At 45.5% G+C, this 46,757-nt stretch carries 36 protein-coding genes; 22 read left to right on the forward strand and 14 right to left on the reverse strand.

The genetic code is table 11. From position 1 onward, the window contains the following. A partial coding sequence (locus NDI34_RS18340; protein WP_348233409.1) for a hypothetical protein occupies positions 1-248 on the forward strand: 248 nt, incomplete at its 5' end. Positions 249-839: 591 nt separating this feature from the next. Here NDI34_RS18340 and NDI34_RS18345 read toward each other — a convergent pair. Then, positions 840-2,180, reverse strand: a complete 1,341-nt coding sequence (locus NDI34_RS18345) for an AAA-like domain-containing protein (protein WP_348233410.1) — start codon at positions 2,178-2,180, stop codon at positions 840-842. A 292-nt stretch (positions 2,181-2,472) separates the two neighbouring features. Here NDI34_RS18345 and NDI34_RS18350 point away from each other — a divergent pair, with 292 nt between their 5' ends. Then, complete coding sequence (locus tag NDI34_RS18350) at positions 2,473-5,160, forward strand: CHASE2 domain-containing protein (protein WP_348233411.1); 2,688 nt, start codon at positions 2,473-2,475, stop codon at positions 5,158-5,160. Here the strand turns inward: NDI34_RS18350 and NDI34_RS18355 are convergent. Further along, the gene (locus tag NDI34_RS18355) at positions 5,152-8,121 is read right to left on the reverse strand and encodes a filamentous hemagglutinin N-terminal domain-containing protein (protein WP_348233412.1); all 2,970 of its coding nucleotides are present in this window, start codon (positions 8,119-8,121) and stop codon (positions 5,152-5,154) included. The two genes, NDI34_RS18350 and NDI34_RS18355, sit on opposite strands and share 9 nt — an antisense overlap. A 274-nt stretch (positions 8,122-8,395) precedes the next feature. On the opposite strand from NDI34_RS18355, the gene NDI34_RS18360 reads away from it, so the two are divergent. The 8 genes from NDI34_RS18360 to NDI34_RS18395 all read left to right on the forward strand — a co-directional run bounded on the left by NDI34_RS18360 (position 8,396) and on the right by NDI34_RS18395 (position 18,669). After that, positions 8,396-8,779, forward strand: a complete 384-nt coding sequence (locus NDI34_RS18360) for a hypothetical protein (RefSeq protein ID WP_348233413.1) — start codon at positions 8,396-8,398, stop codon at positions 8,777-8,779. A gap of 666 nt (positions 8,780-9,445) precedes the next feature. After that, entirely contained in the window at positions 9,446-10,426 is a 981-nt protein-coding gene (locus tag NDI34_RS18365) for a peptidoglycan-binding protein (protein ID WP_348233414.1), read from the forward strand. Between the two features lie 92 nt (positions 10,427-10,518). Next, positions 10,519-10,728 (forward strand): hypothetical protein, encoded by a 210-nt coding sequence (locus NDI34_RS18370; RefSeq protein WP_348233415.1) that lies wholly within the window; start codon positions 10,519-10,521, stop codon positions 10,726-10,728. Between the two features lie 75 nt (positions 10,729-10,803). Next, a complete protein-coding gene (locus NDI34_RS18375; RefSeq protein WP_348233440.1) occupies positions 10,804-11,172 on the forward strand; it encodes a lysozyme in 369 nt (122 codons plus the stop codon). A gap of 34 nt (positions 11,173-11,206) precedes the next feature. Next, complete coding sequence (locus NDI34_RS18380) at positions 11,207-13,306, forward strand: caspase family protein (RefSeq protein WP_348233416.1); 2,100 nt, start codon at positions 11,207-11,209, stop codon at positions 13,304-13,306. Between the two features lie 69 nt (positions 13,307-13,375). Beyond that, entirely contained in the window at positions 13,376-16,240 is a 2,865-nt protein-coding gene (locus NDI34_RS18385) for an NACHT domain-containing protein (protein ID WP_348233417.1), read from the forward strand. Between the two features lie 89 nt (positions 16,241-16,329). Next, on the forward strand, positions 16,330-17,766 hold the full coding sequence (locus tag NDI34_RS18390) for a lecithin--cholesterol acyltransferase (RefSeq protein ID WP_348233418.1): 1,437 nt from the start codon (positions 16,330-16,332) through the stop codon (positions 17,764-17,766). 117 nt (positions 17,767-17,883) lie between these two features. Further along, on the forward strand, positions 17,884-18,669 hold the full coding sequence (locus NDI34_RS18395) for a DUF928 domain-containing protein (RefSeq protein ID WP_348233419.1): 786 nt from the start codon (positions 17,884-17,886) through the stop codon (positions 18,667-18,669). A gap of 4 nt (positions 18,670-18,673) precedes the next feature. Here the strand turns inward: NDI34_RS18395 and NDI34_RS18400 are convergent, their stop codons facing one another. From NDI34_RS18400 to NDI34_RS18410, 3 genes are all read right to left on the reverse strand, one after another. After that, a complete protein-coding gene (locus NDI34_RS18400) occupies positions 18,674-21,046 on the reverse strand; it encodes a CHAT domain-containing protein (protein WP_348233420.1) in 2,373 nt (790 codons plus the stop codon). A 209-nt stretch (positions 21,047-21,255) separates the two neighbouring features. Further along, positions 21,256-21,705: a hypothetical protein gene (locus NDI34_RS18405; protein WP_190671987.1), complete on the reverse strand. Its 450-nt coding sequence runs from the start codon at positions 21,703-21,705 to the stop codon at positions 21,256-21,258. Further along, entirely contained in the window at positions 21,692-22,414 is a 723-nt protein-coding gene (locus NDI34_RS18410) for a ParA family protein (RefSeq protein WP_348233421.1), read from the reverse strand. Before NDI34_RS18410 ends, NDI34_RS18405 begins: the two co-directional genes overlap by 14 nt. Positions 22,415-22,728: 314 nt before the next feature. On the opposite strand from NDI34_RS18410, the gene NDI34_RS18415 reads away from it, so the two are divergent. Beyond that, positions 22,729-23,148 carry a XisH family protein gene (locus NDI34_RS18415; protein WP_348233422.1) on the forward strand — a complete coding sequence of 140 codons (420 nt, stop codon included), beginning with the start codon at positions 22,729-22,731 and terminating at the stop codon, positions 23,146-23,148. Then, positions 23,133-23,468, forward strand: a complete 336-nt coding sequence (locus NDI34_RS18420; RefSeq protein ID WP_190671996.1) for an element excision factor XisI family protein — start codon at positions 23,133-23,135, stop codon at positions 23,466-23,468. Before NDI34_RS18415 ends, NDI34_RS18420 begins: the two co-directional genes overlap by 16 nt. A 63-nt stretch (positions 23,469-23,531) precedes the next feature. On the opposite strand, the gene NDI34_RS18425 is transcribed toward NDI34_RS18420, so the two are convergent. Then, a complete protein-coding gene (locus tag NDI34_RS18425) occupies positions 23,532-24,506 on the reverse strand; it encodes a tyrosine-type recombinase/integrase (protein WP_348233423.1) in 975 nt (324 codons plus the stop codon). A 50-nt stretch (positions 24,507-24,556) separates the two neighbouring features. Between NDI34_RS18425 and NDI34_RS18430 the strand changes: the two genes are divergently transcribed. After that, positions 24,557-24,679: a hypothetical protein gene (locus tag NDI34_RS18430; RefSeq protein ID WP_277878742.1), complete on the forward strand. Its 123-nt coding sequence runs from the start codon at positions 24,557-24,559 to the stop codon at positions 24,677-24,679. A gap of 137 nt (positions 24,680-24,816) precedes the next feature. On the opposite strand, the gene NDI34_RS18435 is transcribed toward NDI34_RS18430, so the two are convergent. After that, entirely contained in the window at positions 24,817-25,056 is a 240-nt protein-coding gene (locus tag NDI34_RS18435) for a recombinase family protein (RefSeq protein WP_348233424.1), read from the reverse strand. A gap of 334 nt (positions 25,057-25,390) precedes the next feature. Continuing rightward, positions 25,391-27,832, reverse strand: a complete 2,442-nt coding sequence (locus NDI34_RS18440) for an NACHT domain-containing NTPase (protein ID WP_348233425.1) — start codon at positions 27,830-27,832, stop codon at positions 25,391-25,393. Between the two features lie 210 nt (positions 27,833-28,042). On the opposite strand from NDI34_RS18440, the gene NDI34_RS18445 reads away from it, so the two are divergent. The 3 genes from NDI34_RS18445 (at position 28,043) to NDI34_RS18455 (ending at position 30,245) form a co-directional block, all read left to right on the forward strand. Further along, positions 28,043-28,294 (forward strand): hypothetical protein, encoded by a 252-nt coding sequence (locus tag NDI34_RS18445; RefSeq protein WP_348233426.1) that lies wholly within the window; start codon positions 28,043-28,045, stop codon positions 28,292-28,294. 349 nt (positions 28,295-28,643) lie between these two features. After that, the gene (locus NDI34_RS18450; protein ID WP_348233441.1) at positions 28,644-28,925 is read left to right on the forward strand and encodes a tyrosine-type recombinase/integrase; all 282 of its coding nucleotides are present in this window, start codon (positions 28,644-28,646) and stop codon (positions 28,923-28,925) included. An 852-nt stretch (positions 28,926-29,777) separates the two neighbouring features. Continuing rightward, entirely contained in the window at positions 29,778-30,245 is a 468-nt protein-coding gene (locus NDI34_RS18455; RefSeq protein ID WP_348233427.1) for a hypothetical protein, read from the forward strand. Positions 30,246-30,366: 121 nt separating this feature from the next. Here NDI34_RS18455 and NDI34_RS18460 read toward each other — a convergent pair whose 3' ends face one another. Further along, on the reverse strand, positions 30,367-30,627 hold the full coding sequence (locus tag NDI34_RS18460; RefSeq protein WP_348233428.1) for a hypothetical protein: 261 nt from the start codon (positions 30,625-30,627) through the stop codon (positions 30,367-30,369). A gap of 398 nt (positions 30,628-31,025) precedes the next feature. Between NDI34_RS18460 and NDI34_RS18465 the strand changes: the two genes are divergently transcribed. The 4 genes from NDI34_RS18465 to NDI34_RS18480 all read left to right on the forward strand — a co-directional run bounded on the left by NDI34_RS18465 (position 31,026) and on the right by NDI34_RS18480 (position 37,892). Continuing rightward, complete coding sequence (locus NDI34_RS18465; protein ID WP_348233429.1) at positions 31,026-33,410, forward strand: ATP-binding protein; 2,385 nt, start codon at positions 31,026-31,028, stop codon at positions 33,408-33,410. A gap of 2 nt (positions 33,411-33,412) precedes the next feature. Continuing rightward, the gene (locus tag NDI34_RS18470) at positions 33,413-36,202 is read left to right on the forward strand and encodes a hypothetical protein (protein WP_348233430.1); all 2,790 of its coding nucleotides are present in this window, start codon (positions 33,413-33,415) and stop codon (positions 36,200-36,202) included. Between the two features lie 61 nt (positions 36,203-36,263). Further along, complete coding sequence (locus NDI34_RS18475; protein WP_348233431.1) at positions 36,264-36,542, forward strand: helix-turn-helix domain-containing protein; 279 nt, start codon at positions 36,264-36,266, stop codon at positions 36,540-36,542. A gap of 252 nt (positions 36,543-36,794) precedes the next feature. Continuing rightward, on the forward strand, positions 36,795-37,892 hold the full coding sequence (locus NDI34_RS18480; RefSeq protein WP_348233432.1) for a hypothetical protein: 1,098 nt from the start codon (positions 36,795-36,797) through the stop codon (positions 37,890-37,892). A gap of 247 nt (positions 37,893-38,139) precedes the next feature. Here NDI34_RS18480 and NDI34_RS18485 read toward each other — a convergent pair whose 3' ends face one another. Beyond that, positions 38,140-38,463, reverse strand: coding sequence for a hypothetical protein (locus NDI34_RS18485; protein WP_348233433.1), 324 nt, complete (start codon positions 38,461-38,463; stop codon positions 38,140-38,142). A 199-nt stretch (positions 38,464-38,662) separates the two neighbouring features. Here NDI34_RS18485 and NDI34_RS18490 point away from each other — a divergent pair, with 199 nt between their 5' ends. Beyond that, positions 38,663-39,133, forward strand: coding sequence for a nucleoside 2-deoxyribosyltransferase domain-containing protein (locus tag NDI34_RS18490; protein WP_348233434.1), 471 nt, complete (start codon positions 38,663-38,665; stop codon positions 39,131-39,133). Positions 39,134-40,131: 998 nt separating this feature from the next. Beyond that, entirely contained in the window at positions 40,132-41,841 is a 1,710-nt protein-coding gene (locus tag NDI34_RS18495) for a site-specific integrase (protein WP_348233435.1), read from the forward strand. A gap of 218 nt (positions 41,842-42,059) precedes the next feature. Here the strand turns inward: NDI34_RS18495 and NDI34_RS18500 are convergent, their stop codons facing one another. From NDI34_RS18500 to NDI34_RS18515, 4 genes are all read right to left on the reverse strand, one after another. Next, positions 42,060-45,128 (reverse strand): DUF5906 domain-containing protein, encoded by a 3,069-nt coding sequence (locus NDI34_RS18500; protein ID WP_348233436.1) that lies wholly within the window; start codon positions 45,126-45,128, stop codon positions 42,060-42,062. A 1,050-nt stretch (positions 45,129-46,178) separates the two neighbouring features. Next, the gene (locus NDI34_RS18505) at positions 46,179-46,400 is read right to left on the reverse strand and encodes a type I restriction enzyme endonuclease domain-containing protein (RefSeq protein WP_348233437.1); all 222 of its coding nucleotides are present in this window, start codon (positions 46,398-46,400) and stop codon (positions 46,179-46,181) included. Further along, positions 46,351-46,539: a hypothetical protein gene (locus NDI34_RS18510; protein ID WP_348233438.1), complete on the reverse strand. Its 189-nt coding sequence runs from the start codon at positions 46,537-46,539 to the stop codon at positions 46,351-46,353. The genes NDI34_RS18505 and NDI34_RS18510 overlap by 50 nt, the downstream gene beginning before the upstream one ends. A 29-nt stretch (positions 46,540-46,568) precedes the next feature. After that, positions 46,569-46,757: hypothetical protein (locus NDI34_RS18515; RefSeq protein WP_348233439.1), on the reverse strand; the 189-nt coding region annotated here is incomplete at its 5' end.

The raw sequence follows: 46,757 nt of genomic DNA on the forward strand, positions 1-46,757 counted from the left end.
AAACTGACATGAATATCCTGACCCAAACTTTTACAAATTACCTTGAACTTCAGCAGCCATCTCAAGCGAGATCGCATCCGCCAAGTGGTTCGACAACTCTTGGCTTCTCTAAGGAAGTAACCATCTTAGGAAATCTCAATCTGGAGCGCCAGATTGAGAAAGTATTGAGAACTTTAGATTCTCACAAAGCTGCTGACAGATGCCTTTTTCTGGCACTTTGGGAAAATTTGATGAATTTATTCGGTTAAAATCCACGAAAAATCAAGCTTTCACTCAACTTTGACACAAGAGGGTTAGACCGTCATCTGTAAGCGATCGCTATCCTAGCAGTCTGCCAGCGTATAGTTACCTGTGCCAATTAGTACAACTCAATCTTTCCCTTCAAGTTCTGCAAAAGCTCAGCAAGGCCTAATTCAACTGATACAACTTTCAAAAGAAGAGGAAAATAGCGAATAGGAATTGGCATAATTCTCTATTCCCAGTTTCCGATTCCCCACCCCTAAGGAATTTGGTGGAACCTTTAACTTTAAAACTATTTGAAGATTATTTACTGTACTCCATCCCCCACTCCTTACTTCCATCTGCTGTGCATTAAAAATGCATAACACTTATCCTAATTCTCGCAAGAAGCCTATTTTCCTATATTTTGTAATAATTGAAATATTTTCTGGCAATTTTTTGGCTATTTTATTAGGCTAAACCCCTAGCTAGCTGGATTTATTAGGTTTTTCAGGAATGACTAGCTATCACTCAGTTCTAAACTGAGCGGTATGATCGTTTTTGATAGGATTTGAAGTGAGAGAGGTTTAGTAAGCTTCAGTAGTAGTAAATGTTTTCCTTCAGAAATACTGGCGATATAGTTCGCAGCTTACAGTTACTTTGTTTCCAAAATGATTGATTAGTCCCATGCTGTTTAGTTGATGAGCAAGGCTTGATTCTAAATATATTAGTTCGCGAGTCCTCAGAAGAGCCTGCAATGCCTGGAGTAGATCCGGGTGTTGTTTAAGAATTGTCCAATGACGCTGTAAATGATGATGATAGATTCCTGTAGGAGTTGGAGCCGATGCTAGAAGTTGGCTAAGAGTGAGTTCTTCTCGGCTGAGATGATAGAGAGCCGTATGGATGAGAGCTGGATGTCCACCAACCATTGCCATCAGTTGTTTGGCTGATTCTCCATCGCTCCAGTTCAGACCGTAACACTGGGCGAGTTGTTGCACTTGAGCTAACGTGAATCCAACGAGTTGAGTTGCCAACCCCACATTAAAAGGAGACTGATTCAGTTGCAGGGGGACATACACTTCTGTGGAGTGAGCAATAATCAGCCGCAGATTTTGCCAAATCGGAATTCGTTTCGCCTCTTCATACCAGGAGCGTAACAGAGGTAGAACATCTTTGGCAACATGAGGATACTCAAAAATCTGGTTGAGTTCATCCAATGCAAGAACCAAAGGAGTCTTAATTTGCTCTAATAAATGCTGCCGAAAGTACAGGGTACAACTGACTTTGCTACCAATATCTTCATCCCAGTAATCATCTATTTTCGGTTCAAGTTGAAGTTGACGAGTGACGCTGGCACACAAACTGCGGAGAAATCGATTCAGGTTGGCACAAATGGCTCGATCCATTTGCTCTAAATTCAGGTAAACAGTACGATATCCCTGTTGTTGGGCACGATCCAACACGCGCAGAAGCAGCGAAGTTTTTCCCATTTCCCTGGGTGCTTTGACACGAACCAATGCGCCTGGGAGGCAGATTTCGTCACCTGCTTGTGATTCGATCGGCGGACGCGCAATATAAAACGGAGAGTTGCTCGCGATCGGTCCACTGGGAAATGCTGGAGTAAACGCCTGGTTCGGATTGGGGGTAAGGGACGAGATGAGCGGTTGTGGTTGTCCCTCTGGTTGGGAATGAGATTGGGATGTAGTATACGCTTCCAACAGAATGCGACAATTTTTCTTCGTCAGACGTTGCCCAATCAGATCTGAGAGTCGGTGCAAAAGTTCAGGTGCAACTACATTAGTCAAATAGCCAGGACTATACCCAACCTCTTCTGCAATTTGGCTGTAGGTTTGATATTGCCAGATTCCGCGTAACAATAATGTTTCTGCCGGATTGAGCGGACGGATCTGACTGGCAGTTAACTCGCGGTTGAGACTCTCAAAGAGGCTGTCAACATTCATGAGGATTAATCCCCAGACAGGAATATGCTGAAGGCATTCTAGAGCATAGTATGAAATTTTTTATGAGAAATCTTATGAGATTTAAGGATTGTCTAATGCAGAAACACAACCTATTCAATTAAGCAGTGATATTGTGTCAGTTTTGAAGGTGCTTCCTTACCAGCAATCATTCAAAATTAGATACGGTTTCGCAATTAAGCCTCTGTGGTGCAAACCCACGATCGCGTTTGGTAGGCAAGTTACTTCTGTCACACGCTCATCTAACCGCATTTAAGTGTTCCAAGTTCCCCGTATGAATCAGTACCAGGTTGGTGGCAGTCTGAGTCAAGACCATCCTTACTATGTGAGGCGGCAGGCAGATGTTGACCTTTATCAAGTTTTAAGTAGCGATCAATTTTGTTACGTATTTAATGCCCGCCAAATGGGGAAGTCTAGCTTGATGGTGCAGGTATTGCATCAGTTGCAACAGGACGGCGTTTGTTGTGGAGCGATCGATCTATCCCGCATTGGTAACGAAAACCTGACACCAGAGCAGTGGTACAAGGGATTTGTCGTTGAACTGTGGCAGGTATTTGACTTATTCCGCACTGTAAATCTGAAACGGTGGTGGGCTGAGCGGGATGGTCTATCTCCAGTGCAACGGTTAGGCCAGTTCATTGAAGAAATTTTGCTGGTAGAAGTTAAAAGTGAGGAACACCCGCGACCTAAGCTGGTACTGTTTCTAGATGAGGTGGATAGTATTCGAGGCTTGGATTTCTCGCTCAATGATTTTTTTGGACTGATTCGTGCCTGCTATAACCGTCGCAGTTTGAAGCCTGAGTACCGACGGCTGACGTTTGCGCTCTTGGGAGTTGCCACGCCATCCGATCTCATGAGCGATCATCAGAGAACTCCATTCAATATTGGTCGAGCAATCGACCTGTGTGGGTTGTATCGAGCGGATGTTCAACCGTTGGCGCAGGGTCTAGTTGGCTGTGTCCACGAGCCGTCACGTGCTCTGCAAGAAATCTTGATATGGACGGGTGGACAGCCCTTCTTGATCCAAAAGGTGTGCCAGTTACTGGTTGAGCATCCCATTCCGGCTCAATCTCAATCCATCACGGATCGAGAACACATCGAACAATTGATTCAAAAATTCATCATTCAAGCCTGGGAATTCCAGGATGAACCCGAACATTTGCGAACTATTCGCGATCGCCTGCTAAATGATTCCCACTTGACGGGGAGACTATTAGGCATCTATCAGCAGATCCTGAAGAATGAGGGAGTGGAGTTCGATGGGAGCCGCGAACAGATCGAACTGTTGCTCTCCGGACTAGCGATCAACCAGCAAGGGCAATTGGTAGTCAAGAATCCCATTTATCAAGCTGTATTTAACCTGAACTGGGTGCGTCACCATCTGGCGCAACTTCGTCCCTACGCCAAATCTCTCGATGCCTGGATCGCCTCTGGCAAAGGCGATGAATCCTATTTGTTGCGGGGGCAGACGTTACAGGATGTCTTGACGTGGGCATTAGGCAAGAGCTTGAATTATGAGGATTATCAATTTTTGGGGGCGAGTCAGGATCTGGCGAAACGGGAAGCGCAAACCGCCCTGGAAGCTGTGGAACAGGCAAGCCAGATGTTAGCGGTTGCCCGACAACGCGCCAGCCAAGAGGTTCAAAAACGCCGTATTGGTTGGCGTTGGATACCGGGCATAACGTTGAGTCTCGCTGTCCCCCTTTTGCTGCTCCGGGGTTTAGGACTGCTGCAAGAACTAGAATTGAGTCTGTTCGATCAGTTTGTGCGCTGGCGACCTTTAGAACCGATCGATCGCCGCATTGTGATGGTCGAGATCGACGAGCAAGACATTACCCAAGTCGGGCATCCGATGCCGGACAGAGTATTGGCACAGGCAATTCAAAACATTCAGACGCAAAAACCGCGAGTCATTGGGCTGGATATCTATCGGGATTTACCCGTCGAGCCAGGACACGCAGACTTAGTGCAGGTGTTTCAATCTACACCGAACCTAATCGGGATCGAGAAAGTGGTAGGAAACCGGGTTGCCCCACCCCCAATTTTGAATCAAAAACAACAAGTTGGATTTGCCGATCAGGTTGAAGATGCCGATGGTAAAGTGCGTCGGGCATTATTGTCTGTTAGGGCTGAAAATACATCACAGTATAGTTTGGCAGTACAACTAGCATTGCCGTACTTAGCAACTGAGGGTCTCGCTTTGAAGCAATTGGATGCAGCGGGGCGACGATTTGAGTTAGGGAAAGCCATTTTCGAGAAATTTGAACCGCATGATGGTGGCTATGTCAATGCCCAGGCGGGACAGAGCTACCAAATCCTGCTCAATTTTCGAGGAACTGAGGCAAATTTTCTGACTGTTCCATTGCGGCAAGTCCTGAACCGTCAGATTCCTGCCGAACTGTTCCGCGATCGCATTGTTCTGATTGGCTACACTGCCGAAAGCATCAAAGATCGCTTCCGGACTCCCTACAATGGCGGTTGGTTCAATCCGGCGCAACCAATCAACGGGGTGACACTCCACGCCAATATTGTCAGTCAAATCATCACTGCCGCTCTGGATGGACGACCGCTGATTCGCGTCTGGGCTGATTTGATCGAATGGCTCTGGGTACTGGTGTGGTCTGGGGTTGGTGCAGTAATGGGCTGGTCATTGCGATCGCCGTTGAAGCTGGCAATCGGTATTTTATTAGCAAGTGGTGGACTGATGGGCAGTGGTTATTTAGCCTTGTTGTCTGGCTGGTGGATACCTGTAGTGCCGACACTCCTAGGGCTGTGGGGAACTGCGATCGCCATCATCATTGTCACCGATAAACAACGCGATCGCCTCCAGTTTCAACGCACGCTCGCTTTGCTGTTAGACGCACGGCAAGACTATCCCACGGCTGGACGCATTGCGATCGAGTACTTAAAGCAATCGGAAACAAAAGAACATCAGGTCGCGATCGATCGACAACTAGGGTGAAATGTTGGGCAATGCACACGACGGATGCATCAACGCTCCTGATGGATGGGTTTGGGGTTGCTGCGCGACTAAAACAACCGTGCCAGTGCGATCGACGATCCAACCTTGCGCTTCAACGATCGGCACTCCCCGCCCTCTTTCTACCTCCCTGACTTCTCCATCTTCCCTCGCTCCTCGCTCATCCTGCCAAATCTCCTGTCCCATCAATGGCTGTCGGGGGTCTTCCGGTAAACCACCCCGCCCTGTAATGGCAAATGAACTCCCCTCATCCGCCAGACAGGTAGCAGCTATTAGTTGGCCGGGATCGGTGAAATCTATTGGTAATGCTGTTAGTCCCTGTGTCGGATCGAGAGCGGGAGTTTGAACAGTGACGGCTCCCGTGTCGATCGTAGGATTCGCCTGCGAGAAAGCAGTGAGATCATTGGTCGGCAGACGTTGTGGATCGAGTTCATCCGGATTGGTGGTATTGAGTAAGCGTTGCAAATCCTCACGAGTACGGACATCAAACCCAAAGATACGTTGGGTTGTCAGCGTAATTTTTCCACCCGATCCTGCAAAAGCATTGGCAATAATGTCGTTATTCTCATTCGGAGGTGAAACAATGAAATCAGCATCAACGTTAATGTTGCCACCTGTGGCAGTGCCTTCGGCAGTCGTGGTAATGCTGCTATTGCGACGTAATAGCAGGAGAGGCGATCGCAAATTAATGTTTCCCCCACCTCTAACCGTGTCAGCATTGATCTCCCCCTGATTGTCAAGCCGAATCACATCAGCTTCAACAGTTAATGAGCCTGCAAGCCCTGCGCCTTTACTACTAACGGTTAGTGCTGCACCATTGGTTAGCAGCAGCGCCCCAGTGGTAATGATGATACTGCCTCCGTCGCCAATTCCTGTCGATTCTACGTTGCTAAGCGCCTTACTCTTACCATCGAAGTTGATAGTATCACGGGCATTAATTATCACATTCCCAGCATTCCCCAATCCAACTGTATTAGCAGACAATCCTGCACCGTTAGTGACAGATACAGACCTTGCGGTAATGCGAACATCTCCGCCCTGTCCATTAGGTTTCCCTACTACGGTATCTACTACAGGTGATCTATTTCCCATTGAACTGAAGGCGGCAGTGGTATACATACCGTCGCTACCATCGAAGTTGACAGCATCACGGGCATTAATTATTACATTTCCAGCATCTCCTTCACCTTGTGAAAGAGCAGCCAATTGTGCAATATTTGTTACGGACACCGAGCCAGCTGAGATGCGGATGTCTCCTCCCTGCCCTTGTCCTGAGGGTACGACTGCACTGACGGCGAGGGAATAGTCGAAGCTAACAGCATCGCGGGTCACAATATTAATATTGCCTGCATCTCCGGTTCCGTAAGTCCTGGCATAGAGACCTGCACCATTAGTTGCGGAGAACGATCCTGCGGTCAGGTTGAGGCCGCCACTATCCCCGATTGCCCCGATCGCCACATCATTCGTGATACTGCTGGCATCCAAGTTAATTGCTCCCGCAGCATTGATTTCAATCCCTCCTGCTTGTGAGCCAACAGTTCCCGATTCTGGGGCAATTCCCGCCAGCAAGCTGCTAGCTGTCATATTCACATTCCTGCCATGAATGGCAATACTGCCCCCGCCCCCTGCACTAACATTCACTAGGGCATTTTCAGTGAAGGAAACGTCAGCCCTTGCCAGTCCATCAGGGATGCTCAATCGTAACCCCTGTCCCTGTTGTATTAATCCCACAAGGCCCGAACCTGTTACCCCAGCGAATTCTACTCGTCCACCAAGTGCTTGCACTGTCCCACCTTCAAGCCTCACATTACCGCCTATCAGCGCCAGCGTTCTACCAAGCTGAACTTGCAGTCCTTCGCTGCGAGAATTGAGCGTTATGTTGTAAGCCCCTGTGTTGGGGCGAATGGTTGGTCCAGGGATCTTATTCCAGCTATTGAGGGGTAATCCTGCACCAGGACCACTTGGATTCTCTACAGCGTTAAAAATGGAACCTTGCGAACTGCGGGGGCTGTTCGGGTAACTAGAGATACCCAGGTAATAGGTGCCGGAGAGAGCAGGGATAAAGGGTTGATACAACGGTACGGTGGATTGAAATCCCACACTGTCGTTGTTAGCGAATACGCCCAAGCCATTGCTATCGAACAAAAACAACTGGGTGTTGATATCGGTGCTACCCACTGTACTTGCTGTGAAAGGTTGTCCTTCGGTTAGAAAAAGTTGGTACAGATCCACATCGCTGTCACTGCTTAGATTACCAGAGATAGCATCAAACGCTGCTCCAGAATCCGTGCTGTTGACCGTTTGAGCAATCCCCGGAAGCTGTCCCGTATCGCCAACTTCAGTAAACGGGTTATCCGGGTGTGGAACCTGACCAGCTTGCACAACGATATCCCCTTCCCCACCGTTGAACTGGAGTCCGAGCGGCACACTAACAGTTAATAAGGGAGTAGCAGAAGGATTCACGGCACTAAACTCTGTGCCATCTGCAAAGCGAATGCTACTTGTTGTACTGGCTACGAACGAACCACCGATATCGAGAGTGGCATTAGGACCAAAAAGGATGCCGTTGGGATTGATCAAAAACAGATTGGCATTGCCTAGTACACCTAGAGTGCCCAAAATGTTCGAGGGACTTGTACCCGTTACCCTCGACAGAATATTCTCCACTCCCGCAGGATTGGCAAAGTAAGCCCGCTGTAAATTGCCGACATTAAATTCTTGAAAGCTGTGGAATAAATTGCCGCCGCGACGTGCGCCCCCTTCAATCAAATCGGCCGGTTGCCCTTGCAGATTGTCCTTTGGTGTGATGATTGAGCTTTCCGCACCTAGGCTATTATCTGGCAACAGCTGGGCAGCACTTGGCAATTCTGGAAAGAAACTTGCTCCTGCTAACGCTGCAATGGTTGCCAAATAGCGGATGCCTCGTCTCCATCGCTGAACCAAGCTGCACCTCCTGATGATATCCCGTAATAGTTCGGCGATCGCTACGTCAATGTGCAAAACCCTCTGACAGGAATGTCAATAACGAAAGGGTGTTGTAGCAATCCCTCTTAATGCAACCAGAAAATCCTTGGCTTTACAACCGGAGGTTCTAATATTACAAGCAACCCATTAAGAAGAAACTGCATTTCTTCAAATATTTCATCCTGCTCAACGAAGCAATCAACGCTATAAAGTATCCATAGTTACACGTTCCTCATCGCAAGCTTATGAGGTTTTGTATGAGGTTTTATATGAGTTTTATGGATTTGAAGAACTGAAACGATCTGACAAGATGAGAAGCATCAAAGCAACAGCCGTTTCGTGCAGAAACCGTAAAGGCTTTGACTCTATCCATCGTAAGGAATTTTCCACAATGTTGAATCGTATTGGTGCAGTTGCTGCTTCAGCGACTTTAATCACTGTTGGAACTCTTGCATTATCTGGTGCTGCTCTACTTCGCAGTGAGCCTAAGCTAGGTGCTAGCAAGGTTGATTATGGGCAAGAGCATTCATCTATGTCTTCTTCGAGCGATCGTTTCAGTTTTAGTCTACCCACGCTCGATAATTTGAGCAAACCGAACGCTTTTTTCTGCTCCTCCAACTGGCTAAGGTGTCATTAATAAAACTGAGTTAGAGAGTTGCTTAGCAGTTAGCGATCGCTGATCTTGTCACGCTCATCTTGAAGTCAGGGCAATTGCTGTAAAGACAGCGATCGCACTGCAACGAACAAGTTACATCAAAGCAACAACTGTTTTTCAACAGAAACAACGTAGTCTTTAAATCTATCCTTCATTGTGCAAATTAATTCGTTCAGATTACAGAATTTCGGCTACTTCAGTTCTCTATTCATTTTTGAAGTTTCATCATGCTGCAATCAGTTCTGTTCACTCCGTCTGCTCCTGCAAAAGGCAAGATTCTCCTGAGCTATCGCGGTGTCACTTACAAAGTTCCGAAGAATCGGACTCATCGTCTAGGTCACACTTCCAAAGAATTTACTGCGTTGATGGGGAAGGAATTGATGTATCGCGGTGTTCGATACAAACTGACCTCTCCTTTCACCAAGTCCTATGTAACAAAGGTTGAGAAACGGTTGAGATACCGTGGCGTGGCCTACACTGTCTCATGCTGACACGAAACTAATATAACTCAACCTATTTTTCAAAATTGCTCAGTTGATGCAGTTAAACACTGAAATTCAACAATCACTTCATTGAGCGTACTGTACCAGTGAAGTTGCAATTTCTGCACTTCAAAGTTGAAACGTAGTGAGAATCAGGAGAATTACAATGAACCTCAAAAGCTTTGCAGAGACAGATTATAAGTATGCGTTTGAGGCAATCGCCGAAGACCTCATGCTAACACTAGAACTTCAAGAAGCATTGGTTGCAATTGGTCTTTTAGAAGCTTCATTTGAAGAGTCTTGGGCAGACCGAGGATTTGATCAGGCAACGGCTACTGCATTACTGACTTTTCAAACGAATTTTCTACCCGATACGAGTCTGGAAAGACAATATGGCTACTTTGGTGCAGAAACGGCAAAAGCCCTGATCGAAGCACAACCTACTAGCAGAGGTACTGTCACGTTATCCAATTCTAAGAGTGATGGAAAATCCCAAGTGGGTGATATGGCAAGCCGTATCTACAATTACATGGTTAAGAAGGGCTACACAGTCTTTACTGAACGTAAGCAATACAACATTGTTTACATTGAAGGAATGAATCCCGACTTCACTCTAAACAATGATGCCCCAGATGAATTCAATGATTTGCGCTTGGTGCTGGAAGTTCAAGAAGGCAAGCCAGCAATTGTTGGTAAATGGGAAGGCACCACTGAACCAGGGAAAGTCTACACCATCGACAGACCACTAAATCGGAATGGGGCTGCCCGGATTGAGTTTAAACAGCACCGTTGTTGGCAGGTAGATATTCATAACAGAGGCAAAGTATCTGCTCATGAAGCACTTGTACAAACGGGCGGGAAAGTGACGGTACATCGCGATCGCAATAAAGATTTCATCCGCACCAATGACGACTTAGATAGAGGCTTTTTTGGCATCAATCAGCATTGGGGATTTGACTTCCCTAAAAATAACATTAAGACTGCTAGTGCAGGTTGTTTGGTGGGACGAACAACGGCAGGACATAAACAGTTTATGGAGTTTGTTAAACAAGACAACCGCTATGAATCAGACAGGAAATATGTATTTTACACCACAGTAATAGCTGGTGATGATTTGATGAAATCCGAGCATGATGTTGTTAGCTAAGCAGTGGATTAATCAAGGAATTACGGAGAACCTTTCATTCGTAATCCCTTGATGTAATTGCTGTTTATCATTATATAGAAATGGAATTTCATATGGAGATAACACTAGCAATTACAAATGATGGTCGCTTTTTTGAAATGGAGGGCGATCGCACGATTGAGGTAACAAACACAGCAAGTCAGATAGATCGACTAATCGAGGCACTTCAGTTTTCGCAGGCTGACATCTTTGTTGTCTTAACACCTGGTGAAGAACGGCCTGTTCCGAGAGGTTATCGCACCTCAACTCGCAATATTAACTAGACGGGAATCGAGCTGATTAAATCATTTGAAGGATTTGAACTAAAGGCTTATCAGTGTCCTGCGAGTAAGTGGACGATTGGTTATGGTCATACAGGTACTGTCAAGTCAGGGATGAAGATTACGGAAGCGCAGGCAGAACAACGGCTGAAGCGGGAGCTTAAGAAGTTTGAAATTGCTGTTGAGAACGCACTCAAGACATCCGTAAATGACAATCAATTTTCTGCTCTTGTGTCTTTCACGTTTAACCTGGGTTCTGATAATCTCAGGCGATCCACTTTGCTGCAACTGTTGAACAATGGAAAGACTCAGCAGGCAGCAGACGAATTTCTAAAGTGGAATAAAGCAGGAAGGCAGGTTTTAAAAGGATTGACTTTCAGACGGCAGGCAGAACGGGCTTTATTTTTGGGTGAAGATTGGCGACCTTTCCGCGACGACAACGGTTGAAAAAACTTTGGGTGCATCATAGAGGCTTAGTGATATGCCAAATCAAAATGATTCTGACTCCAACATTCATGCTTTGTTAATTGGGATTGACAATTATTCATCCACGTCGCTGTTTAAAAGTTTGGAGGGAGCAGTACGGGATATCAATTTGGTTGAAGCGTTTCTCAAAAATACCCTAAAACTCCCAACAGAACGCATTCGCAGGTTGATTGCGCCCAATCGAGAAGACACCGTATTGCTGGTAGCCCGATCTGCACACGAACCAGAGCCAACTTACGAAAACATTGTCAAAGCATTTACAGAACTGACTGAAGCAGCACAGCCAGGAGAACAGATTTACATTCACTACTCTGGTCATGGTGGGCGGGCAACCACGATCTACTCAGACCTCAAAGGTGAGGGGCAGAGTGATGAGGGCATCGTCCCGATGGATATTGGACAACCTGATGGTCGATACCTGCGGGATGTTGAGCTAGCGACCCTACTCAAGCGCATGACGGATAAAGGATTGGTAGTTACGGTGATCCTGGATAGCTGCCACTCTGGGGGAACGACTCGTGGGGATTATGCGATTCGCAGCTCCGGTGAGACAGATACAGCAATTCGTCCTCGTGAGAGTTTAGTCGGTTCTCGTGAAGAGTTGATCAACAATTGGCGATCGCTCACCGAGGGCATCCATCGCACCGCCTGGATTCCTGTATCAAGAGATTATGTGGTGCTGGCAGCCTGTCGCCCCACGGAGTCTGCCTACGAATATTCCGTGAATGGGAAAGAACGGCATGGTGCGCTGACTTACTGGATGCTGGACACCCTCAACACCCTGCCCGGAACTCTCACCTATAAAGCACTGCACGATCGCGTGGGTGCCAAAATTCAAAGCAAGTTTCCCAGCCAGTTACCGATGTTATTGGGAGAGGGCGATCGCGCCATCTTTGGCACCAATCGGATATCGACTCATTACACGGTGACGGTGCTTCAGGTCAATGCCAGTCAGCAGCGAGTAAAGCTGAATGCGGGGCTGGCAAATGGCTTGGACAGTGGAACTCGGTTTGCAATTTTCCCGTTCAATACGGCTGATTTTGCCAATAAACAAAAACAGGTGGCGATCGTTGAGGTGACAGACATTGAAGCTTCCAGCGCCACTGCACGGGTGTTAGCCGAAGTGGAGGGTGGCATTGGTGTTAAAGGGCAAATTGAGCCGGGTGCGCCTGCCCTCCTGCTGGCTGCACCTACGGATTTGGTGCGGCGAGTCCGCTTCCACGATCAAAAACAGTTAGGTGAGGCGGAAAATGAATTGCCCACTCAAGCGCTGGTTGACCAACAAAAAGAAGCGCTAGATGCGGTACGGCAAGCGTTGGCAGGCAATGGCTGGGTGATGGAAGTCCAACCTGGAGAAGAGGGACATTATCAAGTTGCGTTAGGTAAAAACGGTGAATACGAAATTTGTATTGGAATGCCTATCAAAAACTTGAATCCTCCCCTTATGTTTAGGGATGCCGCAGCACCTAGGGAAGTGGTTCAGCGATTGGTTCACTTGACAAAGTATCAATCCGTTCAAGAATTGGACAATCCTGCTTCCGAATTGATGGATGCTCTTGAATTTATCTTGTTAGATCAGAACAAACAGCCGTTCCCCAACCCCAGCAACATTACGCTAAAACATGGCACAAAAGCTTATCTTCGAGTCAAAAATACTGCTTCTCAAGCGCTGAATGTGGCAGTGCTGGATCTGGAACCCACTTGGCAAATCTCTCAAATTCCCCTCCGGGGCAACAATGCTGCTTTTTATGAACTGGCACCCCAGGAAACAGCAGACATTCCGTTACGTTTCACGGCACCGGAGGGCGCGGCATATCAGCAGGCGAAAGAAATGCTTAAACTCTTTGCGACTCGTGGTGCTGCCGACTTCCGCTGGCTTAGGCTGCCACCTCTAGATCACGTCATTGAAAAACAGCATGAAGCAACTCGTGGCATTCAAAGTGCTTTTGGCAAATTATTAGAGGCTGTAGGTACAGAGCCGAATGCAGCACCCGTCATGACTCGTGCTGCGGTGTATGAACCCGATCCGAATGCAGACTGGGTAACGAAGCAGATTCAAGTCACGATTGTACCTGAAAGCTTGTTACCAGATTGATCTCCTATTTGTTCATGTAGCTGATTGTTTGTTGAACAAGTAGAACGTTGAATTATAGGATGTGAAGCAATGCAAAAACTGCTTATTCTTTCCTCTAACCCAGACCGGGATCTTAATCTTAATCGAGAAGTTTCGGATTTGATCACCGCAATACAGCGGTTGGGAAACTTTGAAATAAGGTTTGGGTTAGAGGCTTGCTCTCACCAATTACCAGAACTACTTGCAGAGCATAGCCCCCAAGTGGTTCACTTTTGTGGACATGGGGCAGGAGAGAAAGGATTAGTTTTTCAGGATGAGGATGGGAGAAAACAGTTTGTCAGTACAGAGATACTGGCTCGTATATTTAAAACTTTTTCAACTGAGATTAATTGTACAGTGCTGAATGCTTGCGACAGCGACTGTCAAGCAGAAGCGATCGTTGAGTATGTCAATTATGTGATTGGCATGAATCAGCCAATTCTCGACAAAGCAGCCTATCTCTTCTCAATAGGCTTTTATAAGGGACTGGCAGCAGGAAAAACGATCGAGCAAGCCTATGAGATGGGGTGTATCGCGATTCAAATCTGGAGCGAAACAAATTCCCAATCTACACAATCCAGGCAGTATCGTAAAGCTGAATATATTGTGGAAGCTTTACAACCTGAACAATATGCTCTACCAGAGCATCTAAAACCAGTTTTGCGGAAGAAGAGTATGCTGCTATCTTCTTCAATAAATAGCACTCCACTCCAAGGGGTTTCTCTTCCATCAGCATTGTCTGAGCCTCCGTTGGATTTAGCGCATGATGTTATCGAACAGAAGGTTGTTCCTGAAGAAACTGTAGCGAATATTAATTTAGCTCAGGAAGCTCTCCCCTTCCCAACACAGCCTAAACTCCCGCCAGGATTTGTTGCATTTGTCAAAGATGGGATCGAACGTAAGGAATATAAAGACTATGTGAGGGATGCCTATGACAATTTTGGGCAGTTTTCAGCTAGTAATGCAGCCAATCTCACCAAAGAGCAGTATGAGCAGCGCAAGGTATTTTTAGGTAAGGTCAAGCAGTTCTGGATTAAGGGCTTTCTTGAGCCTTCTCTTCAAAATAATCTTGCTATGAAACTTGGTCGGGAAAATCATCCAAATGAAAAGGCTGACGTATCTCAGAGAATTGAGACGTTATCTGTGGAATTGGATGACTCATTTGAGGAGCTTCGAGAAACGCGCATATATGAAGAAATAGGGCAGGGTCGGACATTGCTGATTCTGGGTGATCCGGGATCTGGAAAGACAGTCGCCCTCCTACAACTTGCACAACGTCTTATAGAGCGTAGCGAACGAAATCTCAGCTTACCAATGCCAGTGGTCTTTAATCTATCTTCCTGGGCAAAAGATCAAAAATCTATTGCTGACTGGATGATTGATGAGCTAAGAGAAAAATATCAGGTATCAAAATCCTTAAGTGAACCCTGGATTACACAACAGCAGCTTATCCTATTAATGGATGGATTGGATGAAGTTAGAGAAGAGAATCGAAACGGTTGTGTTCGTGCTTTGAATGATTTTATTGGGCTGTATCCTCAGACTGAGGTGGCAGTTTGTAGCCGGGTACGAGACTATGAAGCATTGACTGAACGTTTACAGATTAGCAGCGCCCTTTGCCTTCAACCCTTGTCGTCAGAGCAAATATATCAGTTTTTAGATGGGCTTGGTGAATCTCTAACTAACTTAAAAGTATTACTCAGAAACAATACTGAATTAGATCAGTTTGCCAAAAATCCATTGATTATAAACCTCATGAGTGTGGCATATCAGGGATGGCTGATCGAGGATCTGAAATTACATCTGTACTCAGCATCAGAGCATCGAAACCAACATGTGTTTAACGCTTACATCGATCGTAGGCTGGAACAGAAAAGTACGTCAGAATATTCCAAAAATGATGTACTGCATTGGCTGAGTTGGTTGGCAAATCGAATGGTACAGGAAAGGCAAACAATCTTCCTGATCGAGAAGATGCAGCCAACCTGGTTACAGCATTCTCTTAGCAGAATGATTTATAAACTTGGAACTCTAATGCTTTCTGGTATCCTTGCTGGGCTGATTAGTTTCCTACTGAGTATGTTACATTTCAGATTCGTTTTTCTACTACTTTATGAAGCATTCGCTGCGTATAACGACGGGGAATTTTTGAAAGAACCAATTTCGTTAAATGGTCTGGAGCTGATCGTACTGACGGGTGTGTTTTCTAGTGTAATCATGACTGGATTATCAAAAGAAATATCTACCTTAGGGCAACTTAGTTGGTCATGGCGAAGAGCTAAGAAAAGGTTGTTTAGCCAATTATTTACTGGTGCCAAGTTTGGAATGATTTTGGCAATAGGTCTAGGAGTTGTATTTGCGTGGCGGAGCCGTGGATTTGGAGATTTATTTGTTGGTTTACTGTATGGGCTAATATTTTTTGTGCCAAGTCTCGCATTGTTGTTTGGTTTGGGTAGTGGATTAGGTAGTTCTGAGGTGGTGAAAAAAACAAAACCAAATCAGGGAATCATAAATTCCTTTAGAATTTGTTTTCTAGCTGGATTAACTCCTGAATTTTTGTCTGTATTGTGGGTGCTATCTTTAGGGTTAAATAGCGATAAGCTTCCTCCTGGTCAAGTTGTTTTCTCAGTAAATGGACAACTGCTTGGTCTTCTAGCAGGCGGACTTATCTTAGGACTAATTGCTGGTCTACAGTATGGTGGAATAGCCTGTATTCAGCATTTTATTCTGCGCTTTGTGCTTCACAAAAAAGGCAAAATTCCCTGGAACTATGCAAAACTCCTTGACTTTGCTTCAAGTCGCCTCTTAATGAAGAAAATAGGAAATGGCTATGTCTTCTTTCATCGAATGTTGCTGGAGCATTTTGATTCGATGTACCAAGCCAAAGCTAACTCTGGTAACACTCATAAAAATTAAACATTAGCAAAGCATATTAGAAGATTACCTTGTTGCTTGAGAAGTAATCTGCCAAGTGCAATAGAAGCAAGTAATTCTCAGGAGATGAGATGACCAACAAAGCTCCCCTCAAAGATATGGTTGTGATTCTTCCTGGCATTCTGGGAAGCATTTTACAAAAAGACAACAAGGATTTGTGGGCAATCTCTGGGCAGGCAGTTTGGCGAATACTAACTCAATTAGGTGATACTATTCACAACCTAAAACTCTCTCAGGATGATCCACAAGCTGAAAACTTGGGGGATGGAGTTCGAGCCACAGCATTGATTCAAGATACCCATCTGATTCCAGGATTTTGGAAGATTGATGGCTACACTAAAACGGCTCATATGATCGCGGATCACTTTGATGTTATCGTGGGTGATATTTACAATGATCCTGATGACAGAGCCGCCAACTTCTACCAGTTTCCCTACGATTGGCGACGAGATAACCGGGTAAACGCTAGAATCCTGAAGAAGTTGATTGATAAACGACTCAAATGTTGGCGTGAAAAGAGTGGAGCTTCCGATGCCAAAGTCATTCTGATGGCACACAGCATGGGCGGGTTAGTGTCTCGCTACTATCTAGAAGTGCTAGAAGGTTGGAAAGATAGCCGAGCATTATTTACCTTTGGTACTCCTTATCGTGGTTCCCTCAAAGCCGTTAACTTTCTAGCAAATGGGTACAAGCAACTGTTTCTAGATTTGACAGAAGTGATGCGATCGCTCACCTCCATCTATCAACTCTTACCTATCTACAAAGTCATCAACATTAATGGCGAATATCACCGCGTTGCTGAGATTGACAATCTCCCCAATGTGGATCGACAAAAGGCACAAGACGCTTTAGCATTCCATCGCGAGATCGAAGCAGCCGTCGAACGTCATCTCAAAGATGAAAACTATCTCCGCTCCTTCACAACCGTGCCGATCTCCGGTGTGCATCAGCCCACTCTACAATCGGCGACACTGACCAACGGAAAACTGGTGGCGAGTGAAGATTTACCCGCGGTCTTGCAAAACCGTTCTGACTTGGGGGATGGGGATGGCACGGTGCCAAAAGTATCTGCAATTCCCATTGAGCGATCGCGCGATTTGGATAATTTTTTCATCGCTGAACAGCATGGTGGCTTACAGAATCAAGCACAGGTGTTGGATAGCCTGCTGAATGTGTTGCGAATCGGTCAGATTGATCTGGAATCCATCAGAGGAGAAGTGCAAACGGCGATCAGTCTGAGCTTAGAGGATCTTTACTTAAGCGATGAACTGATTACGATGCGTGCCCGGATGATTGGACTGCCTAATTCAGCCGCATCACTCAAGGCGGAGATTCAATCGGTTTCTAATCAGCATCCTTCGGTGGCGGTCGATTTTGTTGAACAGGAGAATGAATGGAAGTTGGCGATCGACCAGTTGCCTGCCGGATTGTACCGCGTCACAGTCAAAACCGAAAACGTAACTGACGCATCTCCTAGCCCAGTTCATGACCTGTTTGAAGTTGTGTAGGATTCAACAGTTGAAGTCATGACTAATACCAATTCAGTTTCCTGGTTCCCAAGCTGGAGCTTTGGAACGAGCAAAACCCTTATGATTTTGTGAAGCATTGTCAGGGAGTCACTGGTTATGAATCTTCAACCATTGTTTGTGTTCATGTCTGTCAGTCTTTTACTGCTGACTAAACCAGCATCTACATTAGCGCAATCTGCTCCCGAAGAGACTCCACCAATTCCAGCGCATGATTCTGACGAAGCACAGAACCCCATTACACAGGTTTTGTTCAAACCCTCAGGTACTGGGCCACCACCAAACACACGAGGAGCTGGTTCTCGTAACGATCGCCACTGTCCTCAAGATGCACCAACCAATCCAGGTAGTTCAGCTACTGAACCATTGGCGCTCACTGCCCTCGTTCCTAACAATCAAGAGGGTTTAACCTGGGTAGAGCATCCTACCGTTTGGGTCTATCTGCCAGAAACGTCGGCGCGTCAGATGGTGTTGAGCGTTAGAGAAGAGAATTCCCAACCGCACTCCCAGCGTTTTCTCCCGATTACAGGGGAGTCGGGGATTGTAGGAATTCCGCTGGATGAAAACGCGCCTCCATTGGAAGCTGATAAATCATATCAGTGGGCGGTGGTGCTGGTATGTGGCGATCGCCCCAGTCCCAACGATCCATTTGTGACCGCCTGGGTGCGGCGGGTCGTTCCCTCTGGCAAGATGAACAATCCGCAGAAACCTTTAGAACGTGCCGCCTGGTATGGAGAGCAAGGCATCTGGTACGATGTCATGACTGCCTTGGCGGAAGCGAGACGAGCGCAACCCGTTGACCCAGCCCTTGCAAGAATTTGGGCAGACTTTTTGACCCAACCCAGTGTAGGATTGGGAGCGATCGCAAACGAACCCTTGCAATGAGGCTCTAAAGCCAGTTACCAACCAGGACAAACGGTGCCCAGTAGTAGGGATGCTGATAGTCGGGCGATCGCAGTAGGGATAGTTGCGCTTGTCGTAGTGCTTCTGCGCGAGTGATACCAGGTTGTTTCAGGGCAGCGTAGAAGTGGGTGATGAGTTCTGCGGTTGAGTTGTCTTGCACCGACCAGAGAGTGGCGATCGTACTGCGTGCGCCCGAACGCACTGCCACTCCTGCCAGCCCCAGTGCTGCACGTTTATCTCCCGTTGCCGTTTGACAAGCACTCAAGATCAGGATTTCGATGGGACGACGATTTTGGCGATCGCGTGCCTCCAGCAGTTGGTCAAGGGCATTCACCTGAATTCGCCCGTCCCAGGTGAGCAGAAAAGTGTTTTCTGCCCGTGAAGAGAATTGCCCGTGGGTGGCAAGATGCACAATCGGGAATGGGGCAGACTTCAGTTGCTCTGCCAGTTGCGTTTGCGTAAAATCCTGATTCAGCAGGGCGATAGTTGGTACAAGGGTAGAAACCTGCTGTATTTCTCGATCAACACCAGGCAGGGCTGAGAACCCCTGACGCGCTTGTGACAATCCACCTGCCAGCGTTCCGAGTTGTTCTGGAGTCAGCGATTGGGGCGGTAAGAGTTGCAATCCCGGTGTTACCGCCAGACTATATTTTTCAATTAAATACTGCTGACCATCGTGCAGTGCCGCTAGCGGAACTCCCCGCAAAACTCCATCCAGAACAAACACCAACGTTTTGACCTGGCTTTTAGCTAAATCTGCTTCTACCGGACGGATTAGCCAGTTGTATAGCTGTTGATGCGGACGCAATGGCGTGTCACTGGTAATGAATGGATAGAGTGTGGTAAAAAGATCGTCAAACACTCGATCAACTTCACTGCCGCTACTCCTTTCACCTACCCTGCCATCGGAATTTTGAGCTAGCTCTGTGAAGTGATAGCGTAGAGGCTGGTTAGGCAGTGAGAGAATAACCGCAAGGCGATCGGGCAAAATAATCGAGTAAATTACCGCTGCATTGGTATCAACCCGATCGATTTGTTGAGGTTTCGCATCCAGACAAGCTTCTCGAAAGAAATTATTCAGTTCGGCTAACTGGAGTGCTTCAATCACAGATCGCGCCCGTTGCAAGTCTGCCTGTGTTGGATTGTTCTCTAACAGCAGTTGCACGAGTTGGCGATAGATAGGTTCTACTTGTTCTCGAAAGGAAAACTGAGCTTCCGGGTTGATCGCCACTAAATCGCCTCTTAACACGGAGAGGGTTTCAACAGCCTGGTTATAGGAAACAATTGCCTCTGAAGTCCGTCCTTGCTGCTTCAGAATCCGCCCCAATTGCCACTGCCAGGAAACCGCTATGTCATCCGCCTGAATCGATTGGGCTATTTGTAGTGCCTGTTGTGTCAAACGTTGAGCCTCTGCCCATTGGCGCGATGTTTCGTAGAGATGTCCGAGTTGCCCTAATGCGTAAGCTTCTGCTCTGGGATCGTTCAGGCTTCTTGCTTGTTGAATCGCGTTGGCAAGCAGTTGCGCGACGACAGAGGGAGTAGGGAGCAGGACGTTGTTGTTCCCGCTCCTCACTCCCGATTCCCTGTCCCCTAATTTCATCAAGCTTTCTGCTAGATTCACCTGAGCATAAACCGTAGCCCGACTTGGCGATAGCTCTGCCAACAAGGATTGAATTTCAGGTAATAAGGGTAATGCCTGTGGAGTTTGATTGCTTTCAACTAAAAGGCCCAATAGATTCAACTGTGCCTGAAGCCGAATCAAGTTATCTGGTGCAACGGCGGCAGCTTGTTGATAGAACGCGATCGCGTTGGTGTTTGCAGATGCGATCGCGTTTGGATCATCCTGTCGCACTCTTACTACATTGCCCAAAGCCAGTAGCGTACTGCTTGTATCTCCATTCAAGCGTTGAGAAATCTGCAAACTTGACTGTAAAACCCTGTAGCTCTCTTGCAAATCGCCTACACGCAATAGGGCGATTCCCAAACTTCGCAAGCTACTGGCTTTCAGTAGAGAATCTGGTAGAGGGTGCAATCGAGTACTGATTTGTTCCAAAAAGCTTTTTGCACGGCGATATTGTCCAAGCGTTTGCAGGGCTTGCACCTGATTCAGTTGACTACCCAGCTTGCCCGTTTCATCCCCTGCTGCTGTATAGGCAGCTTCTGCCTGTTTCCAAGTTTCTAGAGCCGTTTCAGCCTGTCCAGTTTCCAGTTGACGTGTACCCTGGCTATTTAAGGTTTGGGCGCGGATGAGCGCTGCATTCGTCGCATCAGCAGAAGAACTTGCCTTGACAGGCATGCCTCCGATTAACAACACCAAAACACCAAGCCAGAAATTTGTAATAACCGTTGATCTGAGCATTTTAATTGATTTCAAAACACTGCACTTTGAGCTACTACTTTCCCTTTTTTCTGGAACTGACTGTTCTGCTGAAGGCTGCTGCCATGAGTCCCAATAACCAGATTTCAGTCGAATGCCCGGTTGGATACATATCCTCTTAACCAGGTTTGTCAAAAAGTTCTAGAGAAGTGTGGGATAGGTTGCTGCGGAAGCTAGGTCACTCATTCTGCCTACAACCCCAACAACTCCCGCAGCTCCTCCTCTGATGCGAGTTCTCTCCACCCCCCAGCGACCTCGACACGTTGCAACATAGCCTCTATTGCTAGCGACACTAATACTTCCTTCCGAATCTTACGCCCCATAGATCGGCGGGTCTGTTTCACAGCATCATCCAAGGCATCGTTCAATGGCTCTGGTATCCTCGCCGATAAGGGATAGAGGGGAGTTGCCTTGGTATCTTCTGATTCTCGATCAGCTTTTCCAGAATTTTGATTCCTGATTCCCGATTCCTGATTAATTTTTCCAGATTCATGAATCTTGATTCCTGAATCACTTTTTTTGATTCCTGAATCTTCTTGAGGGGCTTCGTCGGATGGTTCGGGAATAATGGACTCTTTTTGGGAGTCGTTGAACAGTTGCAGTGGATTGCGCTGCCCCATGCGTTTTTTACTTTCTGCCACGTTTTTTCAACCCCCATTCCTTGATGGCTTCACCAGCTAACGCTTTAAATGCACTTGCTCCTTTACTGTTAGGTGCATATTCAAATATCGACTGCCCGTGTCCAGCAGATTCCGCGATCGCAACGTTTTCCGGAATGCAGATTCGCAGTAGATTAAATCGGTTGTCACTGACAAGCACCGAGTCTGCTTCCGCTGTCATGTTCAACGCTGGTTTGTATCGGCTACGCAAAACATCAACGGGTACGTCTGGATTGACCTCTTTTAAAGTGTCTAGCACTTGAGCCAAACCTACCAACACCAAGGGGTCTGCCAGCACCGGCACGAGAACTCTATCCGCTACTACGAGTGCGGCAACTGTAGCAGGGACGAGGGAGGGAGGACAATCCAGCAGCACTAAGTCACAATCTAGTTTGCTGATGGCTTTGCGTAAAATCTCTGGAGAGTCCCACTTGACATAAGCCGTATCCGTTCCACCAGGAACTAAAGGTACAGCCGTATCGGTGCGTACTATATCTTCCCCTTCCAACCAACGGTCAAACCCCGGTTGTTGTCCTGGCACTAAACCTAAAGCATAGGTGGCGGAGCCTTGGGCATCCATATCTACCAGCACTACTCTGATTTTTTGCTGTTGTAACCCCGAACCTAAATTGACACAGGTACAGGTTTTCCCAACGCCCCCTTTCTGGGACGCGATCGCGATTGTAAGCATTTTTAAATTCACCCTTCACAGGTTTAGCATAGCCGACATTCAGGAATCAAAAAATAAATAATCATGATTAATTAGTCTTGAATAAAGATTCATGAATAATGATTTTTTAATCATTATTCATAAAAATTGCTCAACTAGCTGATTCCAGTGGAGGTATTACGCCCGCTAAATGGACTCACTTTGGGCTGGTGTTTAGTAGCCGATCGCGTTGGCAATCCTTTAACAGAACGTCAGTTATTCCTATTAACGTGCTATTTGCCAGAAGATGAAGTGAAAGCCTTGTATCCAACTACACCTAAATTCTCGAAGGTCGAATGTCTAGACGTGATAATTTACATTTCTCCCTGCGTCGCACCCTCGAAAAAGACGGGTGGACAATTACGGACGATCCTTTAGTCTTAGTGTTAGAGCAGACACTGTTGAAAGCCGACTTAGGAGCCGAAAAGTTTTTCACGGCGGAAAAAGAAGGGCATAAAATCGCCGTTGAAATCAAAGACTTCGATTCGCCCTCAGTCATCAGCGAACTCGAAAAAACGATGGGACAGCTTCAGCTTTACCAATGGGCATTGGAAGAACAAGAACCGGAGCGTCAGTTGTTTTTAGCCGTGAGCCAAGCGATCTACATTAAGCACTTTCAAAAACCGATTTTTCAGTTAGCCGTCCAGCGAAATAAAATCAACTTATTAGTTTACGAACCCAGTCAAGAGGCGATTCTCCAATGGATAACTCACTAAGCTATGCAGACATCCTCAAAAAAACCCTGCAAGAGGCAACTCGCGCCCAACCCCGTTTACAGGCGATCCAGCTTTACCCCGTCTGCGATGTTGATTCTGGTCACTTTCTCGTTCTGGCTACAGGCTGGGATAAGCAGCGCTGGATCGACACGATTCTGTTTCATGCTCGTTTAGTCGATAATCAAGTCGTGATTGAAGAGGATAATTTCGAGGAAGGTTTAAGCCTGGCGCTGATTGCAGCGGGTATAAAAGCAGAGCATATCGTGACTAGCTCCTCTCCTAACAACAGCGGTAGACAGGGAGTGTATCAGACTGTGTAAAGTCCCTCGATTTCGAGCTTGGAAAGCTTCTTTGAAGTAGGGTATGTGGGTGAACGTAAATTATCAAGATTTGTGGGGAGAAGGGTGGTTGAAAGACAGCTTTTGCACAGCAGCGCGTTTTGTCTCCTCTCCCCGTCGATCGTACTTTGCCGTGGTAACTGGCGATGCATGACCAGCGAGTTTTTGCACGGTGGCAATATCCACTCCAGCATCAAGGAGGTCCGAACAGAACGTGCGGCGAAAATCGTGGGGGGAGAAGGACTCTATCCCTGCCATCTGACCCCGACGCTGCACAATTTTGAGTACGGCATCCGGCGTAATCTGCCTCCACTGCAACGTCCCACTGCTGCGGATGGGCAGTAAGAGTGGACCGGGTTGATGACCCCGAACGGCAATCCACCGTTCTACAATCGCGATCGCCTCTTCGGGTAAGTAAACGATTCGGTCTTTTTGACCCTTCCCTTGACGAACTTGCAAAGCCCCGCTATTTGGGTCAAAATCCTCAAGATTCAAGTGACACAGTTCTGCTCGTCGGATTCCGGTTCCCCGCAAGATGGCAATCAGCGCCGCATCCCTGACATCAATGGGTGCATCAGAATTCGTGCAAGTTTGCATCAGGGCTGATATTTCACTCCTTTTAAGCGCTCTCCCCTTGAGTTTTCTGGACTCACTGATTCGAGGTAAATCCACAGCTTTTGTGTAATCGTCGGCACCGAGCAAATCCAGACGGTAAGCTTCCTTGAGAACCCGCTTAAGAGCGGACAACATTTTATTCGCTGTTGCGGGCGCGTACCGTTGCATTAAAACTGACCGCACGCTGGAGGTATGGTGATACCTGATTTTTGCCCAGTCCAGGCTCAAATGGTCGCATTCGCCGGAGGTCAGCAGAGAGGCGATCGCATCCAAGGTCTGTTTCATTGTCGGTCTAGACCCTTGTGCCAAATTGGAAAGGTAGACCGCTGCTGGGTGACGGTTGAGAGGTACGGGTTCTGATAGCTTTAGGTTTTCCGGACTTTTATCCCGGTGTCGAGTAACCAATGCATTGCCAGTATTTAGAACTGCTCTTCTAAATAGTACTGTTAAACTGGATGGCTGTAGCAGAAGCCCAAACGAGGGACATCACTCCCCTGACGCAAAACATTGCCACAGTAAACCACCAAACGGAACGGCTGGACTTTCTCAATCTGGCGCACCAGATTGAAATTCTCTGAGGTTGGTTAGTTCCTTAGAGAGTTCCAGAGTTGTCGAACCACTTGGCGGATGCGATCGCGCCTTACGTCCTCCCTTCCGACCTCTAGCTCTGGCAGCGCCTAATCCGGCATTGCTTCTTTCTCGAATAATTTGTCTTTCAAATGAGAGCGATCGCGCCGAAGATGCTGAAGACCAACTTACCACCACTGGTAGCGGTGTCGATGCTTTCGGTCAGGCTGACAAATCCGATGCCAGAGGCATTGAAGTCTTCGATCAATGTCAGCAAATACTTAAGGCTTCTACCCAGCCGGTCAAGTCGCCATACAAGCAAGCTATCCCTGTTACAGAGATGTTCAAGATACTTGTTAAGTCCCGGTCTTGATTCTGTGGCTCCCAAAACAGTATGACCAAAAATCTTTTCGTACCCAGCTTTTTTTCAAAGCCTCATGCATGAAAGTTTGCTCATTGAAACTCATCGGACAGTATCCAATTTTCATTAAAAATGTCTTGTGACTTATCTATTAATTGTCCGATGAGACATAGATCAAAAGACGGGTAATGGGACGCGCTGGGGCTGGAGTTGAGCTGGACTGTGTCCAGTTGAGAATTTTATCTCATAAACGGTGGTTTATAAGAATAAGTATCAAGAGGTTTATCAGCACGTCTATCAATCTTACTCTGGGGCAGGGCGCAGTATTTACACTACAGTGGCTTGAGAGGGATGAGCCATCTTATGAACCAACAAATTGATTGCTACTCAAATTCTCAATTTCTGCCATTGGTAACAACAAACTATTTTCTATTTCCTGTCGTACCTCACGGCTCACATAACAATCGCTATTTAGGCAATCAACAAGTAGCCGATTGGCATAGAAATACTGAGAAAATAGTTCCAAATGAGGTTGACTAAATTGCCAATCATGTCCAATATTTCGCTGTTCAATCATCACAGTATTTAGCCGCTTAATCCAGTTTTGACTATTAACTCGCCACCATAGTGTGTATCTTCTGTTACTCTCTTTACTGTTGTTTAAATTAGGCAGTTGAGCTTTTAGTTCTTGCAGAGAGTGCTGTAGTTCAACTTTGAGGGCATGGTCGAGGTCGAGGGTGCTGTTGAGGGCGCTGTCGAGGGCGCTGTTGATGGCAAAATCGAGGGTGCTGTTGTGGTCGAGGACGCGGTTGAGGGCGCTGTCGAGGGCTTCGTCGAGGGCGTCGTCGAGGGCAAGGTCGAGGGCAAGGTTGCGGTCGAGGACGCGGTCGAGGGCAAGGTTGAAGGCGTGGGCGAGGACGCGGTCGAGGTCGCGAGCGAAGTCGCGGGCGAGGACGCGGTCAAGGTCGCGAGCAAGGTTGAGGTCGAGGTTGCGGTCGAGGTTGCGGTTGAGGGCGCGGACAATGTAAAAAGCCCGCACTGCGGCTGGTTTATAAGCCGCCTTCACAGATAGAGATTTTTGGTTTAACCAGGAGAGAAACTGCTGTATTTTCTCGTCTGAAGCTACAAGTGCGTCAGTCTTTTTTTTCATCAATTCCAATAAATCGCCAGCATTTGGCAACATACCAATTGCTAATAGAAAGACTTCGCGCCAACGCTTTTCTGTGATATTACTGCTTAAAATTTCTAGTTTCTCTAAAGCTTTTGAAGCTGGACTTTCAACAATTTCTTTAGCCGTAAAATACTCTTGAAATGTCAAATGGGAAAAAGAATAAATGCTTTTAGCCCGTTCCACCAATAATCCATGTTGAGCTTCTATTGATTTCAATACGGCTTCGCTATCTAGTTGTAATTCCTCCAAGTCAGTACTGGCATTAGGTATATTACGGATGTAATTAACAATATGTTTTTCAACTTCTTGTTGCTTAAAGAAGTAGTTGCCCTCCTCAAAAGTAGTTAGAGCAATTTGGCTTAATAAATCTTCTTTGCGTTGGAGCGATAGTTTTTTATAGACTTGCTCACGCTCAATATTCCGTTTGGCATCCCATTTTTTCAGCAGGATATCCAACCCCTCTTTGTAAAGTTGAGAGCGATTTGAGGGAAAGTCGGCCGATTCTTCAAACACTAAACACAGCAAGGTTAACAATAGTGGATTAGTTCCTAACTCTCGGATTGGCTTATCTTTTTGCAGTTTCTGAATAAATTTTTTAGCTTTTTTCAGGTCTTTTATCTGAAACCACTTGTTAGAAAAATCAGCAATCTGCTGGTCATCAAAATCAGCGACTTCAACTTCAGCAAACTGTTCAAAAGTATACTCCCGTGCGGCAATCCGGCAAGTAATGACAAACGGGTTCTGGTGATAGTGTTCAGAAAACTCCTTAAGTTGTTTGAGAACTCGGCTAATATCTTCTTCTCCAACCTCATCCAGGCCATCGAGTAAAACTAACGCCCTGCCGGAATTTAGTAATTCAGATATTTGAGACTCTGCTACCTTATCTTTAGCTAATTGCTGAATGATAAATCCCCCTAGTTCCGGCTGTTCTTTGTTTTCTGCAAATTGCTTAAGTGTAATAAAAATAGGGACTCGTTGTGCTTGGAACTTTCCAACGATGCACTGAATAGCTAGATACTTTAAGAATGTTGTTTTTCCAGCTCCTGGCTTGCCCAATACCATTAGCTTTTGGTGTTGCTCTACAGCTTTTAACCCTGGCACTCGCTTTTCAACTTTGCTTAGTCCAAAGCGGTCGAAGTTTTCTGGCTCACAAATTTGCAGGAGTTCAGCAATTCCTAACCGTCTGCGTCCAGTAACTTTCTCCAGGATGTTGACATCAGTGTAAATGTCACCTAAACCAACGGGCTGTTCCATATCTAGTACTCGCATTTTACCGCAGCGTTCTTGGATACTGGATTTTACTTTTTTGCGTATCTCCTGTACTAAGGAATCTATATCTTTATCAGTGTTTAAAGTCTCATCAATTGTAGAGGAATGAGCTTTTTCATATTCCCTAATAAGCCAATCATGCAATCTGCGAGCTTTATTTGGCCCTTTCCCACCTATACTGAACTTCTTGTATACCCAAGTCATGCGAGTACGGGAAGCTTCTGGAGAAATGTAGAGAAACTCAGCAGCATCTAATTCATTTCCCTTGCTACTAAATCGTTGAACGAACACCTCCTTTTGCTCTGGGGAAAGCTCGTAGTCACTAGCCAACTGATTCAGAAAATCCTCTGGAAGCAGGCGCATTTGTTAATCTTACAAGTACCTGACAAGCTAGTCTAACCAACTTTGAGAGTTATGTAAGGCTACATCAGCCTACATAAGCCTATGTTTTAGCGAATAGTCAAAAGCTTAGTTGAGAAAGTAGGTGTAGTCGAGAAAAATAAGCAAGCGTGGGACTCGGCTCAACTGCCAACAGGCGGGAAATCTACCCTCGCTATTAGATAGTTGAAACCAATGACAAAGATTACATCCACATTCAAGCTAGTGTTTGGGACGGTAGTAGGTTTTACACTCGTCTCAGGAATCACCGCCGTAGTCATTGCCTCACAACCGCAGTTAACACCACAACAAGAACGAGTGTTTGAAACCTGCCAAACCACTTGGCAGACAGGTATCGGGGCTGTGGTCGGGCTGATGGGAGGGAAAGCTGCTAACCTTCTTCATAAACAGGAAGAAGAAGAGAAAAGGAGCAAGAGCCAGCAATAACCATTCAGTAAAAACTTTGTCCAGGCTGTTCTAAATGGAATACCTGGACAGAGTAGGATATCTACAAAAAACTTTGGTTGCCAAAGTTAGGTATTAGGCAGCATCGAAAATTATTCACAGTGCGAGCCAAGAATTTGCTTAGCAGGAACGCCTTTAGCGACTCTCCAATATCCTATCGATCCTAGATAAGATATCTTGTGCCGTCTTCTTAGAAGAATCGAGTGTAGTACAGCCATCAGCAGGCACGTGAATTATTCCTCACGCCCTCGTCCTCCAAATGACGTAAGCGCTCCTGAGCTGCGGCTGGTGATTCTTGATGCCAGTGATCACCGTGCGATCACTTTGACAACTGCAAAGAGAATATCCAGACACACCTTGGTTATTCAATTCGGAGAGGAAAGCTCCACTCACAACGCGAACTGTGCGAGACATTTTGAATCGGGCAGCAGAGGAAGCGGGATTGGGCTATTCAGTTCACCCGCACATGATTAGGCATAGCACAGGTTTTTATTTGGCATCGAAGGGATACGACACGAGAAAGATTCAAGACTATCTAGGGCATCGCCAGATACAACACACCGTCAGATATACGAAGCTGGCACCGGGGCAGTTTGAAGGAATGTGGGAATAAAGGTGAACTGTTCAGGGGATCTAATGAGCGTTACACCTCATTTTGGAATAAACCACTAAACCTTCAAAGGCATACAGATGAGGGTTAACTTACTAGCTGGGGTGAGTACGCCAGAATAGCGATTGGACGAAACCGCACCGATTACTAAGCCAATATGTTTACAGTTGCCTAGCGAAAACTCAAATGACTTCTTTGAGTTTATTAAGCAACACATATCATTTTGATATGCTTCCGCTTGATAGTCAGGGATTGCTAAGTCAATATATCTATAGCTACTTAGGAGGAAAGTAAGAAAAACGAGAAGGTTAACGACCCCACTAGATTCAGATCAGTTTGAAGAGAAAATCTCCTAGCTGCTACACCAAGGGGAACACATATACGTGGAGATTAGTATGAACTAAAAAGATAAGGTTGTGAATCCCCAGCCTTCAGATTTGCTTGCTCAAATGAACAGCCGTTTTCAAAGGCACAGCCTTGAAAGCTAGGGTGATTCTCTGGGAATAAAAAGCTAGAGAAGCTTGTAATGCTTTTTGCAAAGCTAAAAATCGCATAGAAGCATAACTAACTAGAATTTTCAGTTTACGTTCCTTGTTTAGGCTGCTATATTATGTAGCTTGCAAGTTTCTGGTGCGATTAATTCAGTGATTAAGAACGACATCTGTATTACCGACATCCGCCAGAGCATATACAGAGCGCCGATTCCCGATACGGCACGAGCTTCTTCAGGCGTTGTGTTTTAAGGAGGTGAGAAAAATTTAACAACAAATAAGTTGGCAATTAGACCGCATCGACCTTAAAAACAAAAACCCCTAGTCGTAACACCAGGGGAATCAAGTAAACCAAGAGATTATTATGAACCAAAAGAACAAGACTGGGAACCCCCAGCCTCCAGTTTCGCTTGCTCAAATGAATAACCGTTTTCAAGTTAACGCAGAAGCACAAACGCAGAACATAGTTGTGAGTGCTTTCGATACAAGCCCAACGCTAGCTCCAGATACCTATTTAGTAGCAAAAGCAGTAGCTGGCTCAAGCGGCATTTCTCCTGCTGTTAGTCCTAATGACATTTCAATATGGTGGTATCAAGAACGCTCTCGCCAAGCCAGTGTAAGTTTCAACCTTGCTGTTGGTTTAGCTGGAGTAACAGGGATATTGAGTCTTGCGTTTGCTGCCTCAGTTTGTACAGGAAATGTATCGGTAGCAACAGCGATGGGGGCTATAGGGCTTACTTCGGGAGTTGCCGGTACATGTCTATTCAAGTTTTCGGATGATGCAAATAAAAGACTAGATGAGACTGCAAGGAGGCTTTTAGACGACGAATAATATGCCCAAGCTGTTCAGCATTTAAACTGCGTATTTCAGAGGTTGAAACCTTTTACTGCCTTAAAGTGCTTTAGAAATTTAGATGCTGAACGGTCTACGACAATTCTTGAGTGAAGGTTCCCTATGGCATAGGTATGGGTTCTCCCCCAATAACCTGTACATCATCTGCTTCTATAACGAATAGTTCAGCTTGATGGGTGTCAAAACCAGTATGGCGAACATGCGTGACTTTATAGACTGGTTCTTCAGAGGATAAGGCAACATACTCTCCCACAACTGGAACTCTGCCGAACGGATGAACACCAAGTCCTTCTTTTATTTCAAGCCTACCTTTCTCCCGAAGAAATACCATGCAATTGACGATGTTATTTTGCGTCACCATTAAAATTTCATGCTCCAATCACTATAGACAATAGTAATCTAACACTGAACTCCTTACAGAGAACCTTATGCAGTTTGCTAAAGAAGCGATAAGCATTAAATTCCCAGGAGCAACTAAGTGAGCAGGTAGATTTAGCGAGAAATTCGGCAATAGAAACGTTAATATGAGGTTGCGTATTGTCCCATTTTAGGACGATTGCGCTTCCAGTAAACTTTGTAAACACATTCATAAACGCTTGTAAAAGAATCTTGCTAGCCTTAATCAGTAAATGAAAATCTAAAACTGACATAATAAGAATACATAAGAGTACCTGTATATGTTTCTTTGAATATAGACGATGCTGGCTTTAAAAGAAGTTGGCAATAAGTCTTGTGAAATTACTATTCCCAATTATCAGTATGACGAAAGTTGCAAGCCCTATCTCAACCGGAGGTGCTGGAAGTGATTACGAAAAACAAGTTGGTGCTTACTACCTAGTAGCATTACTACTGCAATCAGTGCCTCGCGGTCAAGATGCCGGAGTAACGCGAGAAGTACGTTTTCAACGTCTCTATGAGGGAGAGCCACTAGATGATCTCATCATTGTTTCAGAGCTGCCAGTCGGTGAAGCTAAGCTTGCTCTCCAAATAAAACGAGATTTAATTTTTGGTGAAAAAGATAAAACCTTTAATGAAGTAATCCAAGCTTGCTGGGAAACTTTCAAATCTACGAACTTTCATATTGGCATCGACCGCTTCGGAATTGGAATTGGGCTGTATTCAAAAAAAATCGATGAATATTATCAAAGCGTTCTTACTTGGGCACGTACCAGTACGGATGCAGATGACTTCTTGAAGAGAATTAACCAAGCAGGTTTAGCTAATAACACGCAGCGTAGCTTTGTTCAATTGATTCGAGGCATATTGGATAGCTACTCAGGCAGTAGTGTAACCGATGATGAGATATGGAACTTTCTATGTTCGATGGTTATTCTATATTTCGACTTTCAGAGAGATGGTTCGCGTGACTATAGCTATAGCGTTGAGATGGTCAGCCATCTGCTAAATGCTGAGAAAAAAGCTGAATCCCCGCAACTTTTCACAGAAGTTGTTAATTTGGCTGCTGAGGCAAATCGAACTGCTGGCAGTTTTAATGCAGACATTTTGACACAGAGGTTACAGGCTAAATTTTCTTTGCTCTCACCTATTGATTGTCGTTCCGACCTTGAGAAGTTACGACAAGAATCAGGTTTCGCGCTAAATGACATACGAGTCGATATTGGCGGTCTAAGTCTGAGCCGAACCGAACTAACTGTTAGCGCTTTAGAAAAGCTCTCAGAAGCATCGCTAATCGAAATAGTTGGTTTATCAGGAGTTGGTAAGTCAGTTCTGTTGAAAACTCTTGTTGAGCATCAAAGAGGAGAAGGACCAGTTCTAGTTATTTCAGGAGATCGTATCACTGGAGCCGGTTGGAGTAGTTATGCCAGTACTTTGCAACTTAAGCAGCCACTGAATAAACTTCTCATAGCATTGAGCGGCAGTTTTCGACCCGCTATTTTCATTGATGGAGTCGATCGAATTGTTGACATAGGTAAACGTGCTGTTGTGAATGATTTACTTCGCACGTTAGCGGCGGTTCCACTCAGTGAAGATGGTTCTCGGTCTTGGACAGTTGTGTTCTCTGCACGGGAGGAAAATCTTCAAGAAGTCTACAGATGGTTGAATTGGCAACCACTAGGAAAGCCAACAAGGTTGCAAGTACCGGAATTAACCGCAGAGGAACTTCAAAGTGTTGTTAAATATAGTCCTCGGCTCAAACCGCTGTTATCTCTTAGTCAGCTTTCTCCGATTCTCAAGAATCCATTGATGTTGAGGCTTTTGGAAGACCCACGTATGCTTCCGAACTCAGGAGACCTACCACCTGTTGCTACAGAAATTGAAATTAGCAAAGTTTGGTGGGACAGACTGGTTGGTAACGAAGGTTCTGTCCCCGGCCGTGATAGAAAAAGTTCTCTTTTAAGATTGGGGAAACAGGTTGTAAAATCTCCTGGTAAGCATTTTACTGTTGAAGAAACTGTTCCTCCAGAGTCAATTATTTCTCTCACGGCAGATCGAATCATTGTACAAGACTCAGATCGGGAAGTGTATCGCTTTGATCATCACTTGCTAGAAGACTGGGTGATGTATCGCTTATTGGATCAGCGTCGTGAAGAATTACCTGCTTATCTTCAAGAACTAGATGAACCGCTCGGTTTATATAGAGCTGTTCAATTATTGGGGTTAGCTTTGCTAGAAAACTCTAAGACAGCAAATTCTTGGATACAACTGATAGAGCAAGTTGAGCAAGCGTCGGAACTTTCTTCTAGATGGCGGCAAGCATTACTGACTGCGCCTCTAGTATCTCCACGTTCCAGCGAATTGCTTGATAAAGCTGAACAGCTACTCATAGCTGATAACGCACGACGGCTTATTGAGTTGCTGGTTGCGGTAAGAACATTGGAAGTGATGCCGAACTTTTCACTAATGTCTCCATTTACAGAAGCAGAGCTACAGTCAAGTGACCGCGTGATGCCGCTTTTAATGAGCGATCCAATTCCCAGATGGTCAGTATGGCAACCTTTTATGGGTTGGTTGCTGAAGCGTCTTAACAATTTACCTGTTGGTATTCGCCCAGAAGCTGCCAGATTAATGGAGATATGGCAGACGAAAACACCAGCCAAGGCAATTTATAAAAGGGAAATTGGTGAGATAGCGATTGCGTGGCTTGAAGAAGAGGGAGAGAAAGAAGAAGTGAGGAGAGGTTAGTAATGGCAGAATATAATGACTATAAAAAGCGCTTACACAGAATTATTTTGCATTCAGCAGATATCCTTCCAAAGGAAGTTTTAAGTTATCTGCTAAGTAATTCTCCCTGGTTTGAGGTTAAAAGAGATATTCTAAGCAAGCCTCAAGATTACAAGCCGCTTGTTGACCATATTCCTTCTCAATTCGTTGACTTTGTTCTTGATTTTATTATCAAAACCCCCAGGATTGAAATAGACTATGAACCCTATTTCTTAGAAGTTGGTGATGAGGGGTGGTATGCAGAAGTTGGTGACGAGGGATGGAGTAATAATTTAGGGATTAGTGATAAGTCTACTTTTCTTCCGGCTACTCCTATTCAAGGACCATTTCTATACCTTCTCAATACAAATGAAGAGGAGGGACTTCGGTTAGTTCATACTCTTGTGAACGTAGCTATTGAGCGATGGCGGCACCAACCACAAATTGTTCATCCAGATCAACCAGAACTTATCCCCGTACCTGTTACTCTTCAATTACCTTCAGAACTGCATGATTTTTGGGGTGATATTGAGGTTTACTGTTGGTTTAGAGGAAAGTCTACTGAACCAAATCTAGTTATGTCTGCTCTTATGGCTCTTGAGGTTTGGATGGAAACACAAATTGAAGCAGGCAGAGATGCGGAAGAACTTTTTGAAAAAATTTTAGTAAAAAGTGATTGTGTTGCAGTTCCAGGTATATGTTTGGGCATTGCTCTTGCTTATCCCGAAAAGTGTCTCAAAGCAGCTTTGCCTATCGTTAGTAGCCCGATGATTTGGAAAATGGATATTTCTCGCTCTACAACATTAGATATATTAGGCACTTTTCGCTTTGACTATTTAGACGGTAATAAACTAATGTATGACATCCTTGAGAAACGAGATAAAAAAACTCAAAGAACAAAAGACATTAGAAGTCTTGCTGTAATGTACATGCATTCGACTGATAACAATATTAAAAGTATATTTCAGCAAGCAGTTGAAAAATTTACGCTTAATCTTCCATTTTTCACTAAGGGGGATCAAGATAATCCTGAAATGATTTTTTCGTTAAAAGAAGATGTAAAAAAAATTCAAATCTACAGTGATTTAAAAAACTATAGACAATTCCAAGCGGCAAATTACGTAGAGATTATTGTAGAACCCCCTGAAGAAATTAGAAAACGTCACGAATCTGCACTGAGCTTTAGCTCTGAATGGCATCGTTGGCTTAAAGTATGTCTTTGGGTAGAACGAACTATTGAAAAGGGCAGCACAGATGAAAGCATGACTTTAGAGGAAGCTATTACATTTGTGAAAGAGTTTCATCAGCTTGAAGCTGTTTTTCAGGAGGGCGACGAGGATGATATTCGCAAGTATACCTGCCTGCAAACAATTGTGGGCGCTGCTGTTGCCGCTTTGATTACAGATTTTGAATGGGCGCAAAATCAGAACTTAATAGAATGGAGCCGTAACGTCTTTCTTGCAGCAGTTCGTTTATCAAAATCATCTACTCATGCAGCTTCAAGCTCTAAAATAAAAGTATATGCTGGGCGTGGGCTGGCATTACTTGTTTCATATGGCATAGCTAATGCTGAAGTACGATTAGAAATCCTTCAACTCATTGGTAACTCATTAAGGCCATTTTCTAATTCTAGGGAAGCGGTAAAAGCGGTATTTTTGGGTCTAAAAAAAGCTTGGAATATTGATGTAGTATTGTGCTGGAATGCCTTGGGTCTTTGTCTCTCACTCTCTTTAATTCCTGGAAAACTTTATTATAAAACTCAGCGCGATCAATATGGAAATTCCTATAATGAGCTAAAAACTTGGGAAGATAACATTATTCAGAGTTATCTTAATTATTTAGCAAAAGATGAAATTTCTGACCTTCCTCGAATCGCTATAGCAAGAAACATTGCTTTTGTTCACAAACATGTTCAGTATGGACTTTGTGCTTTGCCACTTACAGAACTGTGTCGTGACTCGGATACAAAACAAAAATTGCTTCAGCTTTGTGACGGCTTACTTGCTCGAACAATTGCGGATAATTTACCAATTAAGGATAAACCTTTTTCACACCCTCAACCTTCACTTATCTGGAATCAATTCATTTTAAACTGGGCAGCTTATTTGGCTCTATCGCTAAACACTGATGAGATTCGCCAACATATCTTGACACCATTACGAGATAATTGGTCACAAGCCCCCAGACTGACTGCTGATCTTTTGAATGGATATATCTGTCATCAAATTGCGTACACTGAGGGGCCTAATAAAAAAGCACTAGAAACCTGGCAAGAAATTTGTAATTGGGTACTGAGTAGTTCTGAAATTGTAAAAGTAGCCTGTTTAAAATACCTTGACAACGAGACTGAAGAAATTCTCCAGTTAATTATCTTCAATCATCATGGTGAATATTACATTAAGGGAGAGTGGCAACATGCAAATTTGTTTATTTACGTTTTTGATAAGTGGGTTACAGTCGTCGGGCATAATCCTGATGCTTACACTCATCTTCTTACAATGCTCGATGGTATTGGTTGGCTGTTTGCACCAGAGCCAACACTCGAATGGTTAAATCGGTGTGCAAGTAAAGCTGTTCATGACCTTTGGAATGAACAGCGTGGGAATGGAAGAAGGACAGCAGAATTATTAAATCGTATTTGGAACAGCTTTGAGCAGCGGATTCGTAATGATAAGGTGATCTTACAACATTATTCTAATCTGGTATATCGATTAGTGGAAGCTGGTATTCCCCTTGCGAGTATGCTTCAACAGAAGCTAGAAAAGCGAGGATAAGTGGCTAACTAAAATTCCAATCGTTTATTCCCACGCTTCAATCTGCTGCTGCAATTACTGAATGCAATCACCTTATATTTTTCAGCTTTACAGATATATGCCACCATTGTTCGATTTTTTAAGATCATTCCCTTGGGTCGGCTCTAGAAAATCTGTTTCTACATCGTCATACCAACATTTCTCGACCGACGATCGCACTGGTGTCCGAGAGAAAGAATCAAAGGTGTTGGAGCTAATACGGCAAGGACTCTCCTACCGAAAAGTAGCCGAGGCACTGGGGCTTTCAAAAAACACCGTGATGAGAATTGTGCGAGATTTACAAGCAGCACTGCCAAATTGAAAATAAACCTTAATAGCGCGATCGCAATGTATCCTTCAATTTAATGCGATCGCGCGTTCTTGTAGATCGGCTTGAAGGGATAGGGATATCGGCTACAACAGCCACGATGAAGGCTGATACCAGTTTCCGATGAAGATGTCCTAAATTGAAGAAAGCAACAGGGTATGTGTAGCCGAGTGTGAGTTCGATTCATCCGTTGCGGGGTTCTGAGTTACGCTCTCTACGACAGCTGCGAGTTTCATCTGAGTGAATATGACCAAAAAACGTCCACAGAAGAAGACAGCTCCTACCGATGAATTAAATATTCTTGCGGTTCAGCCGTCTCCTCAAAAAGTAGAGCCAGAGGATGTACAACCCGTTGCGGATAAGATTGAAAACCCTGTTGATGATGCCGCATCAACCCCTGTGCCAGTAGAGGCGAGGACTATTGACTTCTCATCCTCAGAGCCTTCCCTTGACACCTCATCAGTTCCTGTCACTTTCGACTCTCCCCCAACTTCGGAACCAGCTCCGGAACAAAGCGACTCCTCTGCCTCTTCTCATGAAGAACCGCCAGCTTTGTTCCAGGCGGTGGGCATTCTCACCGGCGATGTCACAATTGATGATGAAAAAACTTTTGTGAGTGTCGGGGGAAAAACCTATCCACTCTATTATTCCAGCTACCACAAGCGGGCATTGGCGGCGCTCAAAAAAGAGATTGAGACAACTGGAATACGACAGCAGAAGTTAATTGTCTATCCCAAAATCACTCACTATCCTGGCGGGAAACAGCCCTACTCGGTCGGGTTCCAGCTGGTGGGTTTTGTGGGGCACCAAGCTTCTGGGACGGGTGTTTCCAGTGACCTGCAAGATTTGGAGTTCAAAATCTGCGGTTTATGGCAGTTCATTCCCGTTTGCCGAATCCCATGCATTTCCGTATTTAAGAACTTCAATCAGCAACGCCTTGAGTTCATTAAATCGGCACAAGCTGAACTAAAAGTGAATTTCATGAAGGCTTCTCACATTCCTGTCCTCTGGCGAGATGCCCCTGTGCCTCCATTTCGCTTCAACCCCAAGCTGGAGAAAGAAGCTCAGGGTAAAGCTTTCTTTGTTCAGATTAAGGCTCGGTTCAACAGCGAACGAAATACTTTTGAATTTGTTTCCCTTTTAGCTATTCCTAGTTCTGAGCCTCCTAACTACCTGAAAGCGGGTAAGAAGGATAAGCTTGAGGTTGCCAAGACAAGGCTAGCGGCTTCAAAAGCTCGTCAGCTCGATGAGGCGCGTTCCCATAACGATGCGGCCCTCCCTCAGAGTAGAACTACCTCCGCTCCAAAGCCCAAGCCAAAACCTAAAGTGGTCGCCCAGGAGTAATTAGTGTTTTGCGAACTATCTCATCTGACCTGCCTTCAGTGCCGGTTGCCGGGTGGTTTACTCAGCTCAATGGAGTTTTTGATTACAGCAACTCTCCAGTCGCGGAGATATCTGTAGGGAGCCGCTGCCATTCATTCTCTGTCCGATTGCATGCGATCGCTCGGCAACCATGCCAGCACAATGGTTAAAGTGCAGTAATACCCAATATGCTTGCCGGTACAAGAGCCTGCCACAATCGTGCGATCGCTTACAGATAGCAGTCTAACCCTGCTCTGTAAAACTGGGGTGAAAGCTTGATTTTTCGTGGGTTGTAACCGGATAAGTTCATCAAATTTTCCCAAAGTGCCAGAAAAGGGTATCTGTCAGGTCTTAGAGAATTTAAAGTTCTCAATTTTTTCTCAATCTGGCGCACCAGATTGAGATTTCCTGAAATTAGTTCTTTGGAAAATTCCAGAGTTGTCAAACCACTTGGCGCACGCGATCGCGTCTTACCTCTTCTTCTATTGCGACCTCTAGCTTTGGCAGTGGCTACTTTGAGCTGGTAGATGACAGGTTCGGATGAATCAGACATCTTCGCCATCTTATCGCGTCGCCTGCTCTATCTCCCCCGAAAAAAATCGCTCTCCGTGTTGTAGCCACAGCAACCTAACTAGCGGTTGCACTGAAGCCGACGCACATATATGCTGGGCTTCGTGCGATGCTGACGCGCTGGGTCAGCGAACTTCGTCGTTAGCCCGCTACGCCCAAGACCTCAGCTTGTGAGATGAGCAATGAAAGCTGTGTATTCTGACCAAAAGCCGATTTTCGCTCCGCCAAGCATCTTCCTTGCTGGCCCCACTCCACGGACGGCTCAGGTCGCATCTTGGCGAATACAGGCGCTTCATATCTTGCAAGAAGTCGGCTTTCCTGGCACGGTTCTGATCCCAGAGCGTCACGACTGGACTAGTTCATTCGACTACATTGACCAGGTCGAATGGGAGTTCGCCTGCCTGGAAGCGGCGACGGTTATCGTGTTCTGGATACCCCGCGATTTGGTCTGGCTACCGGGCTTCACGACCAACGTCGAGTTCGGTCGCTACATCGGCTCTGGTAGATGCGTCTATGGCAGACCTAACTCCGCTCCCAAAAATCGGTATCTCGATTGGCTCTATCAGAAATTCACGGGTGAAGCACCGTGTACGTCGATCGAGGATACCTTAAACGCAGCCGTCATGCGTGTATTACACTCAAATAACCGATGAAATTGTCTGCCGCTTTCCACGACGCGGGCTAACTAACAGCTGTACTGGATGCGGCGCAGCTATGCTTTTCGGTGTTCCTCAATTCCGCCGCACGGTGTCGGTGAACCTTGCTGTTAGCCTGCCCTCGCAATGGTTAGGGCAGTACTTGTAGCTTCATGGTTTGGAGTTGGTTGCAGAACTCTCTTGTTAAAGTCATCCCGCCTCCAACACATGGGAATAGCTCTACGTGTGGGTGGATCGATGATAGTGTGTGAGCGATCGCGAGTAACGGTGACGTTTAGATTGTGGATCGAACTCCAGCGAGTGGATTAGCCCAGCTTGTTCGCTAAAGCAATAGATACTTAAAAGGTTTAGCACTCAAGCTAAAAGCTGTCATTATCGCTTCCATCAAGGAGCCGGTGGCAGTATCTAAAACTTTTTGAATTCAATAGTGGAAGAATCATTCACCCAGCTGCTAGAGCCAGCTAGTTTAAACCACCCAGAATTGATAAAAGTTTTGGTAAAAATCCAAGCGATGCCAGAATAGACTGACCGGGCTACATATTTAGGAAACTGGCACAATGCTCTCTACAAAGCCAGTTTAGTGGGAATTATATAGGCTCAAAGTCAACTTCATAGCTAGCGCTCCACTCTAATACATAAACCTTTCTCCCCACCCACCGAAGCCTTGACAGTTTTCTGGGTCAAAGGTTAGACTCTATAGTAGCACTAATTAAATATCTAATCCCAAAAAGGGCGACTCTGTATAGAGCCGCCCTTTTTGCTTTTTTTGGCTAAACAAAATTCTATCAAAGTGTTAGTAATTTAGCCAAAAATACCGTGATAAATATTATTAACAAATATTTATCACGCTGGACAAGCATTCAATAGCTTCAACCGAATATCTGAGGCGCTTTTTAGGCTTTTTTGCCGGTAAAAAGATAGAGGCATTTTGGGTAAATTCGGTGCCATGAAATGCGTGGTATGGTGTCATAAATAATTACCCTTCAAGGAGCAAAATGACTTTTTCAACTAACCGACCAGAAACTTGGGCAGATGTTTATCATCTTTATACCAATGACCTTAAATCGACCTATCCGGATCGCCCATATGTGGCAGCGCCGGTTCAAACTGCTGTCATTCGTTACACCTTACCCAAATTGGGATTTATCCTACCGCACCGCAAAAAGCTTACCCAAGCTGATGTCAATGCTGGCCTGGAATTTATGAAACAGATTCCCATTTCTGAATTGAATCAAGCTCTTAAGTACCAATCAGAAGTTTTTGCCAGTTTGGGCAATGTTTCTAGCGCTCGTACTTATCGCTTGCATCTCAAAAAAATGCTGGATTGGTGTTATCAACAGCCTTGGTGGAAAGTTGCTATTAAAAAGAATGGTGGAGACTGTTGTTCCTCCATCCGACTTCAAAAAGGTCGAGTCAGCGACAATGTTCGAGTCACTGATAAAAAACTAACCCCTAGTTCTTCAAATTTTTCTTATGGCTTAAAGCTCTCGGATATTTTTCCAGAATTACAAGTTTCTCTCGACGAGCTTTTAAGGTTTCAAATCGATCCGGTTGGCAATCGCAAACGCCAAGATGGTCCCTTACGCAAGCGTAGTGCTGAAGCTCATGTGAATTCAGCGAAAAGATTGTTGGGCTGGCTTCATCACTATAAGAACGTACCCTTGGAAGCGCTAAGCCTTAAACTGCTCGTTGCTTCTAGCGGCTTGATGTCTGACGGTCATCGAGATGAAAATGCTATCGATGAAATGATGGACTTAATTGACGAACACCTGCGATGGTTACGCGAGACGAGGGAGGCATCACCCAATACTGAGTTAAAAGTTGTGGAAAGTATTGTTGCGGTCGCTAAGTTTCTCTATCACAAGGAGTCTAAATGCCAGTCTCGCCATCTGGTCTCTAATAAACGGGTTGGATACAGAGATATTCCAATTATTGAGGAACTCCGCCGCTTGGAGTGCGACATTATGGCGCGGGTTAAGACGACACCCCGTAAATCTGATGAGTCGAAAAAGTGGATTGACTGGCCCACTTTCAAGGCTTGTGTGGAGCAGTTGTTAGCTGAATGTGCGCCTCGCGATAACTATGGGAAGAAACGTTCCCAGATGGTTCTGGCTCGAAATCATCAAATGGCTTTAATTTTTCTGCTGCTGAGTGTTTTCCCGGATCGCGGGCGCACGATCCGGGAGTTGGAGATGGGACGAACTTTAATGGATCGAGATGGGAAATGGTTCATTGAACATACGGCTGCTGACTTTAAGACGGGTGACACTTATTGCAAGAATGGTCACAAACGAATTGTCGAGCTGCCATCTGAAGTTTATCCATTGCTTGAGGCGTGGTTGTCTCAATGGCGGAAGGTCTTCAAACCAACACATAACTATGTTTTCTCCCAACCTAATGGGAAACCCATCTCTGAAGGTGCTTTGTACAGCTATGTCCGTAAACGAGTTTATCGGTTGACGGGTCAGGCTTTTACTCCCCACATGGTCAGGGATTCGGTTGTCACTTATCTGAAACTTTCTGGGACATCGGATCAGGTACTGGCAGCTTTAGCTGAGTTAATGGCTCATTCTCAAAAGATGCAGCGCCAGGTTTACGATCGTCGTACTCCTCAGCAAAAAGTAGCTCCAGCCCTCATCGCATTGCAGTCTTTACCAACAGGTAGTTTGCCGCCACCGCCGCCGCTATCTGTCAAGAAGCCCTAATCCCAGACCCAGAGCCAATTCTTAATTGAGAGTTTTGGCTCTGTAATAGGTTTTTCATTCGATCCAGCAGCGAACGCGATCGCTTCTGGTTACGGAAAAAGCCATTATCACCAAAAGGAAGAATGAGGAGCGATCGCAATCCAATTTCTGAGAGTGCGAGAACTATTTGTCAGTACCAATTGGTACAGGCAATTAAATTTCAGAGAAGATAACGCTCCTTAGTCCATCTCAGTACACCCATCCCATTCAATCAGCCTTAGTTCTGAAAGCTTATACCATTCAGTTTGACTACCCGGTTTACCCGCACGTTCCTCCCACCTTACTAGCGCCTCTTTTCCGTTGTTACGAAAGTCTTCAATATAGCCGTGCCATTCATAAGCGACGAAGAAAGGTTTAGCCAGCGCTACCGTAGAAAAAAGCTCAAAATTTTGTTTTTCAACAGCGGGTGAGGCAGTTTCGGTAGTGGGTGAGGCAGTAGGTGAGGCAGTGGGTGAGGCTGTATCGCTTACTGGGTCAGGCGGGTGAGGCAGTCGAGGCAATTTTTGAGGTTGATTACCACCTGGATCGAAAATTTCATTGCGTTGCAAAGAAATTCCATTTTGCATTTCATCAATTTTTTCTAGAGGTAAAGAAACTGCCTCGACTGCCTCACCATCGTTATCTAGCAAGGGTTCTAGCCTCACCATCTGCCTCACCATTGCCTCACCATCTGCCTCAACTGCCTCACCTTCGGACGAGATTTTAGAAAAGCTAATCCCTTTGAGACCGATATTGCCTTTCCCCACCGTGACTCTCTTTGCTTTCGGGAAGAGTTCCTGAAAACGTGCCAGGACTTGATTCATTCCTTTTACATTTCTATCGCCCTTCTTCGCCTGGTCAGTCCAAATAGGCTTTTTAGAGTCGCTGTAAGTTAGCGTCCCGTTTTTTTCATACCAATGTTTGAGCCGTTCCCAAATTTCACCGGCTTTCAAGGTTCCCTCTGGGTCGTAGTCCAATCCCGTGTCCTGGCAGAACTGGAACAGGTGAGAGTTTTCTGCTTGGATGTCTTCGAGCGCCTTCCGCGTGCAGCTGTAGTCGATGCCGTCACGCATCAGATCAATCAATGCAGATAGGACTTTATTCAAGAAGGCAGGGAGAACCTCTTTCTGCAAAAATTCTCGATCGTATTTAAATCGTGGATCTGCTTCCAGCTCTCCTTTGCTAGGGTCGGCATTGATTTTGAAAGTTTTATTGAATGTCAGCACCCCATAGCGCCCAGTGATTGCCTCCAAACTTCCTTGTAGGTTGGGGGTGTCGTTGCAGTTGAATAACGCGACCGCCCTTGGGGCAAATTCCCGCTCATCTCTTCCCTTCCGTTCAGCAGAAAGGGTGTCGCCAGTGATGAAAGCCTTCAAGCTCTGAACCTTGTCGAGTTTAGCGAAATTGGCATTTTCGGAACTCCAATTGATCAGAGCTTTTTCGGTTTGGGCTATCGGAAATTTACGTCCTGAATCGTATGCCGCGAAGTCCGAGACGGTAGCACTGGAGATGCCTTGATATCCATACATTGCCGCCGTAACTTCTTTGGCAGCATCTTTTCCGTTCGAGCCATGCCCTTTGAGTAACAAGCCCCTAACCAACCGTCCCTTATACTTGCGGACTGTTTGTAAATCGAGAGACGCGGCAATTGTTCTCAGGAAAATCTCCCGCTGCGGTTCATCTAAAACGGCGAGTAAGCGATCGCAGTGTTGAGGATCGGCGTTTGGCTCGTAAGTCGCTAATGGTGGGTAAGTGTAATATTTCGCCGGATCGTGAGGAATCAATTCCCATTTGGGAGTTGCCCCTTCCCAGCGAATCTCCAAAACCCCATTGGTGCAGTTCAATCCAGGAGGGTTAACCAGAGACGGATCGACTCCTAAGCGAATCTTGACCCACTCCAGAACAGCTTTAACTTTGGCTGCATTGGCGTAGGGGTACTTGTCTCCATTTTTGGTTTTAATTACATAAGCATTGCAGAAGTCCGAAATTCGGCGTAATTCAGACACGTCATGGCGCGGCTCATAATGAGTTTCTTCCCACTCGTGCAATGTTCCATTTAGACAAATCCAAGGTTTGTCTTGATAGAAAAAATTCAGAACTTGCTGGGTAACTTCCTCATTCGGGGTCAGATTTAATGAGCTATCGCTCATTGAATCTAATAAAGGATCGTCTAATGTGGGGCTTAATGAAGAATCTGATGAAGCCCATTCATCTATCTGCGGTTCTACCGGCTGAGGACGCCGCTTCTCCACGGCAAGATGGATTTGTTCTTCTAGCCGTCGAATAAATTCCTCTGGTTCCATCGCTCCCAAAATGTCAACTGCATCTCCTTTTGAGGGTAGCTCTGGATGGATACTAAGTGGATCGATAATTAAAAATGGCAGTCCAGCCTTGGCGCAAACGTCTGAAAGTTCCAGAGCTTTTTTAGTACCTGTTTCATCGTTATCTTTCAGGAAAACCAGGCAGCCTATACGAGGTTTAACTGCTTCCACCATGTTTTCCAAGCCAGCATTGTTCCAAGCGCTGCCCTGAAGGGTGATTGAAGCTAGCCCGATGGTTCTCAATGCTTCTACGCAGGATTCTCCTTCTTGGAATAACAGGGCGGAAACATTAGGCGTAACTTTAGCCGCGTCCAAAGCTTCATCCAGGCGGTACGGCATCCAAGGGCGATCGCCTTTTTTAGAAATCTCTTCTCCTTCCTCGTTTCGGTGCCATACGCGAAAAATCTTGGAATAACCTTTGGGTTTGTTAACATCCTTCCACTGAGTGCGAACCGCCCACTGATCTTCTGAATACTTATAAATAATTTCGGATACCTCACCGTGCTTATTATCCAACCGTGTAGATGGTTGAGGTGAATCCATTGCCGGTGCGGAGAGTCTAATAAGGTTCAGCTCACCCTGTGGGATAGGAGCTGCTGGGATAATCTTCTTTTTCTTCTTTTCTGGAGCGGGGATAATGCGTGGAAAGCGATCGCCTTTCTTTTGATCCAAAGGCGCGATCGCTTCTCGAATAGCTTTCGAGGCACACCCAGTGACCCAACATCTGTAAGCCCCCGTGTCTGGGTTGATGCTTAACTTTTTCTCGCATATCGGACAGAGATAGTTATTCTTTCCCTTCCCTGGCTTGAGGCGATCCAGGAAATTTCCGATATTGAAACTCTTTAATTTAGGGGCTAGAGGAGATGAGGTGGCTGAAGCTTGCTGCTGGGCAATCGCGATCGCTTGATTGCTTTCGTCAACAGACTGAACGGCTACTGATTTTTCCACAGGATATACCTTCCTTCTTTTGTTGCGAAGGAGGCAGTTACCCACAATTTTTAATCCATATGAAGATTTCCGGCAGCACCGGAGGTCACTCTTTTCCCAAGGCTACTCCTCGTCAGGTTCAATGGATGGATCGGAACCGATGCTATTTACATTCATCGACAATTACCGGGAGTCAGGGTAGGATGAATGTATTCAAATTTATTAATCTTGGTTGTGAGTTATTCTCGGTAGTACTTTTAGTCATCTTATGGACTAGGTTCTTTCTGGATAACTTGCTTCCTTTTTTTTGCTTATTTTTTGGGTTTATTTTTTCTTGAAAATCTACCCACTGGAAATCTATTGAAGCATAGATTTAGTACAACGGTAGTACATGATGCACTGCAAAATTTTCCAATGAGCGAAGCCGCCTAATTTTTCTTGGGTCAGAAATCTTAGTGCGACTGCTCTCCATCATCCCTCATCAGCGCTGGGAGCGGAAGGGGATGGTTGTCTGTTCTCTAAAAATTCTTTAATAGCAATCTCCACTGCTTCTGTGATAGTGATCTCTTCTTCAGTGCAGTAAATTTTCAAGCGCTTTGCTGACCCCTTTGGAATATGGCTAGTTACTTGCGCGTATTTTGGATCTTTCCTTCTAGTTGTCAAGAAATCACATAATCCTAAATTCTCTGCACACGTTGTACAACTCTGCGCTAACAAACAACTTCGCTGCATAAATAACAAAGCAGCATGTTGTTGCAACATCTTAATTTACGTTATTTTAACAGCCATAGATGCGAGATGGCGCAGAAGACACTTAAAGCGGCTGCAAGTAATATTGCCCCTACTTTCAACAGCAATCAGCGTCATGGGGTCAATTGTTTGCAGTAGATACAAAGATAAGTGATTGTGCTAGAGGCACAGGTAGTAGCCTCAATTTAACAAGTGCGATCGCTCTTCTGAAGCGCTAGTAGTGTAAATACTGTGGCCTGCCCCTGAGTAAGACTCGGAGACGTGCTGATAGACTTCTTCGCACTGGCGCTGGTACACCTCAGTTAGATAGCTTTCGGGTAGTTAATCTAAAATCTCCTCGATCGCGACTTTCACTGCTGCCTTCGATTGCTGCCGTCTACGCCAATCCAGCACCAGTTTTTCTGGCTTGAGGGTTGACAACAGTTCAAGAGCCACCTTCTTAACTTCCAGCTTTTCTTTCTCGGTTAAGCTGATGTCTGGTTTCGTCAGCAGCTCAACGATCGCAAGTTCTTCTTCCAGATTCGAGAGCGAGCGCACGTTCATCCTCAACCTTGAGTTCTTGGGCAAACTCCACCAACTCGGTAAAAAAGATTTCAACGTTGCAAGAACCAGCATTGTACTCATCAATCATCTGCTGGAACTTGTCGAGGTAATTCATCCGGCTTTTGTTAAGGCGTACCATCTGGGAAAGCTTTATGGCGAATGCCCCTTTCAGCTTCTTGGCTTCCTTATGCTTGTACTCTGCGTCAAATGCTGTTTGTCGATCCAGTTAGCGATCGCGGACTCTAAACTGACATGAATATCCTGACCCAAACTTTTACAAATTACCTTGAACTTCAGCAGCCATCTCAAGCGAGATCGCATCCGCCAAGTGGTTCGACAACTCTTGGCTTCTCTAAG

Source organism: Trichocoleus sp. DQ-U1, from assembly GCF_039961925.1.
Taxonomy (GTDB): Bacteria; Cyanobacteriota; Cyanobacteriia; order Cyanobacteriales; family FACHB-T130; genus FACHB-T130.

What these genes read in the sequence shown, in the direction of transcription:
- NDI34_RS18475 (WP_348233431.1), top strand. Translation starts at nt 36,264, where the DNA reads ATGCAATCACCTTATATTTTTCAGCTTTACAGATATATGCCACCATTG.
- NDI34_RS18440 (WP_348233425.1), bottom strand. Translation starts at nt 27,832, where the DNA reads ATGCGCCTGCTTCCAGAGGATTTTCTGAATCAGTTGGCTAGTGACTAC.
- NDI34_RS18445 (WP_348233426.1), top strand. Translation starts at nt 28,043, where the DNA reads ATGACAAAGATTACATCCACATTCAAGCTAGTGTTTGGGACGGTAGTA.
- NDI34_RS18415 (WP_348233422.1), top strand. Translation starts at nt 22,729, where the DNA reads ATGTCTAGACGTGATAATTTACATTTCTCCCTGCGTCGCACCCTCGAA.
- NDI34_RS18460 (WP_348233428.1), bottom strand. Translation starts at nt 30,627, where the DNA reads ATGGTGACGCAAAATAACATCGTCAATTGCATGGTATTTCTTCGGGAG.
- NDI34_RS18510 (WP_348233438.1), bottom strand. Translation starts at nt 46,539, where the DNA reads ATGGTACGCCTTAACAAAAGCCGGATGAATTACCTCGACAAGTTCCAG.
- NDI34_RS18465 (WP_348233429.1), top strand. Translation starts at nt 31,026, where the DNA reads ATGACGAAAGTTGCAAGCCCTATCTCAACCGGAGGTGCTGGAAGTGAT.
- NDI34_RS18395 (WP_348233419.1), top strand. Translation starts at nt 17,884, where the DNA reads ATGAATCTTCAACCATTGTTTGTGTTCATGTCTGTCAGTCTTTTACTG.
- NDI34_RS18345 (WP_348233410.1), bottom strand. Translation starts at nt 2,180, where the DNA reads ATGAATGTTGACAGCCTCTTTGAGAGTCTCAACCGCGAGTTAACTGCC.
- NDI34_RS18385 (WP_348233417.1), top strand. Translation starts at nt 13,376, where the DNA reads ATGCAAAAACTGCTTATTCTTTCCTCTAACCCAGACCGGGATCTTAAT.
- NDI34_RS18455 (WP_348233427.1), top strand. Translation starts at nt 29,778, where the DNA reads ATGAACCAAAAGAACAAGACTGGGAACCCCCAGCCTCCAGTTTCGCTT.
- NDI34_RS18350 (WP_348233411.1), top strand. Translation starts at nt 2,473, where the DNA reads ATGAATCAGTACCAGGTTGGTGGCAGTCTGAGTCAAGACCATCCTTAC.
- NDI34_RS18390 (WP_348233418.1), top strand. Translation starts at nt 16,330, where the DNA reads ATGACCAACAAAGCTCCCCTCAAAGATATGGTTGTGATTCTTCCTGGC.
- NDI34_RS18400 (WP_348233420.1), bottom strand. Translation starts at nt 21,046, where the DNA reads ATGCTCAGATCAACGGTTATTACAAATTTCTGGCTTGGTGTTTTGGTG.
- NDI34_RS18370 (WP_348233415.1), top strand. Translation starts at nt 10,519, where the DNA reads ATGGAGATAACACTAGCAATTACAAATGATGGTCGCTTTTTTGAAATG.
- NDI34_RS18380 (WP_348233416.1), top strand. Translation starts at nt 11,207, where the DNA reads ATGCCAAATCAAAATGATTCTGACTCCAACATTCATGCTTTGTTAATT.
- NDI34_RS18495 (WP_348233435.1), top strand. Translation starts at nt 40,132, where the DNA reads ATGACTTTTTCAACTAACCGACCAGAAACTTGGGCAGATGTTTATCAT.
- NDI34_RS18480 (WP_348233432.1), top strand. Translation starts at nt 36,795, where the DNA reads ATGACCAAAAAACGTCCACAGAAGAAGACAGCTCCTACCGATGAATTA.
- NDI34_RS18490 (WP_348233434.1), top strand. Translation starts at nt 38,663, where the DNA reads ATGAAAGCTGTGTATTCTGACCAAAAGCCGATTTTCGCTCCGCCAAGC.
- NDI34_RS18485 (WP_348233433.1), bottom strand. Translation starts at nt 38,463, where the DNA reads ATGTCTGATTCATCCGAACCTGTCATCTACCAGCTCAAAGTAGCCACT.
- NDI34_RS18365 (WP_348233414.1), top strand. Translation starts at nt 9,446, where the DNA reads ATGAACCTCAAAAGCTTTGCAGAGACAGATTATAAGTATGCGTTTGAG.
- NDI34_RS18470 (WP_348233430.1), top strand. Translation starts at nt 33,413, where the DNA reads ATGGCAGAATATAATGACTATAAAAAGCGCTTACACAGAATTATTTTG.
- NDI34_RS18430 (WP_277878742.1), top strand. Translation starts at nt 24,557, where the DNA reads ATGGCTGTAGCAGAAGCCCAAACGAGGGACATCACTCCCCTGACGCAA.
- NDI34_RS18505 (WP_348233437.1), bottom strand. Translation starts at nt 46,400, where the DNA reads ATGAACGTGCGCTCGCTCTCGAATCTGGAAGAAGAACTTGCGATCGTT.
- NDI34_RS18410 (WP_348233421.1), bottom strand. Translation starts at nt 22,414, where the DNA reads ATGCTTACAATCGCGATCGCGTCCCAGAAAGGGGGCGTTGGGAAAACC.
- NDI34_RS18420 (WP_190671996.1), top strand. Translation starts at nt 23,133, where the DNA reads ATGGATAACTCACTAAGCTATGCAGACATCCTCAAAAAAACCCTGCAA.